The 57,671-nt window shown below is 61.9% G+C and carries 49 protein-coding genes and 1 pseudogene (1 of these 50 running past the window's edge); 30 read left to right on the plus strand and 20 right to left on the minus strand.

The annotated features are described in order from the left end of the window. A protein-coding gene (gene astD, locus ACI3KQ_RS06870) for a succinylglutamate-semialdehyde dehydrogenase (protein WP_404956040.1) crosses the window boundary here: on the minus strand, positions 1 to 522 show its beginning. The gene continues 912 nt to the left of window position 1, outside the view; 522 of the gene's 1,434 nt are visible here — the first part of the coding sequence; its start codon is at positions 520 to 522; its stop codon lies off the left edge, out of view. A 210-nt stretch (positions 523 to 732) separates the two neighbouring features. Between astD and ACI3KQ_RS06875 the strand changes: the two genes are divergently transcribed. The 4 genes from ACI3KQ_RS06875 to ACI3KQ_RS06890 all read left to right on the plus strand — a co-directional run bounded on the left by ACI3KQ_RS06875 (position 733) and on the right by ACI3KQ_RS06890 (position 4,443). Continuing rightward, a complete protein-coding gene (locus ACI3KQ_RS06875; RefSeq protein ID WP_404956042.1) occupies positions 733 to 1,602 on the plus strand; it encodes an alpha/beta fold hydrolase in 870 nt (289 codons plus the stop codon). After that, entirely contained in the window at positions 1,595 to 2,737 is a 1,143-nt protein-coding gene (locus ACI3KQ_RS06880; protein WP_404956043.1) for a glycosyltransferase, read from the plus strand. Before ACI3KQ_RS06875 ends, ACI3KQ_RS06880 begins: the two co-directional genes overlap by 8 nt. Before the next feature lie 93 nt (positions 2,738 to 2,830). After that, positions 2,831 to 4,234, plus strand: coding sequence for an NAD(P)H-dependent flavin oxidoreductase (locus ACI3KQ_RS06885; protein ID WP_404956045.1), 1,404 nt, complete (start codon positions 2,831 to 2,833; stop codon positions 4,232 to 4,234). Further along, complete coding sequence (locus ACI3KQ_RS06890) at positions 4,234 to 4,443, plus strand: DUF2093 domain-containing protein (RefSeq protein WP_404956047.1); 210 nt, start codon at positions 4,234 to 4,236, stop codon at positions 4,441 to 4,443. Before ACI3KQ_RS06885 ends, ACI3KQ_RS06890 begins: the two co-directional genes overlap by 1 nt. Positions 4,444 to 4,888: 445 nt before the next feature. Here the strand turns inward: ACI3KQ_RS06890 and purU are convergent, their stop codons facing one another. The 3 genes from purU to ACI3KQ_RS06905 all read right to left on the minus strand — a co-directional run bounded on the left by purU (position 4,889) and on the right by ACI3KQ_RS06905 (position 7,923). Then, positions 4,889 to 5,755 carry a formyltetrahydrofolate deformylase gene (gene purU, locus ACI3KQ_RS06895; protein ID WP_404956049.1) on the minus strand — a complete coding sequence of 289 codons (867 nt, stop codon included), beginning with the start codon at positions 5,753 to 5,755 and terminating at the stop codon, positions 4,889 to 4,891. Positions 5,756 to 5,816: 61 nt separating this feature from the next. Next, positions 5,817 to 6,848, minus strand: coding sequence for a 2-oxoadipate dioxygenase/decarboxylase family protein (locus ACI3KQ_RS06900; protein ID WP_404956051.1), 1,032 nt, complete (start codon positions 6,846 to 6,848; stop codon positions 5,817 to 5,819). Positions 6,849 to 6,927: 79 nt separating this feature from the next. Beyond that, complete coding sequence (locus tag ACI3KQ_RS06905) at positions 6,928 to 7,923, minus strand: SPOR domain-containing protein (protein WP_404956053.1); 996 nt, start codon at positions 7,921 to 7,923, stop codon at positions 6,928 to 6,930. Between the two features lie 193 nt (positions 7,924 to 8,116). Between ACI3KQ_RS06905 and ACI3KQ_RS06910 the strand changes: the two genes are divergently transcribed. The 3 genes from ACI3KQ_RS06910 to ACI3KQ_RS06920 are packed head-to-tail and all read left to right on the plus strand — an operon-like array spanning position 8,117 to position 10,656. Then, on the plus strand, positions 8,117 to 8,839 hold the full coding sequence (locus ACI3KQ_RS06910; RefSeq protein WP_404956055.1) for an AAA family ATPase: 723 nt from the start codon (positions 8,117 to 8,119) through the stop codon (positions 8,837 to 8,839). A 13-nt stretch (positions 8,840 to 8,852) separates the two neighbouring features. After that, the gene (locus ACI3KQ_RS06915) at positions 8,853 to 9,365 is read left to right on the plus strand and encodes a hypothetical protein (RefSeq protein ID WP_404956056.1); all 513 of its coding nucleotides are present in this window, start codon (positions 8,853 to 8,855) and stop codon (positions 9,363 to 9,365) included. Between the two features lie 16 nt (positions 9,366 to 9,381). Further along, positions 9,382 to 10,656, plus strand: coding sequence for a tetratricopeptide repeat protein (locus ACI3KQ_RS06920; RefSeq protein ID WP_404956058.1), 1,275 nt, complete (start codon positions 9,382 to 9,384; stop codon positions 10,654 to 10,656). Between the two features lie 31 nt (positions 10,657 to 10,687). Here ACI3KQ_RS06920 and ACI3KQ_RS06925 read toward each other — a convergent pair whose 3' ends face one another. The 4 genes from ACI3KQ_RS06925 to ACI3KQ_RS06940 are packed head-to-tail and all read right to left on the minus strand — an operon-like array spanning position 10,688 to position 14,853. Further along, on the minus strand, positions 10,688 to 11,758 hold the full coding sequence (locus ACI3KQ_RS06925) for a PA0069 family radical SAM protein (protein WP_404956060.1): 1,071 nt from the start codon (positions 11,756 to 11,758) through the stop codon (positions 10,688 to 10,690). Between the two features lie 43 nt (positions 11,759 to 11,801). Next, positions 11,802 to 12,329, minus strand: a complete 528-nt coding sequence (gene moaB / locus ACI3KQ_RS06930; protein WP_404956062.1) for a molybdenum cofactor biosynthesis protein B — start codon at positions 12,327 to 12,329, stop codon at positions 11,802 to 11,804. Then, on the minus strand, positions 12,329 to 14,071 hold the full coding sequence (locus ACI3KQ_RS06935) for a lytic transglycosylase domain-containing protein (RefSeq protein ID WP_404956064.1): 1,743 nt from the start codon (positions 14,069 to 14,071) through the stop codon (positions 12,329 to 12,331). The genes moaB and ACI3KQ_RS06935 overlap by 1 nt, the downstream gene beginning before the upstream one ends. Before the next feature lie 41 nt (positions 14,072 to 14,112). After that, entirely contained in the window at positions 14,113 to 14,853 is a 741-nt protein-coding gene (locus tag ACI3KQ_RS06940) for a uracil-DNA glycosylase family protein (RefSeq protein ID WP_404956066.1), read from the minus strand. Positions 14,854 to 14,980: 127 nt separating this feature from the next. Between ACI3KQ_RS06940 and ACI3KQ_RS06945 the strand changes: the two genes are divergently transcribed. The 8 genes from ACI3KQ_RS06945 to ACI3KQ_RS06980 are packed head-to-tail and all read left to right on the plus strand — an operon-like array spanning position 14,981 to position 24,613. Beyond that, a complete protein-coding gene (locus ACI3KQ_RS06945) occupies positions 14,981 to 16,633 on the plus strand; it encodes a 4Fe-4S dicluster domain-containing protein (protein WP_404956067.1) in 1,653 nt (550 codons plus the stop codon). Between the two features lie 31 nt (positions 16,634 to 16,664). Continuing rightward, positions 16,665 to 18,281 carry a tetratricopeptide repeat protein gene (locus tag ACI3KQ_RS06950; RefSeq protein WP_404956069.1) on the plus strand — a complete coding sequence of 539 codons (1,617 nt, stop codon included), beginning with the start codon at positions 16,665 to 16,667 and terminating at the stop codon, positions 18,279 to 18,281. Beyond that, on the plus strand, positions 18,268 to 19,167 hold the full coding sequence (locus tag ACI3KQ_RS06955; RefSeq protein WP_404956071.1) for a 4-(cytidine 5'-diphospho)-2-C-methyl-D-erythritol kinase: 900 nt from the start codon (positions 18,268 to 18,270) through the stop codon (positions 19,165 to 19,167). Before ACI3KQ_RS06950 ends, ACI3KQ_RS06955 begins: the two co-directional genes overlap by 14 nt. Beyond that, positions 19,164 to 19,880, plus strand: a complete 717-nt coding sequence (locus ACI3KQ_RS06960; protein ID WP_404956072.1) for an N-formylglutamate amidohydrolase — start codon at positions 19,164 to 19,166, stop codon at positions 19,878 to 19,880. The genes ACI3KQ_RS06955 and ACI3KQ_RS06960 overlap by 4 nt, the downstream gene beginning before the upstream one ends. A 45-nt stretch (positions 19,881 to 19,925) precedes the next feature. Continuing rightward, positions 19,926 to 21,647: a dihydroxy-acid dehydratase gene (ilvD, locus tag ACI3KQ_RS06965; protein WP_404956074.1), complete on the plus strand. Its 1,722-nt coding sequence runs from the start codon at positions 19,926 to 19,928 to the stop codon at positions 21,645 to 21,647. Continuing rightward, positions 21,628 to 22,020, plus strand: a complete 393-nt coding sequence (locus tag ACI3KQ_RS06970) for a hypothetical protein (RefSeq protein ID WP_404956076.1) — start codon at positions 21,628 to 21,630, stop codon at positions 22,018 to 22,020. Before ilvD ends, ACI3KQ_RS06970 begins: the two co-directional genes overlap by 20 nt. Beyond that, the gene (locus ACI3KQ_RS06975; protein ID WP_404956077.1) at positions 22,017 to 23,408 is read left to right on the plus strand and encodes an NAD(P)H-hydrate dehydratase; all 1,392 of its coding nucleotides are present in this window, start codon (positions 22,017 to 22,019) and stop codon (positions 23,406 to 23,408) included. Before ACI3KQ_RS06970 ends, ACI3KQ_RS06975 begins: the two co-directional genes overlap by 4 nt. Beyond that, positions 23,405 to 24,613, plus strand: a complete 1,209-nt coding sequence (locus tag ACI3KQ_RS06980; RefSeq protein ID WP_404956079.1) for a class I SAM-dependent RNA methyltransferase — start codon at positions 23,405 to 23,407, stop codon at positions 24,611 to 24,613. The genes ACI3KQ_RS06975 and ACI3KQ_RS06980 overlap by 4 nt, the downstream gene beginning before the upstream one ends. 64 nt (positions 24,614 to 24,677) lie before the next feature. Here ACI3KQ_RS06980 and ACI3KQ_RS06985 read toward each other — a convergent pair whose 3' ends face one another. From ACI3KQ_RS06985 to ACI3KQ_RS06995, 3 genes are all read right to left on the minus strand, one after another. Further along, entirely contained in the window at positions 24,678 to 25,868 is a 1,191-nt protein-coding gene (locus ACI3KQ_RS06985; RefSeq protein WP_404956081.1) for a type III PLP-dependent enzyme, read from the minus strand. 148 nt (positions 25,869 to 26,016) lie between these two features. Beyond that, positions 26,017 to 27,204 (minus strand): carboxynorspermidine decarboxylase, encoded by a 1,188-nt coding sequence (locus ACI3KQ_RS06990; RefSeq protein WP_404956083.1) that lies wholly within the window; start codon positions 27,202 to 27,204, stop codon positions 26,017 to 26,019. A gap of 105 nt (positions 27,205 to 27,309) precedes the next feature. Further along, positions 27,310 to 28,515 (minus strand): saccharopine dehydrogenase family protein, encoded by a 1,206-nt coding sequence (locus ACI3KQ_RS06995; protein ID WP_404956085.1) that lies wholly within the window; start codon positions 28,513 to 28,515, stop codon positions 27,310 to 27,312. 195 nt (positions 28,516 to 28,710) lie between these two features. On the opposite strand from ACI3KQ_RS06995, the gene ACI3KQ_RS07000 reads away from it, so the two are divergent. The 4 genes from ACI3KQ_RS07000 to ACI3KQ_RS07015 all read left to right on the plus strand — a co-directional run bounded on the left by ACI3KQ_RS07000 (position 28,711) and on the right by ACI3KQ_RS07015 (position 32,296). Continuing rightward, complete coding sequence (locus ACI3KQ_RS07000; protein ID WP_404956086.1) at positions 28,711 to 29,646, plus strand: cyclase family protein; 936 nt, start codon at positions 28,711 to 28,713, stop codon at positions 29,644 to 29,646. Positions 29,647 to 29,785: 139 nt separating this feature from the next. Continuing rightward, positions 29,786 to 30,091: a hypothetical protein gene (locus tag ACI3KQ_RS07005; RefSeq protein WP_404956088.1), complete on the plus strand. Its 306-nt coding sequence runs from the start codon at positions 29,786 to 29,788 to the stop codon at positions 30,089 to 30,091. 35 nt (positions 30,092 to 30,126) lie between these two features. After that, entirely contained in the window at positions 30,127 to 31,230 is a 1,104-nt protein-coding gene (locus ACI3KQ_RS07010; protein WP_404956090.1) for a hypothetical protein, read from the plus strand. Further along, positions 31,214 to 32,296 carry a nucleotidyltransferase family protein gene (locus ACI3KQ_RS07015; protein WP_404956092.1) on the plus strand — a complete coding sequence of 361 codons (1,083 nt, stop codon included), beginning with the start codon at positions 31,214 to 31,216 and terminating at the stop codon, positions 32,294 to 32,296. Before ACI3KQ_RS07010 ends, ACI3KQ_RS07015 begins: the two co-directional genes overlap by 17 nt. Before the next feature lie 12 nt (positions 32,297 to 32,308). On the opposite strand, the gene ACI3KQ_RS07020 is transcribed toward ACI3KQ_RS07015, so the two are convergent. Then, the gene (locus tag ACI3KQ_RS07020) at positions 32,309 to 33,907 is read right to left on the minus strand and encodes a cisplatin damage response ATP-dependent DNA ligase (protein WP_404956094.1); all 1,599 of its coding nucleotides are present in this window, start codon (positions 33,905 to 33,907) and stop codon (positions 32,309 to 32,311) included. Next, a complete protein-coding gene (locus tag ACI3KQ_RS07025) occupies positions 33,907 to 34,899 on the minus strand; it encodes a ligase-associated DNA damage response exonuclease (protein WP_404956194.1) in 993 nt (330 codons plus the stop codon). Before ACI3KQ_RS07025 ends, ACI3KQ_RS07020 begins: the two co-directional genes overlap by 1 nt. Before the next feature lie 95 nt (positions 34,900 to 34,994). Between ACI3KQ_RS07025 and ACI3KQ_RS07030 the strand changes: the two are divergent. Further along, positions 34,995 to 35,222 (plus strand): annotated as a pseudogene (locus tag ACI3KQ_RS07030) (DUF3419 family protein); the annotation flags it as partial. Between the two features lie 266 nt (positions 35,223 to 35,488). Here the strand turns inward: ACI3KQ_RS07030 and hemA are convergent. Together hemA and murI are read right to left on the minus strand one after the other, a co-directional pair. After that, a complete protein-coding gene (gene hemA / locus ACI3KQ_RS07035) occupies positions 35,489 to 36,709 on the minus strand; it encodes a 5-aminolevulinate synthase (protein WP_404956095.1) in 1,221 nt (406 codons plus the stop codon). Between the two features lie 153 nt (positions 36,710 to 36,862). Further along, positions 36,863 to 37,666 carry a glutamate racemase gene (gene murI, locus ACI3KQ_RS07040; protein ID WP_404956097.1) on the minus strand — a complete coding sequence of 268 codons (804 nt, stop codon included), beginning with the start codon at positions 37,664 to 37,666 and terminating at the stop codon, positions 36,863 to 36,865. 115 nt (positions 37,667 to 37,781) lie between these two features. On the opposite strand from murI, the gene plsY reads away from it, so the two are divergent. From plsY to topA, 3 genes are all read left to right on the plus strand, one after another. After that, a complete protein-coding gene (plsY, locus tag ACI3KQ_RS07045) occupies positions 37,782 to 38,381 on the plus strand; it encodes a glycerol-3-phosphate 1-O-acyltransferase PlsY (RefSeq protein ID WP_404956099.1) in 600 nt (199 codons plus the stop codon). Continuing rightward, positions 38,378 to 39,460: a DNA-processing protein DprA gene (dprA, locus tag ACI3KQ_RS07050; protein ID WP_404956100.1), complete on the plus strand. Its 1,083-nt coding sequence runs from the start codon at positions 38,378 to 38,380 to the stop codon at positions 39,458 to 39,460. Before plsY ends, dprA begins: the two co-directional genes overlap by 4 nt. Before the next feature lie 74 nt (positions 39,461 to 39,534). Next, positions 39,535 to 42,087 (plus strand): type I DNA topoisomerase, encoded by a 2,553-nt coding sequence (topA, locus tag ACI3KQ_RS07055; protein WP_404956102.1) that lies wholly within the window; start codon positions 39,535 to 39,537, stop codon positions 42,085 to 42,087. Between the two features lie 92 nt (positions 42,088 to 42,179). On the opposite strand, the gene era is transcribed toward topA, so the two are convergent. The 3 genes from era to lepB all read right to left on the minus strand — a co-directional run bounded on the left by era (position 42,180) and on the right by lepB (position 44,694). Then, positions 42,180 to 43,088: a GTPase Era gene (gene era / locus ACI3KQ_RS07060; protein ID WP_404956104.1), complete on the minus strand. Its 909-nt coding sequence runs from the start codon at positions 43,086 to 43,088 to the stop codon at positions 42,180 to 42,182. Positions 43,089 to 43,201: 113 nt separating this feature from the next. After that, a complete protein-coding gene (gene rnc / locus ACI3KQ_RS07065) occupies positions 43,202 to 43,915 on the minus strand; it encodes a ribonuclease III (RefSeq protein WP_404956106.1) in 714 nt (237 codons plus the stop codon). Further along, positions 43,870 to 44,694, minus strand: coding sequence for a signal peptidase I (gene lepB / locus ACI3KQ_RS07070; RefSeq protein WP_404956108.1), 825 nt, complete (start codon positions 44,692 to 44,694; stop codon positions 43,870 to 43,872). Before lepB ends, rnc begins: the two co-directional genes overlap by 46 nt. A gap of 179 nt (positions 44,695 to 44,873) precedes the next feature. Between lepB and pgi the strand changes: the two genes are divergently transcribed. Next, the gene (pgi, locus tag ACI3KQ_RS07075) at positions 44,874 to 46,382 is read left to right on the plus strand and encodes a glucose-6-phosphate isomerase (RefSeq protein WP_404956109.1); all 1,509 of its coding nucleotides are present in this window, start codon (positions 44,874 to 44,876) and stop codon (positions 46,380 to 46,382) included. A 67-nt stretch (positions 46,383 to 46,449) separates the two neighbouring features. Then, the gene (gor, locus tag ACI3KQ_RS07080; RefSeq protein WP_404956111.1) at positions 46,450 to 47,796 is read left to right on the plus strand and encodes a glutathione-disulfide reductase; all 1,347 of its coding nucleotides are present in this window, start codon (positions 46,450 to 46,452) and stop codon (positions 47,794 to 47,796) included. Here gor and ACI3KQ_RS07085 read toward each other — a convergent pair whose 3' ends face one another. Beyond that, positions 47,797 to 48,522: a 2OG-Fe dioxygenase family protein gene (locus ACI3KQ_RS07085; RefSeq protein ID WP_404956113.1), complete on the minus strand. Its 726-nt coding sequence runs from the start codon at positions 48,520 to 48,522 to the stop codon at positions 47,797 to 47,799. A gap of 5 nt (positions 48,523 to 48,527) precedes the next feature. After that, the gene (locus tag ACI3KQ_RS07090; RefSeq protein WP_404956114.1) at positions 48,528 to 49,943 is read right to left on the minus strand and encodes a short-chain fatty acyl-CoA regulator family protein; all 1,416 of its coding nucleotides are present in this window, start codon (positions 49,941 to 49,943) and stop codon (positions 48,528 to 48,530) included. 123 nt (positions 49,944 to 50,066) lie between these two features. Here ACI3KQ_RS07090 and ACI3KQ_RS07095 point away from each other — a divergent pair, with 123 nt between their 5' ends. From ACI3KQ_RS07095 to ACI3KQ_RS07115, 5 genes are all read left to right on the plus strand, one after another. Beyond that, positions 50,067 to 51,599, plus strand: coding sequence for an acyl-CoA carboxylase subunit beta (locus ACI3KQ_RS07095; protein ID WP_404956196.1), 1,533 nt, complete (start codon positions 50,067 to 50,069; stop codon positions 51,597 to 51,599). Positions 51,600 to 51,708: 109 nt separating this feature from the next. Then, entirely contained in the window at positions 51,709 to 52,146 is a 438-nt protein-coding gene (gene mce, locus ACI3KQ_RS07100) for a methylmalonyl-CoA epimerase (protein ID WP_404956116.1), read from the plus strand. A 168-nt stretch (positions 52,147 to 52,314) separates the two neighbouring features. Continuing rightward, positions 52,315 to 54,468, plus strand: coding sequence for a methylmalonyl-CoA mutase (scpA, locus tag ACI3KQ_RS07105; RefSeq protein WP_404956118.1), 2,154 nt, complete (start codon positions 52,315 to 52,317; stop codon positions 54,466 to 54,468). Next, positions 54,465 to 55,466 (plus strand): biotin synthase BioB, encoded by a 1,002-nt coding sequence (gene bioB / locus ACI3KQ_RS07110; RefSeq protein WP_404956120.1) that lies wholly within the window; start codon positions 54,465 to 54,467, stop codon positions 55,464 to 55,466. The genes scpA and bioB overlap by 4 nt, the downstream gene beginning before the upstream one ends. 170 nt (positions 55,467 to 55,636) lie before the next feature. Next, a complete protein-coding gene (locus ACI3KQ_RS07115) occupies positions 55,637 to 57,622 on the plus strand; it encodes an acetyl-CoA carboxylase biotin carboxylase subunit (protein ID WP_404956121.1) in 1,986 nt (661 codons plus the stop codon). Positions 57,623 to 57,671: the final 49 nt, after the last annotated feature.

Consider the following 57,671-nt stretch of genomic DNA (forward strand, 5'->3'; position numbering starts at 1 on the left):
GCCAGCCTCATGGAAAAGCCGGACCAGCATTTCCCCAACGGCAGGCGTATGTTCGGAGGGTTTGAATAGCACGCCATTGCCGGCCAGCAGGGCCGGGACGATATGTCCATTCGGCAGATGGGCGGGGAAGTTATAGGGGCCAAGTACAGCCATGACGCCGTGGGGTTTGTGCCGCACAGACTGGCGAGCGCCCAGGGCCGCTTCCAACCGCCGCTGGCCGGTCCGTTCCGAATAGGCGGCAACGGAAATATCGACCTTGTTCATCACCGCCATGACTTCAGTTCGCGCGTCCCACAAGGGCTTGCCCGTTTCACGCGCGATCAGGTCGGCCAAAGCATCTTCATTAGCGCGAACGACGTTCACGAAGCGGCGAAGCGTTTCGATGCGGTAGGCCACGGGTTTTGCCGCCCAGCGCGGCCAGGCTGCGTGGACGCGAGCAACCTCCGCCTCCACATCGCTGGAGGTTCCTTGCCATAGGAGAACGCCAGTGGCGGGTTCGGTTGAAGTCAGCGTTGCGGACATTCGGTCGATATGGATGATAACGGGCGATTAGGGAAGGGAGCGAGCCATCGGCGGCAGCTTCCGTATCGCTTTTTGTTTCTTTGCCGATAATCTCTCCGCTTGCGGGACGCCGACGGTGCGGCGATATGAAGACGAGCCAGGCCAACGCTTGGTATTAAGGGGTTCAAGCTTGTCCTTTGATGTCTTGAACATGCTGGGGATGTAGGACGGGTGAGCGCATTTGCTGACGGCTATTGGTGGTCCCCTGATGGCCTGCGTCTTCATTACCGCGACTATGCGGGCGGCGCCGATGGGCGGCCGCCGCTCCTTTGCCTGCCCGGGCTGACTCGCAACGCGAGGGATTTTGAGCCACTCGCCGAAAGGCTTGGAGGACACTGGCGTCTTATCTGTCCTGATATGCGGGGACGTTCGGAAAGCGCGCAGGCGAAGGACCCGATGACCTATGTCCCGCTGACCTATCTTCAGGATATCAGTCGCCTATTGAGCGATCTTGCCATTACCCGCTTCGTCGCCATTGGTACTTCGCTGGGCGGGCTGATCACCATGCTGATCGCCTCGACACACCGCGAATGGCTTGCAGGTGCCGTGCTGAACGATGTCGGACCTCAACTGGAAGAGGCAGGCCTTGCGCGAATCAGGGCGCATGTCGGCGTGGGGCAGTCCCACCCCAGTTGGGTTCATGCAGCCCGCGCGCTGGAAGATGCGAACCGGGACGTCTACCCAAGCTATGGTCTTGAACAGTGGCTGGCGATGGCAAAGCGGCTCTATCGTCTGAGCAATGGAGGGCGCATAGTGTTGGACTATGACATGCGTATTGCCGAGCCGCTGCGCGTCGCGGGCGGCGAAGGCGGCGTCGACCTGTGGCCTGCGATGGCCTCCTTCCGCGATATTCCCTCACTGATCCTGCGGGGGGAATGTTCCGATATTCTTAGCGTCGATACGGCGGAGCGGATGCTACGGGAAATGGGCGGTGAAGCGACGCTGACCACAGTCCCTGGCGTGGGACACGCTCCCTTGCTGGACGAACCGGAGGCGGCGCGCGCTATCGATCAGTTGTTGGCCAGGGTTCTTCGTGGCTGATCCAATTGGGCGGCCGCCGCGGCTGCTTCATATTCATGGCAGCTTCACCCTGGGCGGCAAGGAAGCGCGCGCTGTCCGCCTCATGAACCTGTGGGGTGGACGGGCGCATCACTATATCGTCAGTGCGGACCCGGACGCCATGAATGCGCGCGACGCGATCGATCCCGCCGTCATGGTGGATTTCCCGCCACCTCCTGCGCTTAAGGGTAGCCCAAGCCCGGCGCATTTCCGGGCAATTGGTCGCTTCATGTCGGCCTTTGACCTGGTGCTTACCTATAATTGGGGAGCGATGGACGCGGTGATGTCCCACCGCCTTTGCGCGCCATTCATGCGTCTGCCGCCGCTCATTCACCACGAGGATGGCTTTAACGCGGATGAGGCGGCAGGGCTGAAGACGCGGCGGACCTTATATCGCCGCCTGGCTTTGGGCGGAAGCTTCGCGGTTGTCGTTCCGTCCCGCAAGCTTGAAGATATTGCGCTTCATGTCTGGCGTCAGCCTGATCGCAGGATACACCTTATCCGCAATGGTATCGACGTGGCACGTTATGCGGCCCAGCCGACGCCCGGCGCGATTCCCGGCCTCATTCGCTCTCCTGGGAAATTGCTGGTCGGCACACTTGCCGGCCTGCGTCCGGTCAAGAACATCCCTCGCCTGGTCCGGGCGGTTGCGCCTCACCGGGACCGGATCCAACTGGTCGTTGTGGGTGAAGGGCCGGAGCGGGGGGCAATCCTTGCCGAAGCAAGGCGCCATGGGATCGACGACCTGCACATGGCGGGATTCCTGCCGGATCCGTCGCGATATATCGGGCTGCTGGATATTTTTGCCCTTTCATCGGACAGTGAGCAGTTTCCCATATCACTTGTCGAGGCAATGGCGGCGGGCCTGCCGGTCGCGTCGATGGATGTCGGCGATGTCGTGCAGATGGTCGCGTCCGACAATCGTCCCTTCGTCGTGGCCGACGAACAGGCGCTTTCGCAGGCGCTGGGAACGCTTGTTGGCAGTGCGGACCTGAGAGGGCGGTTGGGCAGTGCGAACCAGGCTCGGGCGCGCCGGGACTTTGACGAAGCCATGATGGTCGATGCTTATGCGGCGCTTTACGGGGAGGCACTTTCCAGTCCGCATATTTTACGGTAGGGGCGCGCGTAACTTTCGTCATCGGGTTCAAAAGCTGCTATAGCGCGACTTTCAATGGCCCGGGGACCCAGCATTAGTGCGCGGGAGATTGCGTTGTTTAAGGGTTTGAAGCCCATCATATATGGTGGCCGTGAAGTGTGGCCGCTGGTAGAGGGCGGCAAGGGTGTGGCAGTGTCCAACCATGCCAGCTCTGGGGCATGGGCCGCTGCCGGCGGGATCGGAACCGTGTCTGCGGTCAATGCGGACAGCTATGACAGCATGGGCAACGTCATTCCGCAAATCTATCATGGCCGCACCCGACGCGACCGCCACGAAGAATTGGTGGCATACGCCATCGACGGCGCAGTCGAACAGGTGAAGCGCGCGTTCGAGATCGCTGACGGCAAGGGCGCGATCAACATCAATATACTTTGGGAAATGGGCGGCGCGCAGCGGGTGCTGCACGGCGTGCTGGAAAAGACACGCGGCATGGTGGCAGGCGTCACCTGCGGTGCTGGCATGCCCTATAAGCTGAGCGAGATCGCGGCTTCTTATGGGGTCAGCTATCTGCCGATCGTCAGTTCCGGTCGTGCGTTCCGGGCATTGTGGAAGCGCGCCTATTCCAAGGCGGCGGAATGGTTGGCGGCCGTGGTCTATGAAGATCCCTGGTTGGCTGGCGGGCATAACGGCCTTTCGAATGCGGAAGATCCTCGGCAGCCGCAAGACCCTTATCCGCGCGTCAAAGCGCTACGCGACACCATGCGTGAAGGCGGCATTTCGGACGACGTGCCAATCATCATGGCTGGCGGCGTCTGGCACTTGAAGGACTGGAACGACTGGATCGACAATCCTGAACTAGGCAGTATCGCATTCCAGTTCGGCACGCGTCCGCTGCTGACGCAGGAAAGTCCGATCCCGCAGGAATGGAAGCAGCGGCTCACCCAGCTTGAACCGGGCGACATCCTGCTCCACCGCTTTTCCCCCACCGGTTTCTACAGCTCGGCGATCCGCAATCCGTTTTTGCGTCAATTGGAAGCGCGTTCAGAACGGCAAATACCGTTCAGCACCGAGCAGGCAGGTGATCATACGCATCAGCTGGATGCAGGGGTCAAAGGCAAGAATTTCTGGGTGACGCGCGGTGACCTTCTGCGCGCGCGCGAATGGGTAGGGCAGGGTTTCACCTCTGCCCTGAAGACGCCGGACAACACGCTGGTGTTCGTCAACGAAGAGGAAAGGGCTGAAGTCCGCAAGGATCAGACCGACTGCATGGGCTGCCTCAGCCAGTGCGCCTTTTCCAGCTGGATGGATAGCGAAACCAACTCCACGGGTCGGCTCGCCGATCCGCGCAGCTTCTGTATCCAGAAATCGCTGCAGGAAGCGGTGCATGGCGGCGATCTCGACAAAAATCTGCTATTTGCGGGCCACGGAGCCTATAAGTTCAAGCAGGACCCGTTTTATTCCAATGGGTTCGTGCCGACAGTTAGGCAATTGGTCGATCGCATATTGACGGGCGATTGATGGCCGATATCCCAGGTCTTGCTGTGCTGAATTATCACACGCCGCATTTCGATGTGGTGCGTCCGGGGCAATTTGTGCTCTGCGCGGTTTCAGGCGAACGGATCGATCTGGACGACCTTAAATATTGGAGCGCGGAGTTTCAGGAAGCCTATCGCGGGCCGGTGGAAGCGACGCAGTCTATATTGCGGCATCGCTCTGCGTTGGTCTGAAACAGTTTCACGAGCCAACCGACTTCTCCTATGGGGAACCGGCTTGGGGAGAAAATTGGGCTTTTTGGGCTGATTTCCTAAGTTGGTGGTTCCTTTTCCACGACCTGTCAGTTATAGTTTCTATCAGGCGACGTAGATTGCCTAACTAGGAAGGATGCTGGACGATGTCGCGGATTGACGTTTTTGGCGATAGGTTTTGCGTAGCGACTAGCCTGCTAATCGTAGGTTGGTTCATTTATAGCGTTGCATTCTAGACCTTTTGCGGTCCGTTAGCGGCCCATTGCTTGGTTGGAACACCCGTTCACCTATTCGAACTGCGCCACGTTATGGTCGTCAGGCAGCTCTTTGGGTTAGCCGGTCAGCAGTAAAAATTCGCCCATATTTTTAACAGCATCATCGCCGGTGAATGCGCCGGCTGCCTCCAGCACAGTGCGTTAGTGCGACCTCAGCGAAAAACGATGGTCTTGCTGCCGTTCAACAGCACTCTACGGTCAGCGATCCAGCCGACGGCCCGGGCCAGCACCTGAGCCTCTATATCCCGACCGATGCGGATCATATCTTCCGCCGTCGCGCGGTGATCGACGCGCTCCACCGCCTGTTCAATGATCGGGCCTTCATCCAGGTCGGCAGTGACGAAATGTGCGGTCGCTCCGATCAGCTTCACGCCTCGCTCATGGGCACGGTGATAGGGACGCGCGCCCTTGAAACCTGGCAGGAAGCTGTGATGAATATTGATGCAGCGCCCCGCAAGGCGCTTGACCAAGTCTTCCGACAGCACCTGCATATATCGAGCGAGGATCAAATAATCCGATTGTGTCCGCTCGAAAATATCAATTAGAGCAACCTCTTGGTTGTCCTTGTTACCATTGGGCGGTAACTCATGGTAGGGGATGCCGTGCCATTCGGTGATCCGTCGCATGTCGGGATGGTTGGACACAACCCCCATGATATCGATAGGCAGCGTACCGGTTTGCCAGCGATGGAGCAGGTCGGCAAGGCAGTGCGAGCCTTTGGAAACGGCGATCAGCATACGCGGTCGTTCAAACGCTGTTGTCAGATTCCAGTCCATGCCGAACCTACTTCCGACTGCGGCAAAATCAGCGCGCAGCCTGTCCGTGTCGACCATTCGTTCGTCAGCCGGTTCAAACGCGACGCGCATGAAGAAGCGCCCGGCTTCCCGGTCGGCATATTGCTGGCTGTCGGTGATGAACCCGCCGCGTTCGGCCAGAAACTGGCTGACTGCGGCGACGATGCCAACGCGATCCGCGCAGACAAGGGTCAGAACCCAGGACGGGACAACCGGATTATTCAAGAAGCGCCTCCGCTATATGTCGCAAACGCCGTTGCCTTAAGCGGGCTGCATGATCAACCCGTTAAGGCACTCTGGTCCCCCGCGTGCTGGTCATCGCGAAGATGCCAGTCGCGTTACCCGCATCGAAGCTGAGGTCGATGCGTCCGGTTGCAGGATCGATGCCGCGACTGATGAATTCGTAAAATGATCCTGGCACCCGCCGCATTTCGTCGTTCGCGAACAGCCGATCGACCATGTCCGCACGGAAAGCGGTTTGGCGCACACGGCCCGACCGGGAAACTTCAACCTCATTCTTGACCGGCCAATTTTCCTCCCGCAACCGCTTCGCAACGGTTTCGACGTTTATGACCCGATCGGTCGCATGGTTGAAGGCATTGCCCTCGGTGGCGATCCAGGCCGCCTCAGGGGAACGGGACAGGAGCAAGTCATAGTCGGCAAGGACCGCTGGTTCGTGTTGTCGATTAAAAGCGCCGACCAAGACAGGAAGAGCGGCAGTGGCCAAGCCGAGCGACACGGGCAGTCCTGCGGAGTAGCAATCCAGCAGTTTCCCACTGACTGCATTGAGCGGGTCTCGCGAAGAACCGAATATGCGGGAGGCCGCCTCGCCAAATTCAGCGTCGAAACGATCAACATGCAGTTCGGATAGAAAAAACTGGGGGATGCTTTCCGGTGCGTCCCTGTGCCGGTAGGCGCGTCCCGTCATCTTCAAGCGGTGGAGGGGATACGTAGCGGCCATTTCATAGCCCAGGGGCTGGAAAATACGAGTGAAGGCATCTTCGCCGCCCGGCAGCGCTCCGGTCGGCCCCTGGGGCAATAATATGGTGCGTAGGGCGCCATGATCGAACACCACTTGCTGCCCGTGTGTGCGGATCTCCGCGACATAGGCGGCTGCGGTCGGGACCCGTTGAAGCAGGCCGTGAAACAACAGAATGTTCAAGGCCATGGCGAATGCGCCGCGTGAAATGGCGGGATTGCGTTCCGCGAGGAGTTGGGGGTCGATCGCGAGTGCGTCGAGCACTTCGTTGGCAGACTGCTCGTCCAAAGCTGACCGGACGAGCGCGGCAACATTGCCGTCGCTGGACGTGGCAGGCATGGCATGCTCCTGTGGGCGGCCCATTATCGCGCCGCGACCTCAAAAAGCCAAGCGTTGGACAGCTGACGGCCTACTGCCGTCACATCTTTCTGGGCATGCATTCCGCGCCGGCGGACTTGATGGTGCCACAGAGGCGCGCAGCTTCAGCGCTGCTGGCAAACGGGCCTGCCTGGAGTTTCGTCACGCCGCCGCCCTTGACGATATAAACCTGATAGTCGGCCAGGCCGCTGACCTTGGCTTTCAGCCTGGCCCAAAGCGCGCGAGCGCGGCCTTCCTCGCTGAACGCGCCCAATTGCACCCGCCACGGTCCGTTCGTTGCCGGAGCGGGAGCAGTAGATTTAGTGGGCGTCTGCCTGACAACCGGCTTCGATGGGCTTGGAGCAGGCGTGGCGACCGCGGCTTGCGCCCGGCTATCCGACGGTTTGGCCGCATTCTTGGCCGATGCGGTGGGGCGGGTCGGTGCTGGTTCGGGCTTCTTGTCACGGGCAGGGGCAGGGGCCTGCGCGGCGATGTCCTTGCCACCGTCTGTCTGAGCCAAGGCGACACCCTGCTGACGTTGTTCCGCCGGGATATATTTGTCCATTTGCTTCAGGCTGGCGGTCGCCTGGGATAGGCCGGACGCCGAAGCGCGGCTCATCAACGCATAGGCGCGGGGCCAGTCTTTCGCCATGATGTCGCCGTTGAAGAGCGCGGTGCCGACAATATATTGCGCGCGCGGTTCGCCCCTGTCTGCGGCGCGTTGCAAATAGGGAAGGGCGTTTGCGCGTTCTCCCTGCTGGAACATCAGCAGGCCCAGATTGTCTTCCGCACGCTTATGCCCTTGGACGGCGGCCTTGCGATACCATTCGATCGCGCTGGTCATGTTCGCGGGCACCCCCCGTCCCAGCTTGTAGGCCTGTCCGATGTTGAACTGAGCGTCGGGATCGCCCGACTGCGCCAGTGGCAGCCATCGCGCCACTGCCTTGGCATAGTCGCCCTGCTGCCAGGCATCGACGCCACCCTTCACGTCGGCCGCAACCGGTTGCGCCAGGGCTAACATCGTTCCTGCGGCCAGCGCGGCCCAGATCTGCTTCATGTACAACGCTCCCACGGGACAGCTTTGCCGTAACCTATGACTGAACAAGGTTAAGGGCAACTTAGCAACAATGGCTAGTCGGCCAGGCGTATGGCCTGCCCCTGGTTCAGAGAAAGTCGCGAAAGCAATTAACCAAATCTTAGGCGCGGTCATGGCATTCCCTCGGGCTATTGGAAATCTGGGGGAAAATTGCGTGCGCATACTTGCTTTGGCATCGCAAAAGGGTGGCTCTGGCAAAACCACATTGTCCGGTCACTTGGCCGTGCAGGCCCAGAAGGCCGGGGCCGGGCCGGTTGTCCTGATCGACATCGACCCGCAAGGCTCGCTGTCCGACTGGTGGAATGAGCGCGAAGCGGAATTTCCAGCATTCGCCCAGACCACGGTGGCCCGCCTTGCCGCAGACCTGGAAATATTGCGTCAACAAGGGTTCAAGCTGGCTGTCATCGACACGCCGCCCGCGATTACCATGGCGATCCAGAGCGTCATTTCCGTGGCGGAATTGATTGTCGTGCCAACGCGGCCCAGCCCGCATGACCTGCGCGCCGTTGGCGCTACGGTTGACCTCTGCGAACGCGCGGGCAAGCCGCTGATCTTCGTCGTCAACGGGGCCACCCCCAAGGCGCGGATAACGTCGGAGGCTGCCGTCGCCCTGTCGCAGCATGGCACGGTCGCGCCTGTCACGCTGCACCACAGAACGGATTTTGCCGCTTCGATGATCGATGGCCGCACGGTGATGGAAGTTGATCCCAAGAGCCGCTCAGCCGGAGAGGTTGAGCAGTTGTGGACCTATATCTCTGACCGACTGGAAAAGAATTTCCGGCGCACTGTCTTTTCGGTGCCGAACAGCGGAGCAGGGTCTTCTGGCGCGCTTCGGCCAGCTTCGGGTGGTTTTGGCCGCCGTGTCGTTGGCCAGTAAGGGAGGACGATAGATGGCTGAACCCAAACCGCTCGCTTCCCTGACCTCTGGGCTTCTTGCTCGCAAGGGAGCTGCCCAACCTGCGATGCGCCGCCCCGTCATGGGCTTTGGTGGCCAGTCGGCCCTAGCTATGCAAGAAGATCTTGGCTGGAACGACATGGGTTTCGATGTGACGGAGCCTGAGCCTGCACCCATCGAACCCCGTTCCGTTGTTGGCCTGACGCCGATGACCGCTCCGGCTGTCGCTGCCCCCATACCGCAAGTCGTGGTGGAGCGTGAGGAACTGGCCGAACGGGTCAAGGAATCCGTGGCTGTTACCCCGCCCGCTGTGCGTCCCGCGAAGGGGCGGAAGGCGGCGTTTACCCTGCGTCTGGACGCCGAACGACATCTCCGGCTTCGTCTGGCCTGCGCCGTCAGCGGCCGGTCTGCACAGCAGATTGTCACCGACGCATTGGACACGCTTTTGGCTTCCCTGCCCGACATCGACCGCCTGGCGCAGCAAGTGCCTGGCGAACGCAAGAATTGATGAAAAGGAGCACGGCATGAAACGCACAGCTTTTGCGAAAGCAGCGGCTTCGTCGCTGATCTTGGCAGTAACTATGGTGGGCTGCGCTGGCTCGGCTTTCCGGCCATCCGCCGCAGCGCCGCAGCGGAGCAACGACGGCCATGTCGCTGCGACGGAAAAGGCGTTGGCAAAGCGCGATGGCGCGGCGGCGGTCAGGGCGGCGGAGGCAGCCGTCGCAGCTGATCCACATAACGCCGCCTATCGCCAACTGCTCGGTCGCGCTTATGTGGCTAGCGGGCGCTTTGCTTCTGCGGAAACGGCGTTGAGTGACGCCATGTCGCTGGGCAATCAGGATGCACGAACGATCGTCAGCCTGGCATTGGTGAAGGCTGCTCTGGGCAAGAGCGAGGCCGCGCGGGACTTGTTGGCGGCCAATGCCGACATCGTGCCTGCTGGTGATTATGGCCTGGCCATGGCGATGGCCGGGGACGCCAACGAAGGGGTACGCATCCTGTCTGGCGCGATCCACGACCCGTCGGCGACTGCGCAGACGCGTCAGAACCTGGCCTATGCCTATGCGTTGGCGGGCCGCTGGAAAGACGCGCGAATGATAGTTGGATATGACCTTGAACCAGCAGCCGCCAACCAGCGCATTTCGCAATGGGCGCAGAGCGCGGCTCCCATGTTTGCGACGCAGCGAATTGCCCTTTTCATGGGCGTGAATATCGACGGTGCGGATGCGGGCCAGCCGGTCGCTCTGGCCCTCGCGCCAGACCGGGCCCCGGTTACGCAGGAGCCTGTGGAAATGGCCGCAAATGACGCCGCCGCGCCATCACAATATATGGCGGCTGTCGAACCGGAAGCCGCCGATGCACCCGTCATCGATCATAGTTTGCCTGACGTTGCCGCAGTGCCGGTGCCTCATGCAGCGCCGAAGCCCGCCTTGCGTGTGGCAGCGACGAAAATGCGACCGCTGCGCCCGAAAGTCCATTCTGCTGATACCGCCAGCAACTGGGTCGTCCAATTGGGGGCCTATGATAATGCCGCCATCGCTAAAGAAAAATGGTTCGCTTTGGCGCGTCGTAACAGCGCGCTGGCTGAGCGTCCTGTACTTACGAGCCAGATCACGCTGAATGGTGCAACCTTCGCTCGCTTGGCTGTAAGCGGCTTTGGCGACCGGGCGGAAGCGATGGCGCTGTGCCGTTCCATCCGCGTGCAGCGCGGGCAGTGCTTCGTGCGTGAAACAGCCCCCGGCGCGACGGTCCAGCGCTGGGCGTTGTCGGGCAAGGCTCGTCAGTTCGCTTCCCGCTGACGGATGGGGGCGTGACGCGGCTCTTCGCCCTTCATAGCAGTTGAAATTGGGCTTCATCGCCAGGAGGACGGAACAGGTCCGTCCGTAACGTAAGGCGTTCGCCCGAAAACCCCGCACGCCTGCGGGCGTTGTGAAATCGGGTGCGTATCAGATCGGCCCACACCCCTTGGCCGCGCATCCGGCTTCCAAAACCGGGATCATTGTCGCGGCCGCCCCGGATGTCGCGGATGATCGCCATTACCTTTTCGGCCCGGTCTGGATAATGCTCCTTCAACCAGGCGCGAAAAAGGGGCGCGACTTCATGGGGAAGGCGCACCGGGATGAACGTAGCCTCGCGCGCTCCAGCCGCAGCGACGCGAGCGATAATCGTTTCGATTTCATGATCCGTGATTGCGGGGATGATCGGCGAAAGGCTGGCGGTCACCGGTATGCCCGCTGCGGCCAGCTGGCGAATCGCATCCACGCGCCGGAGCGGATGAGCGGCCCGGGGTTCCAGCGTCCGAGCGACCTTGGGATCCAGGGTGGTGACTGAGATCATCACGGCCACCAGACGGTCTTTCGCCATCGCGGAAAGCAGGTCCAGGTCGCGCAATACCCGGTCGGATTTGGTCGTGATGAACAGCGGGTGACGGCATGCCGCCAGCACCTCTATACATTGCCGGGTGATGTTCCATTCGCGCTCAATCGGCTGATAGGGATCGGTGTTGGTCCCCATCGCAATCGGGGAGACCCGGTAGGATTTTTTCGCCAATTCTTCGCGCAGCAACCTGGCGGCATCTGGCTTGGCGAAAAGGCGGGTTTCAAAATCCAGGCCCGGCGACAGGTCGTGATAGGCATGCGTTGGGCGCGCGAAGCAATAAATGCAGCCATGCTCGCAGCCGCGATAGGCGTTTATGGACTGGGTAAAGGCAATATCGGGGGATTTATTACGCGCGATGATCGTGCGAGGGCGCTCTACGGTAACCTGGGTCCGCAGGCGCGGCCTTTGTCCATCCACCAGTTCCGAGGCGTCGATCCAGTCCCCATCGGCCATGCGCTGGGCAAGATTGAACCGCTGGCTTTCGCCATTCAACGTTGCGCCTCTACCCTTTTCCGCAGCCATGGCGAATTAGAACATATAGTGAACATAATTGCAAGGGGTGGGGTCAGCGCTCCATCAGGCGAGGCATTAGCTCGACGAAGTTACAGGGACGAAAGCGGCTGTCGAGTTGGCTGGCCAATATGCCGTCCCAAGCATCCTTTACAGCGCCGGTCGATCCGGGAAGGGCGAAAATGTAGGTGCCCCGGGCAACGCAGGCGGTGGCGCGGGATTGTATGGTGGATGTGCCGATGGTCTTAAAACTGAGCCAGCGGAACAACTCGCCAAAGCCCGGTATTTCCTTGTCTTGCACCTGTGCCAACGCTTCAGGCGTGACATCGCGGCCGGTTACGCCCGTGCCCCCTGTGGTTATCACGCAATCGACCTGAGGGTCGTCTATCCATGCGTGGAGGCGCGCGACGATGGCGGCGCGGTCGTCGCGTTCGATACGTCGTTCGGCCAGTATGTGACCAGCGGCTACTATCCTGTCGGCAAGCGCGTCGCCGGATTTGTCCTCTGCCATGCCGCGAGTGTCGGAGACGGTCAGCAGAGCAATGCGCACCGGCACGAACGACCGCTGTTCATCGATCGACATCAGTTCGAACCGCTCACCATATCAGGACCATTGTGCCGACTATTCTGGCTCAGGCGCACGAGCTTCACACCTTTGGAATTGGGGAAGGTCGGCCACATGCCTTGCGCCATGCCAGTCAGGCAATCGGCGCTGCCCTTTGCCTGGATCTGATACATCCAGTAGTTGCGCATCACCGTATTCACATAGGCGCGCGTTTCATAATAAGGCAGCGATTCGATGAACAGCAGCGGGTCGCCATTGTGCTTCACTTCGCTGTTCCACCGCTCGACCGGGACCGGACCGGCATTATAGGCGGCCATCACCTTGGGCAGCAGCCCGCCGGTCGCGCTCATGTCGCGCAGCTTTTCCAGATAGCGCTGGCCATATTCCATGTTGGTGGAAGGCACGAACAGCTGCGCTGGGGACGAAAGCCCCATGTCGCTGCCCGTGCCAGGCAAGACCTGCATCAGGCCCCGTGCCCCGGCGCTACTGACGACATCGCTGCGGAAGCCTGATTCCTGAAGCGTGTGGGCATAGATGAGCGACGGGTCCACTCGCCAGCCGCCGTCGGGCCGCCACTGGGGCGTCGGAAAGCGGGCGAAGCTGTCCGGCTGTTTCCCGGCGGGACCGTTATGGGCGAGCCAAAGCTGGGTCGCGGGCAGGTTGAGCGCCCCTGCCAGCCCAAGCAAAGCGTCATATTGGCCTGCGCCGCCTAACTTTGCCTGATGGCGAATAAGTTCATCCGCCTTGCTGCTGCGTCCCACAGCCGTCAGGGCGACGGCTGCACGGACGTTGGGACTATCCTTCAACTGTCGCCATTCGTCAGCGCCGAACCGAGTGGCGACATTGGCGCTGCCAGCGGGCATGCCCAATGTTTCGCGGGCGAGGAGGCCGTAGAAAGTTTCGTCATTGCGCGCGGCGGTCTTGAGCAGGTTTCCAACCTTTTCTGCCTGACCGCAGACCATATAGGCCCGCGCTGCCCAATATGCCCCGGCGGCGCGCATGTCGGCGTTGCCAGCCATAGCGGCGACATTGGCAAAGGCAGGGGCGGCGCTGACGCAATCATTCTGACGCCACGACGCAAGGCCAGTGGTCCAGTAGGACTGAACCGACCAGTCGCCCCCAGCGCGCGCTTCCAGCGCGCGAGCAGCCATGCGGCGCGCGTTGGTGTCGTCATTTTCGATATAATAAGACCAGGCAATACGCTGTCGCGCTTCGGTCAGGCCTTCGGGCGTCAGGCCGATCTCACCCGTGGCAAGAAGCGATTCTGCCCCTGCCGGGTCGTCATTCTTGATGTAGGGGGCGATCCGCCCGACAAGTGCCTGCGCCAGCAGGTCGGTTTTGACCCCGCTGACATATTGCCGTCGGGGGGCTGATCCCAGCCAGACCATTTTTTGCACCTGAGGAAGGTCGGGCAATATGGTCGCGCCGCGTTTTTCGGCCAGGCGGGACAATTGACCGGCATCCGGCAGCCAGGACGCCTTGTTGATCAGGTCCAGAAGGTCGAACAGTTCAACCCGTGGTGAATTCTTCGCCAGATAAAGTTCGGCCAGCGCGACCGGGCGGACGATATCCTGGGAGTCGAGCGACAGGATCATCGCTTTCGCTTCCGTCCATTTCTGGTCGGTCAGGGCCGAAAAAATCGCGCCATAGCGAGCCTTTTCGCCGTCGCTGATCTCGAACGGTGCGTGAGAAGAAGTCCAGGACGTGGATATCCCCGGAGCCGTGTCAGCCACCGCAGGCAGCGCGAAAAATGCGCTCATGGCGGCCATTGCCAAGGCGGACGAATGGGCTAGGACGCGAATCACGGGCGCTTTTCCTCGATCAAGCATTGCAACGTTCGCCAGCATTCCGCCTTGGCCGCAGGCTGCCCCAGCAGCAGGCGCGGGTGAAAAGTGGCGACGGCGGACACAGTGCCGCCATCCTGGTTGAGATAGCGTAAACCCTGCACCCCTTCGGTGTCTTGGACGGGACGACCATCATGATCAGGAAGCAAGGTGCGGATAGTGCGATCGCCCAGGATCAGCAGGCGGCGGGGCGATGCGAGTGAGACCAGCGTGCGCACACGGTCGGCGGCGGCGTTGAGGTCCGACGCTTCCACCATTCCACCGGGCGGGCGCGACAGCAGCAGAGAAGCCAGGTAGATGTCGCCACGCGAAAGACCAATGGCGGTGAGCATGGCATCGAACAGTTTTCCTGCCCGGTCGGAAAACAGCATCCCTGCGGCCATATCGGCAGGATCGGGCATGTCGGTGATCACCATCAGCGAAGCCTGCGCATTTCCCTGCGGCAGGATAGGCGCGCCCGCCCAACGGCGCTCCGGCTGGGCTGGATCATGTGCGATCCAGGACAGAAATGCTTCCAGCGTGGCAGGCTTTTCACTGGGCGGGTTCGGCGTTGGCGATATGGCCGGTTGGGCAGACACAATGGGCCGCAACCAGTCGACCGGCTCTTCCACCGTCGCACAATCGACGCCCGCCAGTTCCCACCAGGCCATATAGGCGCTGGCGGCCGTCGCTACATCTGCCTGCAAAAATCCCCGCATCGATCTTCTAGGGCCAGAGGTTGACGCCGTGGTCAAGAATCTTCATCGGCAGGGATGGTAAAACGTTTGAGTAATACGGCAACCGGACAGGATGAGGGAACCGGCCGGAACGCCTGATGGAGGACATATGAGCGAACGGGAATCGATGCCTTATGACATCGTCATCGTCGGCGGGGGACCGGCGGGGCTGTCTGCGGCGATCCGGCTGAAGCAGTTGGCGGACGACGCGGGGCAGGAACTCGCAGTATGCGTGCTGGAAAAAGGGTCCGAAATCGGTGCCCATATCCTGTCTGGCGCAGTCGTCGATCCCAAGGCGCTGGACGAGTTGCTGCCTGACTGGCGCGACATGGGTTGCTCGCTCGCCGATACCTGGGTCAGCGACAACCAGCATTGGTTCCTGACGAAGCGTGGCAAATTTTCCATGCCGCATATCGCCCTGCCCGGATGGATGCATAACAAGGGCACCTATACCGGCTCGCTCGGTAATCTGTGCCGTTGGCTGGCGGAGCAGGCCGAAGGGATGGGTGTCGAAATCTTCCCTGGCTTTGCCGCTGCGGAAATCCTTTATCATGAGGATGGATCGGTGAAGGGTGTCGCCACGGGCGACATGGGCATCGATCGCGAGGGCAATCGCAAACCCGATTATCAGCCAGGCCTTGAGCTTCACGCCAAATATACCTTCTTTGCTGAAGGTGCACGCGGCCACCTGACCAAAATATTGAAGCGGCAGTTCCATCTGGACGCTGACTGCGAACCGCAGGTCTACGGGCTGGGCATGAAGGAATTGTGGGACATCGATCCCGCCAAGCACAAGCCGGGCCTGGTCATTCATACCCAGGGTTGGCCGCTGAGCGATGCTTATGGCGGCGGATTCCTCTATCATCAGGCTGGTGGGCAGGTTGCACTGGGTTTCGTGGTGGGCCTTGGATATCGCAACCCGCATCTTTATCCGTTCGAGGAATTTCAGCGCTGGAAACAGCATCCTGAAATCCGCAAATATCTGGAAGGGGGGCGCCGTGTTTCCTACGGCGCTCGCGCGATCAATGAAGGCGGCTGGCAGTCCATCCCGAAGCTGGCGTTCCCTGGCGGCGCGCTGATCGGCTGTTCGGCGGGCTTCGTCAACGTACCGCGGATCAAGGGCACGCACACGGCGATGAAGTCAGGCATGCTGGCGGCCGAAGCGGCGTTCGCCGCGATCAAGGCTGAGCGTGGCGGCGACGTGCTGCAGGATTATGAGGATAATCTGCGGACAAGCTGGATCGCGAAGGAGCTTCAGCTGGTCAAGAATGCCGAACCGCTGCTTTCAAAGTTTGGTGGCACCATCGGCACGTTGCTGGCCGGTATCGACATGTGGATGCGGACGCTCAAGATCGGGCTGCCCTTCACGATGAAGCACAAGCCCGACAATGAAAAGATCTGGCGCAAGGAACAGTGCGCGAAGATCGATTATCCCAAGCCCGATGGCGTCATCAGCTTCGATCGCCTGTCTTCCGTGTTCCTGTCGAACACCAATCATGAGGAAGATCAGCCGGTCCATCTGCAGTTAAAGGACGCAACGATTCCGATCAGCTATAATCTGCCCCTTTATGACGAACCGGCGCAGCGCTACTGTCCGGCGGGCGTCTATGAAGTGGTGGGGTTGGACGAAGGCGCTCCGCGGTTCCAGATCAATGCGCAGAATTGTGTCCACTGCAAGACATGCGACATCAAGGACCCGACCCAGAACATCAACTGGGTCGTGCCGGAAGGCGGCGGAGGACCCAACTATCCCAACATGTAGGCGGCTTTTCCTTTACTCCCTTCCGCTGCTGATGCTGCCGGGAGCCGCCGGGGCATCAGTGGACCGGGCGAGCGCGCTGCATGCCTATGCGCGTGCTCGCCTTGCGGATGGCGACGGGGCAGCGGCGTTGGCGCTGAAAAACTACCGTCAGGCGCTGGCTGCTGACCTGGACCAGCTTGAAATTGCCCGGCGATCCTATGTTCACGCCCTTGTCAGCGGCGACATGGCGCTGGCGATGCGATCTGCCACGCTGCTGGATCGTGAAGGCGCCCTACCTAGGGACGGCACCCTGCTGCTCCTGTCGGACGCGCTCAATCGCAGGGATTGGCAGGCCGCGCATGGGTTCGCGGATCGGATCGCTACAGAAGGCAATTTTGCATTCCTGGTGCCCATATTGCGCAGCTGGATCGCTTTAGGTGAAGGTAGGGTCGCTGCTGTCGATGCAGCGGGCACGGATCGTTTTGCATCTTTGGTCAGGCGCTACCTCGATGAACATGCCGCTATGCAGGCACTGGCGCGCGGCGACGTGAAGGCGGCGGAACCAGCGGTGCATCGCGCGCTGGCGTTGCGGACAGTCGATCTGGCTGAATTGCGCCTGTCCTTTGCGGCCCAACTAGCCGGTCGTGGCGCCAAGACGCAGGCACTCGCGCTTCTGCCCCCGAACCAGGCGAATTACGCCCTGGCGCGGGACCGACTCAATAAAGGGAAGGGGGCAGGCGCGGCTGGAAAGCCCCTGACGCCCAGTCAAGGATTTGGGAGGCTTTTGACGCGCCTCGCAACGGACATCAGCACCGATGAAGCGACGCGGATGTTGGGCATCCGGCTTGCAAGGATCGGCAGCTTCGCCAATCCGTCCGGCGCCGACAGCAGGATCGCGCTGGCAAAGTTGCTGGGCGAGGCGGGTTATTCGCATTCCGCCGCTGCCGAAGCGGACAAGATTCCCGTCAATAGCTGGTTTGGAACCTTGGGGCGGGCTATTCTGGTGGATGTGTTGGCGCGATCGGACGATCGGGCCGGAGCAGTCAGCCTGGCGCGCTCACTCGCCGCCGCGCCGGGGGCGGAGGCGGAACGGCATGTCCGGCTCGGCACGTTGCTGGCAGACTCCAAGGATTTCAGTGGCGCTGCGAAAGCCTTTCGTGACGCGCAGGCCCGCTATGCCCCCGATGCCATACCTTGGGCGCTGCTGTTGTTCGAAGGTAGCGCGCTGGAGCAGGGCGGCAGGTGGGCCGATGCGCGCGGGGTGCTGGAACGCGCAGCCAGCATGGCGCCCGATGAGCCTTTGGTGCTCAATTATCTGGGCTATGCGCAAATTGAGCCGCGGCAGAATATCGACGCCGCGCTCGCGCTGCTGAAAAGGGCGAGCGCGCTCAAGCCTCAGGATGCGTCAATACTGGACTCGCTTGGTTGGGCGCATTTTGTAACTGGTAATGTAAAGGAAGCAGTGCCGGTGCTGGAGCGCGCGGCGGCGGGTGCGCCGGACGACGCAACCATTAACGAACATCTGGGTGATGCATTATGGACGGCAGGACGCCGGTTCGAAGCACGCTACGCCTGGAACGCTGCGGCTGTGTTTGCCGAAGGGGAAGCGGTAGCGCGGCTCGCCTTAAAGGCGAAAGAAGGATGGAAACCCGAATATGCCGCCCGTTGACGGATACCCATCGCCTGACGTCGCCCCTGACAACGGAGAGCTGACTGAAATCGCCTATGCGAAGGTCAACCTGGCCCTTCATGTCCGCGATCGGCGGGATGATGGCTACCATGCCCTGGAAAGCCTTTTCATATTCGCCAGCGACGGCGATGTGCTGACCGGCAGAACGGATGCTTCCGGCGCGATCACCTTGACCATCGCGGGGGCTTTTGCCGATGGGCTGGACAATGGCGGCGGCAATCTGGTCGTGAAGGCGGCGCAGGCGCTGCGCGAACATCTGGGTGAGGAACGGGGCGCTGCGCTGACGCTGGTTAAGACCCTGCCGGTAGCATCCGGCATCGGCGGCGGATCGGCAGACGCAGCGGCGACATTGCGGTTGCTATGCCGCTTGTGGAACGCTCAAATCGCGGCGGACGACTTGGAACGGATCGCTTTGTTACTCGGATCGGACGTGCCCGCCTGCCTTGCCAGCGCAACCAAGATGGTGCGCGGGCGCGGTGAGGTGCTGGAGGACGTCGATATATCCGGTCTGTCAGGTACGCCGATGTTGCTGGTCAATCCCGGTGTCGGCATGTCCACTGCGCGGGTGTTTCAGGGGTGGGACCGGGTCGACAGGGGAGCTTTGGTAGCAGACAATCTGGACCGGGTGATCGCCTGTGGACGTAATGATTTGGAACCCGCAGCCGTGGCAATGGCTCCGGTGATAGCGGATGTGCTGGCGGCATTGAGGCAATGTTCCGGCGTCCGTGTCGCTCGCATGTCCGGGTCGGGCGCGACATGTTTTGCGCTCTTCGATGATGAGGCAGCTGCTGATGCCGCCGCGGCCATCATAAAGGCGCGGCAAGCGGATTGGTGGGTAATGGAAACGAGGATCAGACCGGCGTGAGCGAGGCTTTCACCCAAGTCTATGGCGGAGATCTGGCCCTGCTGATCATCGCAGATCATGCCTCGGCGCATGTACCGGACGACATCGATCTTGGCATAGACCCATCGCTGTTGCGCGATCATATTGCAGTGGACATCGGCGTGGCGGAAGTCAGCCGCATGATCGCCGATCAGCTGGGCTGCACGGCGGTTCTGGGCGGGATTTCGCGGCTCGTGATCGATCTCAACCGGGAAGATGACGCTCCCGGCCTATTACCCGTTATGAGCGATGGACACGCCATCCCTGGCAACCGCCTTGCTGATCTGGCCGATCGCATGATCCGTTTCCATCACCCCTATCACCATCATATCGAAAGCGTGTTGGCCGCGATGGACAGTCCTTTCATCCTTTCGGTGCACAGCTTCACCCCGCGCTTGGCCAGCGACCCCCATCAGGAACGGCCATGGGATATCGGCATTCTCTATAATGAGGATGACCGGGCCGCACATATCGCCATCCCCTTGTTGCAGGCTGCTGGCCTGATCGTGGGCGATCAGCTTCCCTATTCAGGCAAATTGCTCAACGCCACTATGAACCGTCATGCCGAAGCAAACGGCATTCCCTATCTAGGCATTGAAATGCGCCAGGACCTGATCGCCGATGAAGCAGGACAGCGCCGTTTTGCTGACATATTGGGGCGAGTAGTGCTTGAATGCCGCAATAGCCTTGCGTGACTCGCGGCTTTTTGAAAGAGAGACGCGCGCAAGAAGGGTAGGTTTATGTCTCATACGTTCGACAAGTCGAAACTGCCGAGTCGCCATGTCTCGGTTGGTCCAGAGCGGGCACCGCATCGCAGCTATTATTATGCGATGGGTCTCACAGAGGAAGAGATTGGCCGACCCTTCGTAGGCATTGCGTCTGCGGGCAATGACAGCGCGCCCTGCAACACCACCCTGGACATGCAGGCGGACTTCTGCCGCCAGGGCGTGAACGAAGCGGGTGGGATGCCTCGCCGGTTCAACACCATCACCGTTACCGACGGCATTGCCATGGGTCACCAAGGCATGAAAAGTTCGCTCGCCAGCCGTGATGTGATCGCGGATTCGGTGGAACTATCGGTACGCGGCCACTGTTATGACGCGCTCGTCACCTTTGCTGGATGCGACAAGTCGTTGCCCGGCATGATGATGGCGATGCTGCGCCTGAACGTCCCGTCGATTTTCGTCTATGGTGGCTCCATCCTGCCGGGCCGGTTCGAAAATCGCGATGTTACCGTCGTCGATGTGTTCGAAGTCGTGGGCAAATATGCGGCGGGCGCTTGCCCTCTGAAGGACGTTATTGCGCTAGAAAAGGTCGCATGTCCGGGCCATGGCGCTTGTGGCGGCCAATATACGGCCAACACCATGGCCTGTGTTGGCGAAGCCATCGGCTTGTCGTTGCCGAACAGCAATATGGCGCCCGCACCTTATAAAAGCCGTGAGGAAGTCGCGGTGGCAGCCGGGCGTCAGGTGATGGAGTTGCTGGCGAAGAATATCCGCCCGCGTGATATCTGCACCCGCGAAGCATTTGAGAACGCCGCCCGCATTGTGGCGGCAACCGGTGGTTCGACCAATGGCGCGTTGCACCTGCCCGCCATGGCAAACGAGTGCGGCATTGATTTCGACCTGTTCGACGTCGCCGAAATCTTTAAATCGACACCCTATATCGCTGACCTGAAGCCGGGCGGCAAATATGTCGCCAAGGATATGTATGACGCCGGTGGCATCTACATGCTGATGAAGACGCTGTTCGACAACGGACTGCTACACGGTGACTGCATGACGGTGACCGGCAAGACCATTGCCGAGAATATCGAAGAAGTGACCTGGAATCCTGAGCAGAAGGTCATCTACGACGTGAAATCGCCGATCACGCCGACCGGCGGCGTCGTGGGCCTGAAGGGCACGCTGGCGCCCAATGGCGCGATTGTGAAGGTGGCTGGCATGCATCGGCTCCAGTTCGAAGGCCCCGCGCGGGTTTTCGATTGCGAGGAAGATGCTTTTGCTGCGGTCGAAGCGCGCGATATCGCCGAGGGGTCGGTCATTGTCATCCGCTATGAAGGCCCCAAGGGAGGCCCCGGCATGCGCGAGATGCTGTCAACCACCGCGGCGCTTTATGGCCAGGGCATGGGCGAGAAGGTCGCGCTGATCACAGATGGGCGCTTTTCAGGCGCGACGCGCGGTTTTTGCATCGGCCATGTTGGTCCCGAAGCTGCGGAAGGCGGGCCGATCGCCCTTGTCGAAAATGGCGACATCATCGCCATCGACGCCGAAGCGGGCACGATCGACCTTCAGGTTGCCGACAGTGTCTTGGCCGAGCGTCTGAAGAACTGGAAGCCGCGCCAGAATGATTATCAGGCTGGCGCGCTTTGGCGCTATGCGCAGAATGTCGGACCGGCTTACAAGGGAGCGGTGACGCATCCCGGAGCTAAGGCCGAAACTCATGTCTATGCGGATATTTGAGGCATTGGCGGGGGCGGGGCTTGCGTGCCTCGCCTTGGCTGGCTGCGACGGTGGTGATGGCACGGCGGCGGATCAGCAGTCGACTTCCAGCTCGGTGAGCAGCACGGGCGGCGTCGCTGACTGCGCCATCGGGACGACGGCGGATTGGAGCCGCAGTTGTCCGGTCGAGCGTTCTGGCGATCTGGTGACATTGCGTCATCCCGACGGAGGCTTCCGTCGATTTCATGTGGTGAAAGACGGACGCGGCCTGGTCGCGGCCGACGGTGCCGAACAGGCGACGGTAACGGTCTTGGGGAAGGACCAGATCGAACTCAGCGTCGGTGAAGATCGCTATCGACTTCCCGCGACGATGGCGGCTGTGGTGCAGCCGTGACATTCAAGTCGGTCCTGACCGCAGTGCAAATGCGCCATGCGGAGCAGGACGCAATTGCCGCCGGTGTGACCGAATATGCCCTGATGGAAAGGGCTGGCGCAGCAGCGGCGGAAATCATCTGGCGCGCGGGTGCCAAGCGCGACCTTTTGGTTCTGTGCGGGCCCGGCAATAATGGTGGCGACGGCTTCGTTATCGCCCGGCTGTTGCGCGATCGGGGATTGCCGGTGCGCGTGGCGGTGCTGGGGGAGAGCCGCACCGATTCAAGCCGGAAAGCGCGTGCTGCCTGGAATGGACCGGTGGAAGCGCTAGCGGACGCGGCTCCGGCCACCCAGATCGTCGACGCTCTGTTCGGAACTGGCCTTTCGCGCAGCCTAGATATCGATGTAGCGGATCAACTGGCTGCACTGACAGCAGAGGCCAGCTTTAGCTACGCTATCGATCTGCCAAGCGGCGTAGAAACGGACAGCGGTGCGTTGCTGTCTCAGGTTCCTTCTTTTGGCGTTTGCATCGCGCTGGGGGCTTTCAAGCCCGCGCATCTGCTATATCCCGCAGCCGGACGTTCTGAACGGCTGATCTGCGCCGATATTGGGGTCGAAGCATCGGACAGCATATGTCGATTGGGACCTCCTGCTCTGGCCATGCCCGCCGCCGCCGCGCACAAATATAGTCGTGGGCTGGTCGCTGTTGTCGGCGGCGCGATGGCGGGGGCGAGCAGCTTGGCAAGCCATGCGGCAGCGCGGTCGGGCGCAGGGATGGTGCGTCACATTGGGCTGGAAGCGCCGACAGGCGGTCCCGACGCCATCGTTGCGCTTCAGGAGGACAACCCGGGCGAACTTGCGACATTGTTAAGCGACCGGCGCCTGGCGGCGGTCGTCGCTGGCCCAGGGATGGGGCAGGATGACCGAGCCAAGGCGCGGCTGGCGTCGGTCCTGAATTGCGGTCGCCCGCTTGTGCTCGATGCTGATGCGCTCACGCTGCTGGGTGACGAAGCCTCTCCGGCCATTCCGACAGGCTCAATCCTGACGCCACATGAAGGAGAGTTTGCGCGCCTGTTCGGCAATCTCCTGGGAAGCAAGATCGACAAGGCTCTGGAAGCGGCTCGCCTTTGCGGCGCTGTGATCATCTACAAGGGCGCGGACAGCGTGATTGCCTCGCCGGACGGCCGGGCTGCCATTAGCGCCAGTGGGTCATCCTGGCTTTCCACAGCAGGAACCGGGGATGTTCTGGCGGGGCTAGTGGCGGGCCGCCTTGCCGTCGCCGGCGACCCGTTCCTTGCCGCTTGCGAGGCAGTGTGGCTGCACGGGGAGGCGGCCAGACGGGCAGGGGCCGCATTCATCGCCGACGATCTGATCATGCAATTGCCAGCCGTTATAGCCTCTCGCTTGTGACTGATCTCGATAGTGACATCATCCTGCGCATCGCCGCCAAGGGCGATGGCGTGACCGCGGATGGGCGGCATGTGGCGCTGGCTGCTCCCGGCGACCGGCTGTTGACTGACGGCTCCCTGCTGCGCGGGCCACATCATGTCGATCCGCCCTGCATCCATTTCCCTGCATGCGGTGGGTGCGAGCTGCAGCATGTGGATGAATCCAGCCTCGCAGAGTTTATCACCGCGCGCGTTACCGGAGCGCTGGCGGGGCAGGGCGTTGAACCAGCGACGCTACTCCCCCCGCACATCTCGCCCCCACGAACGAGGCGACGGGCATCCTTGCGCGCGTCCCGGCTGGGGCGGAAAGTCACGATCGGTTTCGCTGAATCGGGCAGCCACACGCTGATCGACCTTGCCATGTGCGAGGTTCTGGACCCACGGCTCTTCGCGCTGATCGCGCCGCTGCGGTCGCTTCTGGCCCTGATGCTGCCAGACAAGCGCGCCGCGCATGTGCGCATGTCGCTGGTCGATCAAGGTGTCGACCTGTTGCTGGAGGGGGTCCGGGTAGAGGGCCTGGCGGCTGATGAGGCGTTGCTGGACTTCGCGTCCTCCCATAAACTTGCCCGATTGACGATTGATGAGGGAGATGGCCAGCAGGCCCGCTGGGAGCCGGAACCAGTGACGGTTCGCTTTGGCGGTGTTGCAGTAGCATTTCCGTCCTTTTCTTTCCTCCAAGCCACGCCCGATGGCGAGATCGCGCTGGTGGAAACGGTACGTCAGGCGCTGCCGCCGCAGGGAGCAATCGCGGACCTTTTTTGCGGCCTTGGCACCTTTGCGCTCGCCTTGGGAGGGGCGCGTCCTGTCTATGCGGCGGAAGCGGCTCGCGATCTGGTTCTATCGCTCAGGACTGCCGCCAATCGGGCGCAAAGGCGACTGGTAGCGGACCATCGCGACCTGTTCCGCCGTCCATTGTCGCCGGATGAGCTTAACCGCTTTGCCGCCATCGTAATTGATCCGCCGCGGGCGGGCGCGCGTGAGCAGGTCATGCAAATCGCAGCTTCGACCGTCGCCACCGTCGCCTATGTTTCTTGCAATCCGGCCAGCTTTGCCCGTGATGCGGCGCATCTGGTAGCAGGTGGCTATCGGCTGGATAGCGTGAAGCCGGTGGGGCAGTTCCGCTGGTCGACCCATGTCGAGTTGGTCGGGATTTTCCGGCGCGGATAAATTTGTCCCCCGCCGCTGTTACGGCGAGGGACAGGCACCCTCTCCAAAGGGGAGCTTGAGCTTTTTAGCCCAGCTTGATGACAGTAGCGCGACGGCGCGCGGGAACCGGATCGACGTAGAGGCTGGCCATCGGTTCATCCTCGACCTCGACCACCGCTTCTGACGTAAAGCCATTGAAGCCGGTACGCATGGCCGCGCCATAGGCGCCCAGCATTCCGATTTCGATATAGTCGCCCGCCTGCACGTCTTCGGGCAGCATGAATGGGCCGACCATGTGGTCCATGTCGTCGCAGGTTGGGCCGTAGAAGGAGAAGCCGGTCAGTTCCGCCTCGCTCTCTTCCGCGCGCAGCAGTGCGACGGGGAAGCGCCAGCCGATATGCGCCGCGTCGAACAGCGCGCCGTAAGCGCCATCGTTAATGTAGAGTTCAGTGCCGCGACGGCGCTCCACACGCACGATGACCGAGCTATACTCGGCCGAAAGCGCGCGGCCTGGTTCGCACCACAGTTCCGACGAATAGCTGACGGGCAGGCTTTCAAAGCCGCGATGGATCGCGTCGAAATAGGCCTCCAGCGCTGGCGGTTCCATGCCGGGGTAAACCGACGGGAAACCGCCACCGACGTCGATGATGTCGACCGTCACTGCGGCGTCCACGATAGCGGCGCGGACGCGTTCGATGGCGTCGCTATAGGCCTGAGGGCTCATCGCCTGGCTGCCCACATGGAAGCAGATGCCGAGCGCGTCAGCCGCCTGCCGCGTGGCCATCAGCAGATCGCGGGTCTCACCCAGTTCCGCGCCGAATTTCGATGCAAGGCTGAGCTCGGAATGTTCGGAGGAAACGCGCAGGCGGACGCACAATTCCAAGTCGGTCGCTTCATCGGTTGCGCGGACGATCTTTTCCAGTTCGTCCATCGTGTCGAGCGAGAATGTGCGGACCCCATGAACATGATAGGCTTCCGCAATCGCTTCCTCGGCCTTGACCGGGTGCATGAAACACAGCTTCGCATCTGGCAGCGTCTGCGCGACGAGGCGAACCTCCGCAATTGAGGCCACGTCATAATGCGTGATTCCGCTATCCCACAGGGTCCGGATGAGATCCGGCGAAGGGTTCGCCTTTACCGCATAGAGCGAGCGCCCCGGGAACTTCTGAGCGAAGAACTGGGCAGCCCGGGCAGCAGCCTGGGGACGAATAAGCGTTACCGGTGCTGCCGGTTTGAGGGCGGTCGCTACCCCCAGCGCGCTATGATGCTTGTGCAACTCAAGGGACCTCCAGTGTAGTCGTGGGCATTAAAGCTGCCTTGCGGTGGAAGTCCCATGGGGCAGCGGAAGGGCGATATATGCGTAGGGGTCCCCCCTGTAAAGCGCGCATATGCATTTTGTTGCGCGGCCCGCTATAAAATGTGCGTCAGGAGAGACGGGACTTGAAATCCTCATAGGAAAAACGGCGGATTTCCTTGAGTTCGTCGCTTCCTGAGTTCCACAGCCAGATGCCGGGGAGCGGCACGCCGTTGAATGTATTAGTCTTTACCATCGAATAATGCGCCTGGTCGAGGAAGGCGATCCGTCGCCCCGGAGTCGCACCGCCGGGGATTCGATAGTCGCCGATGATGTCGCCTGCCAGGCAGGAGGGGCCGCCGAGTCTGGTGACGGGGCCGTCCACCGCTTCGTCGAGCATCGCGGGGCGGTAGGGTGCCTCGATAACGTCAGGCATGTGGCAGGTGGCGGAGATGTCCGTGATGGCGACGGGCATGTCATTGTCGATCACATCCAGGATTTCGCCGATCAGGATACCTGCGTCGAGAGCCATGGCTTCGCCCGGTTCGATGTAGAGTTCGAGGCCGGTCTGCGCCTTGATCCGCTGGAGAAAGGCGATCAGCAGGTCGATTTGATAGTCGGCGCGCGTGACATGATGGCCGCCGCCGAAGTTCAACCATTTAAGGCCGCCGACATGCGGCATGACACGGGACTCTATCGCTGCCCAGGTCCGTTCGAGGGGCAGGAAATCCTGTTCGCACAGATTGTGGACGTGAAGGCCATCGACGCCTTCAAGATGTTCCGCGCGTAATTGATCGATCGGGAAACCGAGGCGGCTGTGCGGCTGTGAGGGGTCATATTTGGGCACTTCGCCCTCTGCGTGGAGCGGATTTATGCGCAGCCCGATGTCGAAGTTCACACCGTTCATACGAGCATCGTCGATGACCGGTTTCAGGCGCGCGATCTGGCCTGGGCTGTTGAATATGACATGGTCGGAGATTTTGAGGATTTGCGCCAGATCTTCGGGCTTGTAGGCGGCGCAATAGGTCGCGACTTCCCTGCTTCCGTCGGGGCCGCCATATTCTTCGCGGCCGAGGCGCGCTTCGTAAATGCCCGACGCGCAGACGCCGTCGAGATATTCCGCCACAACCGGGCCAAGCGACCACATGGAGAAGGCCTTGAGCGCGCCCAGCACCTTGATGCCCGCGCGGTCGCCTATGTCGCGCAGGATGACCAGATTGCGGCGAATGGCGGCTTCGTCCATCACGAACGCGGGCGACGGAACGCGGTGGAGGTCGAAATGCGCGAAGGCGGCGGGATCGCCGGCTTTGGTTTCCATCAGGCAAGCTCCGTCAACCCAGCGCAGGCCGGGGTCTTTATGCGATAGGGAACGGCGTAACGGCCTGAGACCCCAGCCTACGCTGGGGTGACGGCCTTTTGACCGTCAGAAATCCAGCGGCTTGTCCAATTCCTTCACCTGCCAGGGCAGGCCGTGCTTGTTCAGCATGTCCATGAAGGGATCGGGATCGAACTGTTCGATGTTGAACACGCCTTCGCCTTTCCACGCGCCGGTCAGCATCATCGCGGCGCCGATCATCGCGGGGACGCCGGTGGTGTAGCTGACCGCCTGGTTGCCGGTTTCGGCATAGGCTTCCTCATGATCGCAGACCTGATAGACATAGACGGTCTTTTGCTGGCCGTCCTTTTCCCCGGTCGCAATATCACCGATGTTGGTTTTGCCCTTGGTCGTGGAGCCAAGGCTGGACGGTTCGGGCAGGACAGCCTTCAGGAACTGGAGCGGGATGATTTCCTTGCCCTCATAGATCACCGGGTCGATGCGGGTCATGCCGACATTCTGCAGCACTTCCAGATGTTTGAGATAGGCATCGCCGAAGGTCATCCAGAATCGGATGCGTTTGATTTCAGGATAGAATTTAGCCAGCGACTCCAGTTCCTCATGATACATGAGATACATGTTCTTTTCGCCGACCTGATCGAAGTGGAACGCCTGCTTATGCTTCAGGGCGGGGCCTTCGACCCATTTGCCGCCTTCCCAGTGGCGTGAGGGGGCGGTCACTTCGCGGATGTTGATTTCCGGGTTGAAGTTGGTCGCGAAATGCTGGCCATGGTCGCCGCCGTTGCAGTCGAGAATGTCGAGCGTGTCGATGCGGTCGAGCAGATGCTTCTTGATGTAGGACGCAAAGACGCTGGTGACGCCGGGGTCGAATCCTGAACCGAGCAGCGCCATGATCCCCGCTTCCTTGAAACGGTCCTGATAGGCCCACTGCCAGCCATATTCGAACTTGGGCGTCTCGCGCGGTTCGTAATTGGCGGTGTCGAGATAATCGACCTCGGTCGCCAGACAGGCGTCCATGATGTTGAGGTCCTGATAGGGCAAAGCGAGATTGACGACGAGCTTCGGCTGAACCTGTTCGATCAGGGCGATGGTGGCGGCGACGTCATCAGCATCCACCTGCGCCACGTCGATGGTGACGCCGGTGCGGGCCTTCACCGATTCGGCGACCTTCTGGCAGCTGATCAGGCGACGGCTGGCGAGCGTGATATGGCTGAAGATATCAGGATTCATCGCCATCTTGTGAACCGCGACAGATCCGACGCCGCCTGCGCCGATGACCAGAACCTTGCTCAATTCCATTGCTCCATGCTGTGCCGCGCTCCCCGCGCGAAAGCGCCCATATAGGGGCTGTGCGTGACAGCGCAAAGTCAGAGCGAACGACAGCTTTCCGCGAGGGCGGAAGCGATGGGCGATTTTGCAGTGGATCAGGGCATTGCGCCCATGATTTAACCATCAGCAGCGAAGCGGACGACCGCCGTGAGAGGAAGCATGATGGGCCATCGCAATTTCGATCTGGTCACAGAGCGCGTGAGGAATTGGGGCCGCTGGGGTCCCGACGATGCGCGCGGAACGCTGAACCACATCGGGCCGGAAGCGCTGCAGCGGGCCGCGCGAGAAGTCCGGTCGGGCAAGTCCTTTACGCTGGGGCTGCCGTTCGATGGCGACGGGCCGCAGGACGACCGCAATCGACCCAACCCCGATTTGAGTATCGTGATGGTCGCCCAGCCGATCGGCCAAGGCGGGCGGACCACATTTTCCGACGATTTCATGAAAATGCCGCTGCAATGTGCGACCCAGTGGGATGCGTTGTCGCACGTCCATTATGATGGCGAGATGTATAATGGATGCAAGGTTTGCGACAGCATCGGCCAGAATGGAGTAACGCGCCATGGCATTGAGCATCTGGCCAATCCCGGCATCGTTTCGCGCGGCGTGCTGATCGACGTCGCGCGCCATTTCAAGGTCGATCGCCTGCCTGCCGCTTACGAAATCAGCATCGATGATCTTCGCGCGGTGCTGGACGCGCAGGGCACGGCCATCATGCCCGGCGACATTGTCCTGGTGCGGACCGGCCAGATCCAATATTTCACCGTCGACAAGGATAGGGATGGTTTCCTGTACGGCGGGTCTGGCCTGCATTTTTCCTGCGCGGAATATCTGCATGACGTGTCGGCGGCGGCGCTGGCAGCGGACAATATTTCCGTTGAATATGTCGATATCGCGACCATGGATGACAGTATCGGGCTGCCCCTGCATGTCTGCTGCCTGCGCGAAATGGGCATGCCGCTGGGCGAGATGTTCGATATGGAAGCGCTGGCGGCGGACTGCGCGGCGGACGGGCGTTACAGCTTCATGCTGTCCGCCGCACCGTTGGCGTTCACCGGGGCGGTCGGGTCCCCCGTCAATCCGATTGCGCTGAAATAGCGGTGATCAGGCTAGGCCTAATGGCTTAGGACCCCAGCCGTTTTTTGCCGTCTATCGCCAAGGATATACCCCCTGATTGCAGTGCCCGCGCTGCTGGCGGCGTGATAGTTTCGCGCCCTGTCATATGAAGGAGGCTGCCTTGCCAGAGGATCCCAACCAGAGTTCAGGCGCGCAAGAGAATTCCGGCGCGGAAGACAGGCGCGATTTCCTGAAAACCTGCGGGCGGTTCGCCGTGACCGTTCCCCCTGCGGTAACCATCTTGCTGTCTACGTCGCTATCATCGGAAGCCATCGCCAAGTCTGCTGGCGGCGGCGGTGGCGGCGGTGGACCGAAAGGCAATAACGGCGTGGGCAACGGCCCCGATCCGCAGCCGCCCGGCAATCCCCCGATCAACGATGGTCCGGGCACCGGTCCGGGTAATCCGGGCAGGCGCAACAAGATCTGAGTGCGACCATGGGGGCGGTCTGCTGAGCGGTGGAGATGATGCTGCGTCTTTCACAGGGCACATCCATTGTCTTCATCGACGGTCAGCCTTTGATCCATTCGCCCGGCAGGCAGGTGCTTCTGGAGATGAACCAGATCGCCGGCTATATCGGTTGTCGACTGGAAGACGGGGTCCCGTTCCAGCAACTGGCGCAGGAAGTGCTGGAGCGCGGCTTTTCCGAACCTCAATCCATGTTGCGGACAGAGCTGGCCCATTGGTCCCTTGGGGGACTGATCCATGCCTGCGATCCCCCGCCTTCGTCCCAGCCTCTGGTGACGCAGCTGATTTCGATCGGCGGCACAGGCTTTGCGCTGCGCTATCATGATGAGCGCCTTGCCACCCGCGTCGCTCCGCTATTTGCTCATTTGGAAACGGAGCGGGAAACCGCCAGCGTCATTTATGATCTGTGGCAGGATGACGGCATGGCGTGCCTTAGTCGCAATGGTGAACCGGCGTCTGTTATGCAACCCGCGCAGGTGGGACCCGTCATCAAGGCAAGGATTGCCGACGATATTCTGAAAGATCAGCAATGGTTGATGGCCCTGCATGCCGGTTGCCTGCATCGTCATGGCAAGGCGCTGCTGATCCTGGGAGAACCGGGGGCTGGGAAGACGACGCTGACCTCCTGGCTGACGGGGCAGGGATTTATCTATGGCGGCGATGACATCACCGTCGTCAACGGCGATGGCCGGGTGCAGGGCCTGCCGTTCCTGCCGTCCGTCAAGGCAGGAGGGTGGAAGTTGCTGGCGTCGGTTTATGATGGTCTGGCGCGATTGCCGGTTCATGTCCGGCCCGATCGCAGGCGCGTTCGGTTCCCCACGCCGGGCGCGGTGGCGGGGGGTAAAATCGCGGAGATCGGCTGGATCATCAAATTGCGCCGAGGGGACGCCGGTCAGGCAAGGCTGGAAACGATGACGTCGGCGCTGGCGCTGAAGCATCTTTTAGCTGAAGCGGTTTCGCACGGCGAAGGGCTGGAACGTCGCGCGCTAGATGTGATGATAAGGGCGGTGGCGTCGGCCAAGTGCGGTGAATTGCATTATCGGCAGCTTGAAGATGCGACCCGGCTGCTGAGACGATTGTGCGATGATGAATCGGCTTGATCGCCTGCAGGGGCTGCTCGCCTGTCTGGATGGCGACCTTCCCCGGCAGGATGATTGGACGGGCATCATCGAACTGGCGAACCATTCCCTGTGCACGCCGCTGGTGGCCAGCCAACTTGAAGCGGCTGGGCGGTTTCCGGCCCTTCCCTCCGATCTGCGGCGGTTCCTGCGGGAAATCCATGTCCGCAATGGAGAGCGAAACCGGCGGCTGCTCAACCAGCTGGATGAAGCTGCTGCGCTGTTGAATTCCGTGGGGGTTGAGCCGGTGTTGATGAAGGGCACGGCCTGGCTGGCGGCTGTCAAAGACGATCAACGGGCCGACCGGCTGATCACCGACCTGGACCTGATGGTCCCGCCCGCGCGATTTCATGACGCCATCGAGCAATTGGTTGGCGCTGGCTATCGACTGGATTCGCCGTTGGTGCGACCGGATGTGCCGGTGGTCCTGCTGCGCCCCGAAGATGCCGGAACCATCGACCTGCACAGCGAATATGGCGGAGCGACGACGTTGCGCTTTACCCATGCGGATATGGCCGGGGATGCGTCGCTCCACCGGCTGACCAGCGGTGTTGCCTATCTTCCTTCTCCCGTCGTCGGTATGGCCATCCTGCTACTGCACGATCAGTTGAAAGGGAGGGATTATCTGAGGGGGCGGATCGACCTTCGCCACATGCTGGACATGCGGTCTTTGGCGGCGGGGTTCGGCCCTGTGGAGTGGGAGCGTTTGGACAGGCTGTTCCCACCCGGTTACGCGCGGACGGCAGCCAGAACGCAATTGTTTACTGCACACCGACTGTTGGGGCTGAATGTGCCCCATTATGTGCGCCGCAGCGCACGCGCCAAGCTGCAACATTGGCGGCGCATGGTCCAGATACGTTGGCCCGCGAGCGCGCTGATGCTGACGATGCTGTCCCTTCTCGATCCCCAATATCTGGCCGCGAGTCGGCGCTGGAGGTTGGCGCGGGGCGAAAAGCTGTCGGGCGGCAAAACGGGTGCGCGTGCGTGGCTACCCCGTCGGGTGAGCGTCGCTCGACTGCTCAGCTGGAAGGAAGTCGGGAAGATATGAGTTGGGCGCAGCTTAACTGACGAGCCGACGCAATCCTTCCACAGTATCCGCCTCAAGCGCAGGCTTGTCGCGCCTGATCCGGGCGACCCGTGGAAAGCGCATGGCGAGGCCCGACTTGTGCCGCTTGCTCTCGTGAATGCTGTCGAACGCCACTTCCAGTACCAGTGACTTCTCGACCTCGCGCACAGGCCCGAAACGGTTGACCGTGTTGGTGCGTACGAAGCGGTCTAGCCATTTCAGTTCCTCGTCGGTGAAGCCGCTATAGGCTTTGCCGACGGGGAGCAGTTCGCCTTCCTCCGTCCAGCAGCCGAAGGTGTAATCCGAGTAGAAGGATGAGCGTTTGCCGTGGCCGCGCTGGGCGTACATCATGACGCAGTCGGCGGTCAGGGGATCGCGTTTCCATTTGTACCAGAGCGCTGCCTTGCGCCCGGCGACATAGGGGCTGTCGCGGCGTTTGAGCATCACGCCTTCGATAGCGGCGTCGCGGGCGCCTGCGCGGATTTCGGCGAGGCTTTCGAAGTCTGGGGCTTCGATGAGGGCGGAGATGTCGAAGCGGTTCGGGTCAAGAGCCGGGATCATGGCTTCGAGGCGAGGGCGGCGTTGGTCCCAGGGGAGGGCGCGCAGGTCTTCGTCTGCGTGGAGGAGGATGTCGTACAGGCGGACGAAGGCGGGGTAGTCGGCCATCATCTTTGCGGTCACCGCTTTGCGGCCCAGACGCTGCTGGAGGGCATTGAAGCTGGCGGCAGAGCCTCCATGTTCTTTGGCTCCCTGAAAGTCACCTTTGACGAGGAGTTCGCCGTCGAGGACTGCGTGAGCGGAGAAAGCCTCCGCTATTTCCGGGAAGCTGGCGCTGATGTCGTCTCCGGCACGGCTGTAGAGGCGGGTTTGCTCGCCCGTGCCCACGATCTGGATGCGGATGCCGTCCCATTTCCATTCAGCCGCATATTGGGTGAGATCGACGCTGTCGGCTTCCAGTGGGTGGGCGAGCATGAACGGGCGGAAAAAGGGCGTGCCTGCCGGATCGGGGCGGCCGGACCTGCCTTCCGCCCAATCGAACAGGGCGGTGTAGGGTGGAGAAAGGGCATGCCAGCATTCCTCCACATCATCGACGTCAAGGTTGAAGGCTTGGGCGAAGCCGGTCTTGGCCAGGCGGGCGGAGATGCCGACGCGGAGCCCCCCGGTGGCGAGCTTGAGCAGAGCGAAGCGGCCTGACGCGTCGAGATGGTCCATCATCTGCGCGAGCGTGTCGGGTGCTGCGGCGCGACTGACGCTGTGCAGGCGGTCGATGATAGCGGAGAGAGTGAGGGAGCCGTCGTCTATCTCAGCGGGCTGGTCCTCGCGCTTGGGCCAGAGGAGGGCGACGGTTTCGGCCAGGTCGCCGACATAGTCCCGGCTCATTTCATAGAGGACCGGATCGGTGCGGGCGCGGATCATCTCGCCGATGGCTGATGCTTTGACGGCTTTGATGTCGAGATTGCCGGTGAGGGCGGCGAGAGCCCAGCCGCGATCGGGGTCCGGGGCTTCGCGCATGTAGCGAGCGATGAGGTCGAGCTTGCCGTTGCGGGAGCGGGTGTAGACGAGGCCGTCGAGGAGTTGGGAAAAGGCGCGCATCAGCCCTCATCCTCGTCTTCGCGGCCGACCAGTTCCAGGGCTCGCGCGCGCATCTGGTGGGTCATGCACCAGTGGAGCAGGGCTTCTTCGCGGCCGTGGGTGATCCAGGTTTCGGTGGGTGCGACTTCGCGGATGGTGCTGGTCAGTTCGTCCCAATCGGCATGGTCGGATATGACGAGCGGCAGTTCGACATTCTTCTGCCGGGCGCGCTGACGGACGCGCATCCAGCCTGACGCCATGGCGGTGATGGGATCGGGCAGGCGGCGGCTCCAGCGGTCGTTGAGGGCGGAGGGCGGCGAGACGATGATGTGGCCGCGCATCTCCTTTGCTGGAACGCCGGTCGCGGGACGCAACTCGCCGAGATTTATGCCGAAATCCTGATAAAGCGCGCACATGCGTTCCATCGCCCCGTGGATGTATATGGGATCGTGATGGCCGCGCGCGCGGACTTCGCAGATGAGGCGCTGGGCTTTCCCGAGCGCATAGGCGCCGACGAGGACGCAGCGGTCGGGATGGGCGTGGAGCGCGGCGAGCAGGCGGTCGACTTCGCTGCCGGTGTCAGGATGGCGGAAGACGGGGAGGCCAAAGGTGGCTTCGGTGACGAAGATGTCGCAGGGGACGGGTTCGAACGGCTTGCAGGTGGGATCAGGGCGGCGCTTGTAATCGCCGGTGACGATGACGCGCTCGCCTGCATGTTCCAGCAGGATTTGCGCCGAGCCGAGGACATGGCCTGCGGGAATGTAGGAGATGTCCACCCCGCCCATACGGACCTGCTCGCCATAGCCGACCGCCGTGCCGCTGGCCGTGCCATAGCGCAGGGCCATGATGGCGAGTGTTTCTTGCGTCGCCCAGACATGGCCATGGCCGCCGCGCGCATGATCGGCATGGCCGTGGGTGACGAGCGCGCGTTCGGCTGGCTGTGATGGATCGATCCAGGCGTCAGCGGGGCGGACGTAGATTCCGGTGGGGTGCGGTTCGATCCAGTGCGGCATGTGCAGGTAGAAGATGGAATGCGGGGCTAAGGTTCCGCGAGGGGGCTTCATGAAGGCGTAACCGAACCGTCATCCAGCAGGAGGAAGCGCGCCACATGGCATCTGCGGCACATCGGAACATCACACGCGCGGTGGATCGGCACCGGCATCTGTCAAAGCAGGGACTGCTGGAGCGGGCCTTCACATTTGCCTCCTGGGGTCTGGTCTACGCCCAGATTTGGGAAGACCCGGAGGTGGACATGGACGCGCTGGCGATCACGGGCGACTGCCATGTTGTCACCATCGCGTCGGGCGAGTGCAACGTGCTGAGCCCCGCGAAGATCAAGAGATTTCCAGTGGTAGGGCACGGCATAGCGGCACGAGATTCCAGCCTTCGCTGGGATGACGGTATGACAGCAGAATCCGATCTTGCCCTACCGGATTTAAACGTTTCTATTCTCGTCCCGCAAAGTGCGTGAAACGCATGTTGGAACTGGGCTCCTGCCTTCGCAGGAGCACGGTGGGATGCGGGGTGTGCGGGTGCTTTTCCGTCAAGCGCGTGATTTGGGCTTCGGCCTTCGCCAGGGCGCGGTTGCGAAAGCCCCTGGCGTCAGGCCGCCTTTTTGAGTTCCAGTTCCAGGCGGTCCCAGATTTCGACGAGCGCCTGCACCAGTTCGCGCATCATCTGTTCGGTGTGCGCCGGGCCGGGGGTGAAGCGCAGGCGTTCCGTGCCGCGCGGGACGGTGGGATAGTTGATCGGCTGCACATAGGCGCCATATTCGGCGAGCAAGATGTCGCTGATGCGCTTTGCCTTCACCGGGTCGCCGACCATCAGGGGCACGATATGGGTCACGGACGGCATGACGGGCAAACCGGAGTCCGCCATCAGGCGTTTGAGCGTCGCGGCTGCGGCCTGCTGGCCTTCGCGTTCTTCGCTCGACCCCTTGAGGTGACGGACGCTCGCCAGCACCCCTGCGACCAGCACCGGCGAAAGCGACGTGGTGAAGATGAAGCCCGGCGCATAGCTGCGGATCACATCCACGATCATCTGGTCGGCCGCGATATAGCCGCCCATGACGCCGAATGCCTTGCCCAGTGTCCCTTCGATGATGGTCACGCGATGCGCGACCTCATCCCGTTCGGAAATGCCGCCACCGCGAGCGCCATACATGCCCACGGCATGGACTTCGTCCAGATAGGTGAGAGCGTTGAATTCTTCGGCCAGGTCGCAGATGGCGGCAATCGGTGCGATGTCGCCGTCCATCGAATAGACGCTTTCAAACGCAATCAGCTTGGGCGCGTCGGGATCTTCCGCTTCAAGAAGTTCGCGGAGGTGGTCGAGGTCGTTGTGCCGGAAAACGCGTTTTTCACAGCCCGAATTGCGGATGCCCGCGATCATCGATGCGTGGTTCAGTTCGTCGGAAAATACGATGCAGCCGGGTAACAGCTTGGCAAGGGTGGAGAGCGCCGCTTCGTTCGAGACATAGCCCGACGTGAACAGCAGGGCCGCTTCCTTCCCATGCAGGTCCGCCAGTTCGCCTTCCAGATCGACATGATAATGGGTGTTGCCGCCGATATTGCGGGTGCCGCCCGATCCGGCGCCGACATCATGCAGCGCCTCTTCCATGGCGGCGACGACCTTGGGATGCTGACCCATGGCGAGATAGTCGTTCGAGCACCAGACGGTGATCGGCTTTGGACCATTATGACCATGAAAGCAGCGGGCATTGGGGAACGAACCCCGGTTGCGCAGGATATCGATGAACACTCGATACCGGCCCTCTTCATGCAGCCGGTCGATCGCCTGTGCGAAGATATGCTTGTAATTCACCTGACGCCCTAGTCCCTTGTGGCCCGCATTCCCCTCTAGCGGGCCGTTTACCTGCTGCGCCGTTCTATTACCAGCGATAACCGTTCGCAGCGCTAGGGAGAAATACCTATCATATTGATAGAGGAAATTGGGAGTGGACCAAAGGTCCTACCCCTACAACGCCTCCATCTCGTCAATTCCGAAGTCCGCCAGCGCGGTGGCGAGCGTGGCGACGCTGCCGTCGAGGCGAGTGAATACGGCCTTGCCCGGCGGGACAGATGACGGCCAGCTTTGCCCCTGCGTCAGATAGGCGATGCGCCGGGCGATGCCTTCGCCGCCATGGACAAAGCGCAGCGGACGGGGCGCTGCGGCGGCAAGTTCCGCCTCGACCAGCGGGAAATGCGTACAGGCAAGGACGACGATATCCATCCGGTCGCCGCCAGGTTGTTCCAGCAGGCCGACAAGCGCGTCGCGGGCAATCGCGGGGTCCAGCGGTTCGCACCGCAGTTTGGCCTCGGCCAGTTGGACCAACGCGGCAGAGCCATGGCGCAGCACCGTGCAGTCGGCCCCAAATTCGGCGGCGAGCCTGTCGACATAAGGCTGGCGCACGGTGGCGTCGGTGCCGAGCACGCCGAAGACCCGGCTTTGCGACAGCAGCGCGGCGGGCTTGATCGCCGGGACTGTGCCGACGACGGGAATGTCCAGTGCGGCGCGCACGGCGGACAGCGCGATGGTCGATGCCGTGTTGCAGGCGATCACCGCCAGGCGGGGACGGAAACGTTCGACCAGTCGGCCAAGAAGAGCCGGTACACGGGCGGCGATTTCCGCCTCGCTCTTCGTCCCATAGGGGAAACCGGCGCTGTCGGCGGCATAGACGATGGGCGCGGTGGGCAACATCGCGCGCGCCGGAGCCAGAATGGACAGCCCGCCGACACCGGAATCGAAAAACAGTAGGGGAGCAGTTGGTGCGACCTTCATGATGGGGCACATGTCGCGACCGGGGCGGGGCTGTCAACCTGCAGCCGGACGTCTTCGTCATTGCCCGGTGCGCGCGGAACGCTATGGTCGCGCCCGCAACAATTTCGGCGAGATCATGACTCCACCCTGGCTTATTCCCGCGACCGTCCTGCTGATCGGCTATCTGCTCGGCTCCATTCCCTTTGGACTGCTGCTGACGCGCATGACCGGGGCGGGCGACCTGCGTCAGATCGGATCGGGCAATATCGGCGCCACCAACGTGCTGCGGACCGGGCGGAAGGGGCTGGCGGCGGCCACATTGCTGCTGGACCTGCTGAAAGGAGCTGGCGCCGTGCTGATCGGTGCGGCGCTGGTCGATGGCGGCGGCCCCATGGCGGGCGCGATGGCCTTTATCGGCCATTGCTACCCGGTCTGGTTGCGCTTTGCCGGTGGCAAGGGAGTTGCGACGATGATGGGGGTCATCACTGCGCTCCACTGGCCCGCCGGGATCGTCTTTGCGCTGGCGTGGCTGGCCGCGCTGTTCGGCACGCGCTGGTCATCGGTAGGCGGCATGACGGCGGCGGTCAGCGCGCCCGTCGCCATGTGGTTCATGGACAGGATCGACCTAGTCCCCGTCGCCCTGGCGCTCGCCCTGATCGTGCTGTGGCGGCACCGGGCGAACATCGCCCGCTTGGCCAAGGGCGCGGAGCCCAAGATCGGAGCCGCCAAGGGGTGAGTGAGCAGGACAGGTTCGATCGCCTTCGCCTGATCCGGTCTCCACGGATCGGGCCGGTCACTTTCAGGCAATTGATTGCGCGCTTCGGCACGGCGTCGGAGGCGCTTCGTGCGGTGCCCGAACTGGCGGCGCGGGGCGGGGGCAAGGGCAGCGTGGCCGCCGCCGCCGGTGTGGAGCAGGAAATCGCGCGCAGCCGAGCGCTGGGCGGACGCTATCTGCTGATGGGTGACGCCGATTACCCGTTTCTGCTCGACCAGATGGAGGGCGCCCCGCCTGCCCTGATCGTGCGGGGCGATGTCACGCTGGCAGCGCGGCAGTGCGTGGCCATGGTCGGTGCGCGCAACGCGTCGGCTGCGGCCTGTCGATTCGCCCGGACGCTGGCGCAGGACCTGGGACAGCGGGGCGCTGTGACGGTGTCCGGCCTGGCGCGTGGGATCGACACGGCGGCGCATCAGGGATCGATTGCGACCGGGACGATCGGCGTCATCGCCTGTGGCATCGACGTCATATTCCCGCCGGAAAATGCCGATTTGCAGGAACAGATGGCCAAGGACGGGCTGCTGGTGACGGAGCATCCACCTGGAACGCAGCCGCTCGCCCGGCATTTTCCAGCGCGCAACCGGATCATCGCGGGGCTGGCCGCGGGCACGGTGGTGGTCGAAGCAGCGCCGCGTTCCGGGTCGCTGATAACCGCGCGACTGGCGGCTGAAGCAGGACGGGAGGTCATGGCCGTTCCAGGATCACCACTCGATCCCCGCGCGCAGGGATGCAACCAGCTGATTCGCGACGGGGCGATTTTGGTGCAGGACGGTGCGGACGTCATGGAGGCCATTGGCAGCATCGATGTCCGCATGGTCCGGCAGGGAAGCCTGAATTTTGCCGGGGAGCCTGTGTCAGCCGATGTGGCTGCACGCGACCGCGCGGAGGTGGTCGGGTTACTCGGCTCTGCGCCGGTTCCGGTGGATGAAGTCATCCGCCTGTCCGGCCTAAGCCCCGCCATCGTGCAGACGGTGCTGCTGGAACTGGAGCTGGCAGCGCGGCTGGAACGCCATGCAGGTGGCAAGGTCAGCTTGTCATGACGCTCTTGACGTGGGCCATCGTCGCCTTCCAGACTCGCGCGTGTACGTGAGAGCACTCAAAAACCGGGGCATTAATGCAGCTTGTTATCGTTGAATCGCCAGCCAAGGCGAAGACCATCGAGAAATATCTGGGAGGGGATTTCCACGTTCTCGCCAGCTATGGCCATATTCGCGACCTGCCGCCCAAGGACGGATCGGTAGACCCCGACGCGGGCTTTGCCATGAGTTGGGAAAATTATGGCGACAAGGGCAAGCAGCTAAAAGCCATCACGGACGAGGCCAAGAAAGCCACGCGCCTGATCCTGGCGACTGACCCTGATCGTGAGGGGGAGGCGATCAGCTGGCATGTGCAGGAAGTGCTGCGGGCGAAAAAGGCGCTGCCTGCGGTCGTGGACCGGGTGACCTTCAACGCGATCACCAAGGCCGCCGTGCTGGACGCGATGGCCAAGCCGCGCGCGCTGGATGAAGACCTGATCGACGCCTATCGGGCGCGGCGGGCACTGGATTATCTGGTCGGCTTTACGCTGTCGCCAGTGCTGTGGCGTAAGCTGCCGGGCGCCAAGTCGGCGGGGCGCGTGCAGTCGGTGGCATTGCGGCTGGTGGTCGAGCGCGAGCGCGAGATCGAGAGCTTCATCGCTCAGGAATATTGGTCGGTCGCGGCTGAAATGGAGCAGGGCGGGCAAGGTTTTACCGCGCGGCTGGTGCGTTGGAAGGGCGAGAAGATCGACCGGCTGACCATCGGCAGGGAAGGCGACGCCATGGCCGCCAAGGCGGACGTGGAGGCGGGGCGCTTCACCGTCGAGAAGGTTGAGACCAAACCGGTTTCGCGCAATCCTCCCGCCCCTTTCACGACATCGACGTTGCAGCAGGAGGCCGCGCGCAAGCTGGGCTTTTCCGCCAGTCATACGATGCGGATCGCGCAGCAGCTCTACGAAGATGGTGCGATAACCTATATGCGTACCGATGGCGTGCAGATGGACGGCAGCGCCATTTCCGCCGCGCGCAAGGCGATTGCGGAGCGCTATGACGGCGGCTATCTGCCGGAAAAGCCGCGCCAGTATCAGACCAAGGCCAAGAATGCGCAGGAAGCGCATGAGGCGATCCGTCCGACCGAATTTTCGCGGGACAAGGTTGGCAGCGGCGACCATGCGCGGCTCTATGACCTGATCTACAAGCGGGCGCTGGCGAGCCAGATGGCATCGGCCCGACTTGAGCGGACGACTATTGATCTGGTGGATGGCACGGGCCAGCATGGGCTGCGGGCGACGGGCCAGGTGGTGATTTTCCCCGGTTTTCTGGCGCTTTATGAGGAAGGCCGCGACGACAGCGAGGATGATGATTCCAAGCTGCTGCCGCGCATGGTTGAGGGGGACGCGCCGGCCAAGAAGAAGGTGACGGCAGAGCAGCATTTCACCCAGCCCCCGCCGCGCTTTTCGGAAGCATCCTTGGTCAAGCGGCTGGAGGAGTTGGGGATCGGGCGGCCATCCACCTACGCCTCGACGCTGCAGGTGCTCAAGGACCGCGACTATGTGCGGGTGGAAAAGAACCGCTTCTTCGCAGAGGAGAGCGGGCGGTTGGTGACGGCATTCCTGGAGCGATTCTTCGAACGCTATGTGTCCTATGATTTTACCGCTGGCCTTGAGGACGAACTGGACGAGATTTCAGGTGGCCGTGCCCAATGGCAGGAAGTGCTGGAGGCATTCTGGCGCGACTTCAAGCCCAAGACCGCCGAGGTGATGGAGCAGAAGCCGTCGGATATCACGGCAGAACTGGACAAGTTTCTAGAGCCGATGCTGTTCCCTCCGCGCGCCGATGGCAGTAACCCGCGCGCTTGCCCCATGTGTGGCGATGGGCAGCTGTCGCTGCGCGGCGGCCGGTTCGGCGCGTTTATCGCCTGCTCCAATTATCCAGAATGCAAATATACACGCAAGTTCGGGCAGCCCGGCGGCGCCGACGGGGGTGAGGACAAGGGACCGGAGGTGCTGGGGCAGCATCCCGAAACCGGGCAGGACATCGTTCGGAAATCCGGGCGCTTTGGTCCCTATATCGAGATGGGTGAAGGGAAAGAGGCCAAGCGCGGTTCCATTCCCAAGGACCTGCCCGATGGCGAAATGACGCTGGAATGGGCAGTGAAGCTGCTCAGCCTGCCGCGCGAGGTTGGGCTGCACCCGGAAACGGGCAAGCCGATTGTAGCCAATATCGGTCGTTTCGGGCCTTATCTGCTGCATGACGGCAAATATGGGCGGCTATCATCCACATCGGAAATTTTCGAGGTGGGGATGAACAGCGCCGTGGTGAAGCTGGCCGAGGCGGCGAACAAGGGCGGGCGCGGCGCGTCCCGTGAGCCGTTGAAGGTTCTGGGCAAACATCCGCGCACCGAGGCTGAGATCAAGCTGATGGAGGGGCGCTATGGCCCCTATGTCACTGACGGCACGACCAATGCGACGCTGCCCAAGACCATCGAGCAGGATGCGTTGACGCTGGAGGAAGCGGCGCAGTTGATCGACGCGCGGGCTGCGGCGGCCCCGGCCAAGAAGGGGAAGAAAAAGGCTCCGGCGAAGAAGCCTGCGGCGAAGAAGCCTGCTGCCAAGAAGGCGCCTGCGAAGAAGAAGGCGGCGGTGGAGTAATCCGCCACCGGAATAAGCAGCGTGCTCCTGCGTAGGCAGGAGCCCAGTCCAAACGGCGGAACTGGGCTCCTGCCTACGCAGGAGCAGGTGGTTTACTCGACCCAATCCAGCCCTATGTCGCGATAGATGAAGCGGTCATCTTCCCAGTCTTCCTTCACCTTGACGTGGAGGTAGAGGTGGACTTTGACCCCCATCAGCTGCGCCAGTTCGGCGCGGGCCTTTGACCCGATTTCCTTAAGGCGCTGACCACCCTTGCCCAGCACGATGGCACGCTGGCTTGAACGGCCGACCAGGATCTGCTGGTGGATTTCGACCGATCCGTCTTCGCGTTCCTTATATTGTTCGGTATCGACGGCGGCCGCATAGGGCAGTTCGGCGTGGAGCTGGTGATAAAGCTGTTCGCGGGTGATTTCGGCGGCCATCATCCGATCGGTTGCGTCGGACACCTGATCTTCGGGGAAATGCCAGGGGCCTTCGGGCATGGCGGCGGCGAAAGCGCTTTTGAGTTCAGGCAGGCCGTCGCCAGTCTGGGCCGACACGAAATAGGTTTCCGCGATGTCGAGCTGTTCATAGAGCCGCTGGGTATGGACGAGCAGCTTTTCCTTGATGGCGATATCGACCTTGTTGAGGATCAGCCATTTCTTTTCCGGCCGGGCGGACAGGGCGGCGATGATCGGCTCCATCTTGGAACCAAGCCCCGCCTTGCCATCGACGATCAACGCGATGAGGTCCGCACCCTGCGCGCCGCCCCATGCGGCCTGGACCATGGCGCGGTCCAGGCGACGTTTGGGCGCGAAGATGCCGGGCGTATCGACCAGCACCATCTGCGCATCGCCTTCGATCGCGACGCCCATGACACGGGTGCGGGTGGTCTGCGCCTTGGGACTGGTGATCGCCACCTTTTGACCGACAAGCGCATTCACCAGCGTGGATTTGCCCGCATTGGGCGCGCCGACGATGGCGACGACGCCGCAGCGCTGGGATTTTAACTCAACAGTCAATCATATCTCCGTTCGGATAGGTCAGCGTGCTCCTGCGAAGGCAGGAGCCCAGTTTTTGGCGTCTCAGCTGGGCTCCTGCCTTTGCAGGAGCACGCTATATCACAAGTAAACGGTCAACCCGTCAGCTTATCCAACAGCGCTTTCGCCGCCGCCGTTTCCGCTTCCTGCTTGCTGCCCCCGGACGCGCTCGCTTCGCCCGCGCCCTTGATTGAGACGGTGACGGTGAACCGCAGCGCATGATGAGGTCCAGAGCGGTCGGTCAGCGCATATTCGGGGGGCTTGCGACGGTTGGCGGCGGCCCATTCCTGAAGAGTGGATTTGGGGTGTTTGGGCGCGCTTTCCTGTGTGTCGACCCGGCTTGCCCACAGGCGGCGGACCAGGGCCCGCGTCTCTTCCAGCCCGGATTCCAGATAGAGGGCGCCGATCAATGCTTCCATGACGTCGCCCAGCACATTGTCGCTGTCGGTGGCGCCATCGTCGCGGGCTTGCTTGCCCAGGATGACATGGACAGGAACACCGGCCCCGCGCGCGACGTCAGCGCAGGTTTCGCCGGAGACGAGCGCGTTGAAGCGGCGGGATAGCTTGCCTTCCGGCTCGTCGGGGAAGCGATCATACAGCCATTCGGAGATCAGCAGGCCCAGGATGCGGTCGCCCAGAAATTCCAGCCGTTCGTAATTGACGGCGTTCGCGCTGCCATGGGTCAGCGCCTGGGTGAAGGCGGCCGGGTTGCCGGGCGCGCGCCCGATCAATCCGAAGAGCCATCCAGCCGTATCGGGCTTCGTCAAAAACCTTCCCCGATGCGGTTCCAGCGCGCTGCGGTGAACCATGTCCAGGGCAGCAGCCAGTTGGCGCTGCCATCGGTGGAAAAGACGGATACCATCGCCTTGCCCACCAGATTTTCCTGGGGAACCAGGCCAATGCCGCCGCCTTCGACCGCCGGGAAGCGGCTGTCGGCGCTGCGGTCGCGATTGTCGCCCATCATGAACAGATGACCTTCGGGCACCAGCACCGTGTCGCGATCATCGGCTGCGCTGTCGGGCGCGAGGTCGAGCACATTGTAGCTTTTGCCGCCCGGCAGCGTTTCGCGAAATTGCGGGTAGCGGCACTGGCGACCGCCGTCGGTTGCATCTTCTTCGAACTTGGGGCGGTAGCAGGGCGAGGGGCTGCCTTCCTTCGCGGCGGCGTCCAGCATGTTGGGCGAAACCGGGATGACGAGGTCTGCGACCTTTTGTTTCGGTATGGCCTGACCATTGAGATACACCGTGCCGCCCCGGATCGAGATCATGTCGCCGGGCAGGCCGATCACGCGCTTGATATAATCATTTTTCTGGCTGGGAGGCGCCTTGAACACGGCGACATCGCCCCGTTCCGGCGTGGAGGCGAAGACACGGCCCGGAATCAGCGGCAGATTGAACGGCAGCGAATAGCGCGAATAGCCATAGGGCCATTTGGCGACGAGCAGATAATCGCCGATCAACAGGCGCGGCTGCATCGATTCCGATGGAATGTTGAAGGGCGATACGATGAAGCTGCGCAGGACGAAGACGAACACCGCCAGCTTTGCGAGAAACCAGATGAAGTCCCGCGTTTCGGATTTTGCGCTCATGCCGTGTCGTCTAATCCTTCATTCCGCCTTGAAAACAGGCCGACGCGGCTTTTGCTGCCTGGGAAACCCGGCGTCAAGCGCAAGGGGCGGTGCAATGATCGGCAGCCTTGGCTAAGAGGAGCAGGAATCGACGGGTGCGGCGTCGATACCGATCAACGCAAATGAGGATTCCCTAGTCCATGTCCAGCCCTGCACTGGAGGCCATTGCGGCCCTTCCCCCGGTGGAACTGAAGTCCATTTTCACGGCGGATCCCGATCGGCTGACCAAATTCACGCTAACGCAGGGGCCGATCCGTTTCGATTGGTCGAAAACCCACCTGACCGACGAACTGTTGGACGGCTTTGTAAAGCTGGCGGGGGAAAAGGGATTTACCGCTCAGCGCGACGCCCTGTTCGCGGGCGAGCCGATAAACAATAGCGAAGGCCGCGCTGCCGAACATCCGGCGGAACGCGGCGAGGGCAATGCGCAAAGCGTGTCCCGCGCCAAGATGCTCCACGCGCGGATGCGCGCGCTGATCGACGCGATTGAGGGGGAGGCGCTGGGACCGATCCGCCATATCCTGCACATCGGTATCGGCGGGTCGGCGCTTGGCCCGGACCTGATCATCGATGCGCTGGGCGGCGACGGCGCGCGTTATGACGTGGCGATCGTGTCCAATGTCGATGGGACGGCGCTGGAACGGGCGATTGCGCGCTTTGATCCCGAAGCGACTTTGATCGCGGTTGCGTCCAAGACCTTTACCACCACCGAAACCATGCTGAACGCCGCAAGCGCCATCAACTGGATGGTCGAAGCGGGGGTGGAGGACCCCTATGGCCGGGTCATCGCCCTGACCGCATCGCCTGAAAAGGCAATCGATTGGGGCGTGGACGAAACCCGCATCCTTCCCTTTTCCGAAAGCGTGGGTGGGCGCTATTCGCTGTGGTCGTCCATCGGCTTTCCGGCGGCACTGGCGCTTGGCTGGGACGCGTTTGAAAGCCTGCTGGAAGGCGCGGCAGCGATGGACCGGCATTTCCGCCTGTCTCCGCTTAACGCTAACGCGCCGCTGATCGCGGCCTTTGTCGACCAATATTATACGCGGGTCGCCGGGTGCCAGACGCGCGCCCTGTTTGCTTATGATGAGCGGTTGCGGCTGCTGCCCTCCTATCTACAGCAGCTGGAAATGGAGAGTAATGGCAAGAGCGTGACCCGCGATGGCCAGCCGGTCGATGGACCGAGCGCGCCGATCACCTGGGGCGGGGTCGGCACCGATGCGCAGCATGCCGTGTTCCAGTTGCTGCATCAGGGGACGGTGCTGACCCCGGTCGAATTCGTCGCCTCGATTGAGCCGGGCCATGCGCTGGACCCCGCGCATCACCGGGCGCTGCTGGTGAACTGTTTCGCCCAAGGCGCTGCTTTGATGCAGGGGCGGGCGAATGATGCTGATCCCGCGCGGGCCTATCCCGGCAACCGTCCGTCGACAACGATCCTGCTGGACGATGTGACGCCGGATGCGCTGGGCGCGCTGATCGCCTTCTACGAGCATCGCACTTTCGCCAATGCCGTATTGATGGGGATCAACCCCTTCGATCAGTTCGGCGTGGAGTTGGGCAAGGAAATCGCAAAGTCGATCGAGGTGGATGGACCCAAGGGGTTCGATCCATCGACGATGGCGCTGATCAATCTTGCCCTGGGCGGAGCGGCCTGAACGCGAAAGTCTTTGTAACTTCGGTGGGAGGCCGCCATATCGCGGCTCATCCCAGCGGAGGCCAGGCATGAGCGATTATGATTTCGACCTTTTCGTCATCGGCGCAGGTTCGGGTGGCGTCCGCGCTTCCCGCGTTGCCGCTGCGCATGGCGCGAAGGTCGCGGTGGCGGAGGAGTATCGGGTCGGTGGCACTTGCGTCATCCGTGGGTGCGTGCCCAAGAAGCTGCTGATTTACGGCGCGCATTTCGCCGAGGACCTGAAGGACGCGCGCCGTTTTGGCTGGAACGTGCCCGACTGCGGCTTTGAATGGAAAGTGCTGCGCGACAATGTGCTGGCCGAGGTTGACCGGCTGGAGGGGCTCTACAAGAATACGCTGGAAAGCCACAAGGTCGAGATGATCCCGGAGCGCGCGACCATCACCGGCCAGCATTCGGTGAAGCTGTCGGGTGGGCGTGAAGTCACCGCGAAATATATCCTGATCTCCACCGGTGCCTGGCCGGTCGTGCCGGAACTGGACGGGGCCGAACATGGCATCACGTCCAACGAAGCCTTCCATCTGGAGGACGCGCCCAAGCGGATCGTGATCGTCGGTGGCGGCTATATCGCCAATGAATTTGCGGGTATTTTCCATCAGCTGGGCAGCCATGTCACGATCGTCAATCGGTCTTCGGTGCTGTTGCGCGGCTATGACGAGCAGATCCGCGATCGATTGCTGCAAATCTCCACGATGAAGGGCATCCAGTTCCGCTTCAACGCGGAGATGGACCGGATAGAGAAAAATGACGACGGTACACTGTGCGTCCATTTCAAGAATGGCGATCCGATCCCATGCGACACCGTGATGTTCGCAACCGGGCGTGCACCGCATGTCGAAGGGCTGGGGCTGGAGAGCGCGGGCGTCGAACTGGACGACAAGGGCGCGATCAAGGTTGATGACCATAGCCGCACCAGTTGCGATAGCATCTATGCGGTGGGCGACGTCACCGACCGGTTGCAGCTGACCCCCGTGGCCATCCGGGAAGGGCATGCCTTTGCCGATACGGTATTTGGCGATAATCCGCGAACGGTCGATTATGACTGCGTGCCGTCAGCGGTGTTCAGCCATCCGCCCTTGGCCGGGGTCGGGCTGACCGAAGCGCAGGCGAAGAACAAGCTGGGCACGGTCAAGGTCTATACGTCGGACTTCCGGCCGATGAAGAATGTGCTGGCGGGCCGGGACGAACGGGCGCTGTACAAGATGGTGGTCGATGCGACGACCAACCGGGTCGTCGGCCTGCACATGATCGGGCCGGACGCGCCGGAGATACTTCAGGCGGCAGCGATTGCGGTCAAGGCTGGGCTGACCAAGCAACAGTTTGACGACACGGTCGCGCTGCACCCCAGCATGGCCGAAGAACTGGTGCTGCTGAAATAGCTAATCCCGCGCGACGAAGGTCACTACCAGGGCGTCGCGCCATGCCGCCCTCGCCGGGTCGATGGCATGGATTTCGGTGACGCCGTGCAGGATGCGGCGGTCGTCGATCAATATGCTGTCGCCCGGCGTCGCCAGCGTGAATTCGCCCAGCGGCGCACCATCTGGCGCGCCGATGCGGGTAACGCCTTCCCGCACATTGCGCCGTTCGATCAGCATGACGAAAACCCAGTCGACGCCGTCGCGATGCAGTCCTTCCGGCGTCGGGCGTCCGACTTGGCCTTCGCCGGTTTCGATGCGGAACTGATGCATTTCGACATGCCAGGGGCGTACCCCCGCAGGGTCAAAACTTGACGCGCAAAATGCGAATATCGCCTGCATGACGTCATTGTCGATGGTCGCCTGGGCCACCGGATCGAACCAGCGCTGCACATCGCCGTTCAGGACATTATAGTCCCGGCTCTGGAAATGCGGCTGATGCGGTTTGCGCGTGAAGGTGCCATGCTCGCAATGAAATGCCGCGTGGAGCCTGCGGCGATAGCGTCCTCCATCGGCCATATAGAGGTCGGGACCAAGATCATTCCAGCTATGGGCAAAGGCGCGCCAATCCGGCTCGGTGGCGGCCAGCAGCGTCATCATGGTGTCGCCCGCCACGCGCGCATAGCCATCGCGCGCCAGATCTGCCGTCCGTTCTTTGCTTTGCGGATCGAGGATGGGGTGGGATGTCACGCCCTTCACCCGATCCAGTAGGGCACGATCTGCCGATTGTCGGGATCGACACGGATCGGGCGGTCGGCTGGCGGAAAGGCGCGCTGGTCGCAGCTTTGGCGTGCGCACAAGCGACAGGTGATGCCGATCGGCGTCGCGGCTCCCTCCATCTCCAGTTGCAGGCCATCGGCATAGACAAAGTTGGCCGCGTGAGCGATTTCGCACCCCAGCACGACCGCATAGCGGCGCGGGGTGCGCGAATAGCTGCCCGACGGCTTCACCAGCCCCTTTGCCATGGAGACATAGCGCACCCCGTCGGGCGTTTCGCCAAGCTGGACGTTGATGCGGTCGGGGACGGCTACGGCTTCATGCACGTTCCATAGCGGACAGGCGCCGCCGAACCGGGCGAACTGCAGGCGGGTCGCGCTGTGCCGCTTCGTGATGTTGCCCGCCATGTCGACGCGGCAGAAAAAGAATGGGATGCCGCGCAGGCCGGGCCGTTGAAGCGTCGAAAGGCGATGGCAGGCTTGTTCGAAGCTGACGCCAAAGCGGCGGCTCAACCGGTCGATATCGTGGCGCACCTCCCGCGCAGCCTGACGAAATTGGGCGTAGGGCATCAGCAGCGCGCCCGCGGCATAATTGCCAAGACCAATGGCGAGCAGCCGGTCCGCGCCCTCCACCGGCAGGGCGGCACGGTTCACCACGTCGGCGATTACGGCCTGTCCTTCCAGCATCATCAGCTGGTGCGACAACATGAACTTGCGGCTTTCGATGGGCAGAGCTGCGTTCACGAACAACCGACGATCGGTCGCAGAATAGGAGCGAAGCGCGGAATCCGGGGTGTCGGCGATCAGCGTTTCGATACCATGCCGCCGCGCGAGCGCTTCCACCAGCATGCCTTCGTCAAGCACCTGGCCCGCCGTGAAGCTGGACGCCATGTCCTCCGCCAGGCAATCGAGCGCATGGACATAATTGCCCGCCTCGTGAAACCAGTCGCGCGCCGCTTCCCAAGGAAGGCGGGCCTGCACTTCATGATCATTGGCGATCGCTTCCTCGATCATGTTGATGCGTTCATTGGCGCGCATATGGGCATTATACAGGTCGATGTAGCGCGCCGCGAATTCGGGGAATTGCAGGTGGAGCTTTTCCACCCGCTCAGGCTCCATCAAAGGGCCAGGAAGCTCTGGATGCGCCAGCGCGTAGGTGAATGCCCCCAGCAGCTGTTCCTCCTCCCGGCTGTCGAAACTGGCCCAATCGGTGGGAAAGGCGCTGGCCACAGCGGCCTTGACCTTGGCAGTCAAGGGGCGGTCGTCATTTTCCAGCTGGCTGAGATAAGACACCGAAATCCCCAACGCCTGCGCCATGGTGGCCTGGTCCATCCGGTGGTCCAACCTTAGCTGCCGCAGACGCGGTCCTGCGAAAATACGATTGCCTCTTGCCATCCTCCGCCCATAATTTGCGAAATCGTGATTTGCAAATTGGCAAATTTGCATTTGCGAAAATTGCGAAAGAAGGGAAAGGGGGCAGATGTAGCCGACCGTGTCGTCACCGGAGAGATATTCTATATGTCGAAGCTCGCCATTATCGAACAGCTGGAAGCCAAGCGCGAGGCCGCGCGCCTGGGCGGTGGCCAGCGCCGTATCGACGCGCAGCATGCCAAGGGCAAGCTGACCGCACGGGAGCGTCTGGAAGTCCTGCTGGACGAAGACAGCTTTGAAGAAGTCGACATGTATGTCGAACATAACTGCGTCGACTTCGGCATGAACGAGCAGCATATTCCGGGCGATGGCGTCGTCGTCGGGTCCGGGACGATCAACGGTCGACTCGTTTTCGTCTTCAGCCAGGACTTCACCGTCTATGGCGGCGCGGTGTCCGAGCGGCACGCGATGAAGATCTGCAAGATCATGGACATGGCGCTGAAGGTTGGCGCGCCCGTGATCGGACTCAATGACTCCGGCGGTGCGCGCATTCAGGAAGGCGTCGCTTCGCTGGCTGGATATGCGGAGATTTTCCAGCGCAACGTGTTGGCGTCCGGCGTCGTGCCGCAGATCAGCGTGATCATGGGCCCCTGCGCAGGCGGCGCGGTCTATTCGCCTGCCATGACCGACTTCATCTTCATGGTGAAGGATTCAAGCTTCATGTTCGTGACCGGCCCTGACGTCGTGAAGACCGTCACCAATGAGATCGTGACGCAGGAAGAACTGGGCGGCGCGGTGACGCACACCACCAAGTCGGGCGTGGCGGACGTGGCGTTCGAAAATGATATCGAGGCGCTGCTGGCGACCCGCGATTTCGTGGACTTCCTGCCTGCTTCCAACCGGGAGCCGGTGCCTGAGCGACCGAGCGCTGATCCGTGGGACCGGATGGAAGAGAGCCTGGATACGCTCGTCCCGGCCAACGCCAACCAGCCTTATGACATGCATGAACTGATCCGTAAGGTCATCGACGAAGGCGACTTTTTCGAAGTGCAGCCGGCGCATGCGGGCAACATCATCTGCGGTTTTGGCCGGATCGAAGGCAAGAGCGTGGGCATCATCGCGAACCAGCCGATGGTGCTGGCGGGCGTGCTGGACATCAACTCGTCGAAGAAGGCCGGTCGCTTCGTCCGCTTCTGCGACGCGTTTGAAATTCCGATCGTTACCTTCGTCGATGTGCCGGGCTTCCTGCCGGGGACTGCGCAGGAACATTCGGGCATCATCAAGCACGGCGCCAAGCTGCTGTTCGCCTATGCCGAAGCAACCGTGCCCAAGATCACCGTCATCACGCGCAAGGCCTATGGCGGCGCCTATGACGTCATGTCGTCCAAGCATCTGCGCGGCGACCTCAACTATGCGTGGCCCACTGCCGAAATCGCGGTGATGGGCGCGAAGGGCGCGGTCGAGATCATCTTCCGCGGCAAAACACCGGAAGAGATCGCGGACAAGACCAAGGAATATGAGGACCGCTTCGCCAATCCGTTCGTGGCGGCGAGCAAGGGCTTCATCGACGAGGTGATCCAGCCGCATTCGACCCGCAAGCGGATTGCCCTGGGCCTGCGCAAGCTGGCCAATAAGAGCCTCGAAAATCCGTGGAAGAAGCACGACAATATTCCGCTGTGATGCCCCAATGGCCGTCATCCCAGCGGAAGCTGGGATCTTAGGCGGTTATGTGGAACGTAAAGGCATGAGACCCCAGCTTTCGCTGGGGTGACGAGACAGGTGAAGTGACATGAAACTCGGTCGGCTCAATCATATCGGTGTGGCGACGCCTTCGCTCGAAGCGTCGCTTGCCTATTATCGCGACGTCATGGGCGCGACGCTGACGCATGAGCCTTTCGACCTGCCCGCGCAGGGCGTGAAGGTGTGCTTCGTCGATACGCCGGGTGAGAATGGCACCGAAGGCACGCAGATCGAACTGATCGAGCCTCTGGGTGAGAATAGCCCAATTCATGGCTTCATCGCCAAGAACCCGGCGGGTGGGCAGCATCACATGTGCTATGAAGTGCCCGACATTATGCAAGCCAAGGCCTGGTTCGAGGGGCTCGGCAAGAAGGTGCTGGGCGAACCACGCATCGGTGCGCATGGGACGCTGATCTTCTTCGTCCACCCCAAGGATATGAACGGGGTGCTGACCGAGATCATGGAGACGCCGAAAGAGGCGCATTGATACCACCCCTCCCGCAAGGGGGAGGGGCAGCGAGACTTGGGTCTGCGTAGCAGGCCCTAGTCGCAGCGGGGTGGGCCAGACAGCCCGCTCCAACTTCGGCTAGGCGGACAAGCCGCCAAGCCTGCGTATCCTCTCCCGCCCGCGGGAGAGGAATAAGGGTAGGGACAAATGACCGAGAAGCCGACGCTGGATCAGTGGGCCACCGCCGCCGCCAAGGAAGTGAAGGGCAAGGATTTGAACTGGGAGACCCCGGAAGGGATCACCGTCAAGCCGCTCTATACCGCCGAGGACGTGACCGTCGATCCCGGTCTGCCCGGCTTCGCGCCCTTCACCCGTGGCGTGCGCGCATCCATGTATGCGGGCCGTCCCTGGACCGTCCGGCAATATGCGGGTTTCTCGACCGCCGAAGAATCCAACGCCTTCTACCGCCGTAACCTGGCGGCGGGGCAGAAGGGGCTTTCGGTCGCTTTCGACCTTGCCACTCATCGCGGCTATGACAGCGACCATCCGCGCGTCGTCGGCGACGTCGGCAAGGCTGGCGTGGCGATCGACAGTGTCGAGGATATGAAGATCCTGTTCGACGGCATTCCGCTCGACAAGATGTCGGTTTCCATGACGATGAACGGCGCGGTGATCCCGATCCTCGCCTTCTTCATCGTCGCCGGTGAAGAGCAGGGGGTCGAGCGCAAGCTGCTGGACGGAACCATTCAGAATGACATTCTGAAGGAGTTCATGGTCCGCAACACCTATATCTATCCGCCCGAGCCATCGATGCGGATCATCTCAGACATCTTCGGCTACACCTCGCGCGAGATGCCCAAGTTCAACAGCATCTCCATTTCCGGCTACCATATGCAGGAAGCCGGGGCGACGCAGGTGCAGGAATTGGCCTTCACCATTGCGGACGGCGCTGAATATGTCCGTTACGGCGTGGCGAGCGGCCTCGACATCGACAAGTTCGCGGGGCGTTTGAGCTTCTTCTTCGCCATCGGCATGAATTTCTTCATGGAGATCGCGAAGCTGCGCGCCGCGCGCGTATTATGGCACCGCGTCATGACGCAGCTGGGCGCGAAGGACGAGCGTAGCAAGATGCTGCGCACCCATTGCCAGACGTCGGGTGTGTCGCTGACCGAGCAGGATCCCTATAACAACGTCATGCGCACCACCATCGAAGCGATGGCGGCAATGCTGGGCGGCACCCAGTCGCTGCACACCAACGCGCTGGACGAGGCGATCGCGCTGCCGACCGACTTTTCGGCCCGCATCGCGCGCAACACGCAGATCGTCATCCAGGAAGAGACCGGCATGTGCAATGTCGTCGATCCGCTGGGTGGCTCTTACTATATCGAGGCGCTGACCCAGCAACTGGTCGATGCGGCGCAGGAAATCATCGACCGTGTGGAATCCGAAGGCGGCATGGCGAAGGCCGTCGCCGCAGGCTGGCCCAAGGCGATGATCGAAACCGCAGCCGCTGCTCGTCAGGCTCGCGTGGATCGGGGCGAGGACGTCATCGTCGGCGTCAACAAATATCGCCTCGCCAACGAAGACCTGCTGGAGACGCTGGAGGTCGATAACAGCAAGGTCCGCGAAGCACAGATCGCCCGCATCAACCGGGTCAAGGCCGAGCGTGACGAGGCCGCCTGTCAGGCCGCGCTGGAATCCCTGCGTGCAGCAGCCGCTGGCCCGCAATCGATCGAAAACAACCTCCTTGCCCATGCGGTCGAAGCCGCGCGGGCGCGTGCTACGCTCGGCGAAATTTCCTCCGCGATGGAGGACAGCTTCGATCGCTACGGCACAGTGCCGACGCCGGTGAAGGGCGTCTATGGCAAGCCCTATGCGCACGACAGCCGGTGGAAACAGGTTCTTGACGGCGTGCAGGCCGTCGAGCGGCGCCTCGGTCGCAAACCGAAACTCCTCATCGCCAAGATGGGACAGGACGGCCACGACCGGGGCGCCAATGTGATTGCTTCCGCTTTCGGGGACATGGGTTTTGACATCGTATCCGGCCCGCTGTTCCAGACGCCCGAGGAAACGGTCGTGCTGGCGCTGGATAGCGGCGTGGACGTAGTGGGCGCTTCGTCGCTTGCCGCGGGACACAAGACGCTGATCCCCGAACTCATCCGGCAGTTGCGCGAAAAGGGCCGCAACGACATCAAGGTGATCGCAGGCGGCGTCATCCCGCCACAGGATTATGACTATCTCCGTGACGCGGGCGTGCAGGGCATTTATGGACCCGGTTCCAATGTCGTGGAATGCGCCGCTGACGTGCTGCGCCTCCTCGGCCACAACATGCCCCCGGCGGGGCTGGAGGAAGCCGCTTGACCACAGTTACGCCCCGCACCGACTGGACACGCGACGAGATCGCCGCGCTGTTCGACCTGCCCTTCAACGACCTGATGTTTGAGGCGCAATCGATCCATCGCGCGAACCATCCGCGCAATGAAGTGCAGCTGTCGACCCTGCTGTCGATCAAGACCGGTGGCTGCCCAGAAGATTGCGGCTATTGCAGCCAGTCGACCGAGGCGGACAGTGGCCTGAAGGCCACCAAGCTGATGGACGTGCAGGCCGTGCTTCAGTCGGCGGCGCAGGCGAAGGACCATGGTTCGGGCCGTTTCTGCATGGGCGCGGCGTGGCGCAACCCCAAGGAACGGGACATGCCCAAGCTCATCGAGATGGTGAAGGGCGTGCGCCAGATGGGCATGGAAACCTGCATGACGCTGGGCATGCTGTCGTCCGATCAGGCAAAGCAGCTCGCAGACGCGGGGCTCGATTATTACAACCATAATATCGACACATCGCCGGAAAATTACGCCAACGTCATCACCACCAGGACCTTTGAGGACCGGATTGAGACACTGGAAAATGTGCGCGATGCGGGCATCAATGTGTGCTGCGGCGGGATCGTCGGCATGGGCGAGACGCGGAGCGACCGCATCGGTTTCCTCCACGCGCTTGGCACCATGCCGCATCCTGAAAGCGTGCCGATTAATGCGCTGGTGCCGGTGGCCGGGACCGTGCTGGGCGACATGTTGAAGGACACGCCGCTCGCGAAGATCGATGAGGTGGAGTTCGTGCGTACCGTCGCCGTGGCGCGGATCGTCATGCCGCAATCGATGGTGCGTCTCTCCGCTGGTCGTGAAAGCATGAGCGAGGCCTGTCAGGCGCTTTGCTTCATGGCGGGCGCGAACAGCATCTTCACCGGCGATAAACTGCTGACTGCGGCCAATGCCGGGGATGACAAGGATAGCGCGCTGCTTTCGAAGCTCGGACTGATGCCAATGATGGCGCAGCCGCACGGGCATCTGGAGGCGGCTGAATAACCGACACACCCACCTGCTCGTCACCCCGGACTTGATCCGGGGTCCCGCTTCTTACCTACGTGGTGAGGAGGCAGCGGGATGCCGGATCAAGTCAGGCATGACGGAAAAGGTGAGCTTGGAATTAGCTCGGCCCGCAAGGGCAACAAATAGGACTGGGGCAAGGATAGATAATGGCAATCACCAAGATCCTGATCGCGAACCGTGGCGAAATTGCGTGCCGCGTCATCCGCACCGCGCGGAAGATGGGCATCAAGACCGTCGCGGTCTATTCCGATGCGGACTCCCGTGCGCCCCACGTGCTGATGGCCGATGAAGCCGTACATATCGGCCCGTCGCCCGCCGCGCAGTCCTATTTGATCGCCGAGAAAATCATCCAGGCGTGCAAGGATACCGGCGCCGACGCCGTGCATCCCGGCTACGGCTTCCTGTCAGAGCGCGAGAGCTTCCGCAAGGCGCTGGACGCAGAAGGCATCATCTTCGTAGGCCCGCCCGCCAACGCCATTGCCGCGATGGGCGACAAGATCGAATCCAAGAAGCTTGCCATGGAAGCGGGCGTCAATGTCGTCCCTGGCTATGTCGGCGTGATCGAGGACACCGAACATGCTGTGAAGATCTCAAACGAGATCGGCTATCCGGTGATGATGAAGGCGTCGGCCGGCGGCGGCGGCAAGGGCATGCGCCTTGCTTATTCGGAACAGGACGTCCGCGAAGGCTTTGAGGCGACCAAACGCGAGGGGCTGAACAGCTTCGGCGATGACCGCGTGTTCATCGAAAAGTTCATCGAAAGCCCGCGCCATATCGAAATTCAGGTGCTGGGCGACCAGCATGGCAACATCGTCTACCTGAACGAACGCGAATGCTCTATCCAGCGCCGCCACCAGAAGGTGGTCGAGGAAGCGCCTTCGCCGTTCGTATCCCCGGAAATGCGCAAGAAAATGGGCGAGCAGTGCGTCGCTCTGGCGCGCGCGGTCGGCTATTTCAGCGCGGGCACGGTCGAACTGATCGTGTCGGGTGAGGACAAGACCGGCGATGGCTTCTACTTCCTGGAGATGAACACCCGGCTACAGGTCGAGCATCCGGTGACCGAAGAGATCACCGGCGTCGATCTGGTCGAGCAGATGATCCGTGTCGCCAATGGCGAGGAACTGAGCTTCCGTCAGGAAGATGTGAAGATCAACGGCTGGTCGATCGAAAACCGCGTCTATGCCGAAGATCCTTATCGGGGCTTCCTGCCATCGACGGGTCGCCTGATCCGTTACAATCCACCTGAAACCGGCAATGGCGTCCGCGTGGACGACGGTGTGGTCGAAGGCGGCGAGGTGTCGATGTTCTATGACCCAATGATCGCCAAGCTGATTACCTGGGCGCCGACCCGCCTGGAAGCCATCGACAAGCAGATCACGGCGCTCGACCAGTTCGAAATTGAAGGTCCGGGCCACAATATCGATTTCGTGTCGGCGCTGATGCAGCATGAACGTTTCCGTTCGGGCAATATCACGACCGGCTTCATCGCGGAGGAATATCCAGAGGGTTTCACCGGCGCGCCCGCGTCCGAAACCTTGCTGAAGCGCTTGGCCGCGATTGGCGCTTTTGCAGCGATGGCGCAGGCCGATCGCGCCCGCCGCATCGACGGGCAGCTTGGGAAGAAGCTCCGTGCACCGACGGGCTGGCAGGTCAAGATCGGCGATGTCGTGCATGATGTCTCCATCGATGGTGACGATGTGACCGTCGATGGCGAAGCGATCGACATGGCGCTGGAATATACGCCCGGCGACCGATTGATCGATGCGGAGTTTGGCGAGGAAGATCTGGCAGTCAAGATCGCGCCGGTTCGCGCCGGATTCATACTGACGACGCATGGCGCCAGCCACAAGCTGCGCATCCTGCCTGCCCATGCCGCGCCACACGCCAAGCATATGATCGAAAAGATCCCGCCGGACCTGTCCCGCTTCCTGATCTGTCCGATGCCTGGCCTGCTGGTCGCCCTGAACGTCAAGGAAGGCGACAAGGTAGAGGCTGGCCAGCCGCTTGCGGTGATCGAGGCCATGAAGATGGAAAACATCCTACGCGCGCAGAAAGCGGGCGTGGTGAAGAGCGTGTCGGCGGCGCAGGGCGAAAGCCTGCCGGTGGACGCAATCATCCTCGAACTGGAATAAGCGCGACGCAGCGAACAGCAACGCGGAAGAGTGAAGACGCCTTTCCGCG

The organism is Sphingobium sp. ZW T5_29 (assembly GCF_044987515.1).
Taxonomy (GTDB): Bacteria; Pseudomonadota; Alphaproteobacteria; order Sphingomonadales; family Sphingomonadaceae; genus Sphingobium.

Bases quoted from the DNA above. Each gene is read 5' to 3' on its own strand.
- ACI3KQ_RS06890 (WP_404956047.1), top strand. From the start codon at position 4,234: ATGGCCGATATCCCAGGTCTTGCTGTGCTGAATTATCACACGCCGCAT.
- ACI3KQ_RS06900 (WP_404956051.1), bottom strand. From the start codon at position 6,848: ATGCCTGCCACGTCCAGCGACGGCAATGTTGCCGCGCTCGTCCGGTCA.
- ACI3KQ_RS06905 (WP_404956053.1), bottom strand. From the start codon at position 7,923: ATGAAGCAGATCTGGGCCGCGCTGGCCGCAGGAACGATGTTAGCCCTG.
- ACI3KQ_RS06915 (WP_404956056.1), top strand. From the start codon at position 8,853: ATGGCTGAACCCAAACCGCTCGCTTCCCTGACCTCTGGGCTTCTTGCT.
- ACI3KQ_RS06920 (WP_404956058.1), top strand. From the start codon at position 9,382: ATGAAACGCACAGCTTTTGCGAAAGCAGCGGCTTCGTCGCTGATCTTG.
- ACI3KQ_RS06925 (WP_404956060.1), bottom strand. From the start codon at position 11,758: ATGGCTGCGGAAAAGGGTAGAGGCGCAACGTTGAATGGCGAAAGCCAG.
- moaB (WP_404956062.1), bottom strand. From the start codon at position 12,329: ATGTCGATCGATGAACAGCGGTCGTTCGTGCCGGTGCGCATTGCTCTG.
- ACI3KQ_RS06935 (WP_404956064.1), bottom strand. From the start codon at position 14,071: ATGAGCGCATTTTTCGCGCTGCCTGCGGTGGCTGACACGGCTCCGGGG.
- ACI3KQ_RS06940 (WP_404956066.1), bottom strand. From the start codon at position 14,853: ATGCGGGGATTTTTGCAGGCAGATGTAGCGACGGCCGCCAGCGCCTAT.
- ACI3KQ_RS06945 (WP_404956067.1), top strand. From the start codon at position 14,981: ATGAGCGAACGGGAATCGATGCCTTATGACATCGTCATCGTCGGCGGG.
- ACI3KQ_RS06950 (WP_404956069.1), top strand. From the start codon at position 16,665: ATGCTGCCGGGAGCCGCCGGGGCATCAGTGGACCGGGCGAGCGCGCTG.
- ACI3KQ_RS06955 (WP_404956071.1), top strand. From the start codon at position 18,268: ATGCCGCCCGTTGACGGATACCCATCGCCTGACGTCGCCCCTGACAAC.
- ilvD (WP_404956074.1), top strand. From the start codon at position 19,926: ATGTCTCATACGTTCGACAAGTCGAAACTGCCGAGTCGCCATGTCTCG.
- ACI3KQ_RS06970 (WP_404956076.1), top strand. From the start codon at position 21,628: ATGTCTATGCGGATATTTGAGGCATTGGCGGGGGCGGGGCTTGCGTGC.
- ACI3KQ_RS06990 (WP_404956083.1), bottom strand. From the start codon at position 27,204: ATGGAAACCAAAGCCGGCGATCCCGCCGCCTTCGCGCATTTCGACCTC.
- ACI3KQ_RS07000 (WP_404956086.1), top strand. From the start codon at position 28,711: ATGATGGGCCATCGCAATTTCGATCTGGTCACAGAGCGCGTGAGGAAT.
- ACI3KQ_RS07010 (WP_404956090.1), top strand. From the start codon at position 30,127: ATGATGCTGCGTCTTTCACAGGGCACATCCATTGTCTTCATCGACGGT.
- ACI3KQ_RS07015 (WP_404956092.1), top strand. From the start codon at position 31,214: ATGATGAATCGGCTTGATCGCCTGCAGGGGCTGCTCGCCTGTCTGGAT.
- ACI3KQ_RS07020 (WP_404956094.1), bottom strand. From the start codon at position 33,907: ATGCGCGCCTTTTCCCAACTCCTCGACGGCCTCGTCTACACCCGCTCC.
- ACI3KQ_RS07025 (WP_404956194.1), bottom strand. From the start codon at position 34,899: ATGCCGCACTGGATCGAACCGCACCCCACCGGAATCTACGTCCGCCCC.
- murI (WP_404956097.1), bottom strand. From the start codon at position 37,666: ATGAAGGTCGCACCAACTGCTCCCCTACTGTTTTTCGATTCCGGTGTC.
- plsY (WP_404956099.1), top strand. From the start codon at position 37,782: ATGACTCCACCCTGGCTTATTCCCGCGACCGTCCTGCTGATCGGCTAT.
- topA (WP_404956102.1), top strand. From the start codon at position 39,535: ATGCAGCTTGTTATCGTTGAATCGCCAGCCAAGGCGAAGACCATCGAG.
- rnc (WP_404956106.1), bottom strand. From the start codon at position 43,915: ATGGTTCACCGCAGCGCGCTGGAACCGCATCGGGGAAGGTTTTTGACG.
- lepB (WP_404956108.1), bottom strand. From the start codon at position 44,694: ATGAGCGCAAAATCCGAAACGCGGGACTTCATCTGGTTTCTCGCAAAG.
- pgi (WP_404956109.1), top strand. From the start codon at position 44,874: ATGTCCAGCCCTGCACTGGAGGCCATTGCGGCCCTTCCCCCGGTGGAA.
- gor (WP_404956111.1), top strand. From the start codon at position 46,450: ATGAGCGATTATGATTTCGACCTTTTCGTCATCGGCGCAGGTTCGGGT.
- ACI3KQ_RS07090 (WP_404956114.1), bottom strand. From the start codon at position 49,943: ATGGCAAGAGGCAATCGTATTTTCGCAGGACCGCGTCTGCGGCAGCTA.
- ACI3KQ_RS07095 (WP_404956196.1), top strand. From the start codon at position 50,067: ATGTCGAAGCTCGCCATTATCGAACAGCTGGAAGCCAAGCGCGAGGCC.
- mce (WP_404956116.1), top strand. From the start codon at position 51,709: ATGAAACTCGGTCGGCTCAATCATATCGGTGTGGCGACGCCTTCGCTC.
- scpA (WP_404956118.1), top strand. From the start codon at position 52,315: ATGACCGAGAAGCCGACGCTGGATCAGTGGGCCACCGCCGCCGCCAAG.
- ACI3KQ_RS07115 (WP_404956121.1), top strand. From the start codon at position 55,637: ATGGCAATCACCAAGATCCTGATCGCGAACCGTGGCGAAATTGCGTGC.